The sequence below is a fragment of the Micromonospora trifolii genome (genome assembly GCF_050516465.1).
Classification (GTDB): Bacteria; Actinomycetota; Actinomycetes; order Mycobacteriales; family Micromonosporaceae; genus Micromonospora; species Micromonospora trifolii.
Genome location: NZ_CP191526.1, coordinates 7,085,773 through 7,142,517, shown reverse-complemented (window position 1 = coordinate 7,142,517; position 56,745 = coordinate 7,085,773). Strand labels below are relative to the sequence as shown.

Sequence of the window (56,745 nt, the reverse complement as noted above, 5' to 3'; positions counted from 1 at the left end):
GGGCCGCTCTGGCGGTCTACAACGTCCTGGCGGTCACCGTGCGGCAGCAGGTCCCCCCTCCCGTCCTGCTCGGCGCGGTGACCGCGAGCTACCGCATCGCGGCCTTCGGTTCGCTGCCGGTCGGGGCGCTGATCGGCGGGGTGTTGGCCGACCTGGCCGGAGCGACCACGGCCGTCTGGGTGGTGGCCGTCTCGCTCACCGTCTCCTCGCTGCTGCTGTACGCCTCTCCGCTGCGCACCGCGGCTCAGATGTCCGAGGTGCAGGCCCTCGCGGACACGACGACTCGGAAGGAACGGTCCATCCGGCATGGCGACTGACGTGACCGACGGCATCGGCGCCGTCGACGAGGAGACCTGGGCCCGGCTGGCCGCCGACGCCGAACCCGACGCGGCCCACGGCTACCTGCTGTTCCGCGAACGGCTGGAGCCGGGCACCGCGGTGCTGGTCACCGCCGACGACGACCGGGGGCCGGTGGCCGCGATCCACGCGGTCACCGCCGTGGCCGGGACGGGCCTGTTCAGCCACCCGTGGAAACTCCTCACCGAGGAACAGTTCCTCCGGCTCACCCCGGACGACGACGCGACCCGGATCCGCGCCGAGCACCGGGCCCTGCTCGGCGCGCTCGGCCCGGCCGCTCCGGAGTCGGGCGATCTCGCGGGCTGGCTCACCACGACCGTCGGAGAGCCCCTCGTCGTCCGCACCTACGACCGCAGTCCGCTGTTCACCGCCCCCGACGTCGACGTCACCCGCCGGCGGCAGGCCGGCCGGGAGGTCGTGGCGACCCTCCAGGATCTGGTCCGGCAGGGCCGCGCCGGGGCGGTGGTCCTCCCGTACGTGGACACCGACGACGAGCTGCTGCGTGACCTGCTGGAGGGCGCCGGCTTCGTCCGGGGCTCGGTCACCGCCGCGTCCGCGCTGCACCTGGACGGCTACCCCACCTACCAGGCGTTTCTGGACGGGCAGAACGCCGAGACGCGCCGCAACTACCGACTGGCCGAGCGCGAGGTGACCCGGGCCGGGCTCCAGGTCCGCGAGGTGCCGCTGGCCGAGCACGTCGACCGCATCGTGGACCTTGAGGCACGCACCGGCGAGCGCAACGGCGCGGCACCGAACCGGCCCCAGCTGCGGGCGGCCCGCGCGTACCTGGCGGCGGTGCTCCCCGGGGCGATCCGGGTGGCCGTGGCGGGCCGCTCCGACGCGGAAGTCCTCGCCTGCACCGTGCAGATGTACGGCCGGCACGGCTGCTGCACCCTCGGCTACGGCAGCGACTACGACGTCACCGGTACCAGCGTCGCCTACCACCACCTGGTGTTCGGGCAGCCGGTCGAGTCGTGCATCCGGGCCGGCGTGCCCCGCTACCGCCTCGGGTTCGAGGCGTTCGCTCCGAAGTTCCGCCGAGGCGCCCGGGTCGCCAAACGGGAGCTGTGGCTGTGGACACCCGATGAGCGACGGCGGGAGTCGTTCGCCCGGCTCCTCCGCTTCCTCGACCAGCGCACCACCGGCCACCTGGCTGCCTACGTCCGCTGATTCCCCTTCATTCCGCGTCGCATCCGACGCACGACCACCGGGAGACCGACATGCCGCTGGCCCCTCGTGCCATGGTGATCTCGCTGCAGAAGACCGGCACCCACCTCATGCAGGGTCTGATGACCAACCTGGGGTACAAGATGGCCGGGGTGCCCCGGCCGACCCCCCGCAACACCCCGGAGTTCACCGAAGTGCAACGACGTCAGATCGCCGCGCTCACCCTGTCGAAGGCCGACTACGACGAGCTGCTCGAGCTGGAGGGCACTGAGGAGTATCTGCTCCGCACCCAGGAGGCCTGGTCCGCGCTGGGCTGGCACTGGCAACGCCGACTGGGCCAGCACGTCGTCAACCGGTACGGGCAGACCCGCTTCGACTTCGCCGACTCGGTGATCACCAACCCGCACCTGCCGTACTCCCGGTTCGCGGACACCCCGGCCGGGCTCTGCTGGATCTTCCATGAGCTGGACATCAGCAAGGTGGACGGGTCGTTCTTCGCCGAGTGGGTGGAGACCGCCACCCCACCGCTGGTCTACAACTACCGCGACCCGCGCGACGCCCTGGTATCCATGGTCAACTTCCTGGAGGGGCGGACCCGCGAGGGGTACGGCAACTTCTACGAGTTCGACATCTTCCACCGCATCCTGACCTCCCTGCCGACCTGGGAGGAGAAGCTCGACTACGCGATGCGGGACACGTCCTTCCTCGGCCGCGACCAGTTCGAGAGGGGGCTGTGGCTGCTGCGCCACCCCGACGTGTGCAAGGTCAGCTACGAGGATCTGGTCGGGGAGCGCGGCGGCGGGTCCCGGCAACGCCAGCTCGAGGCCGTGGACCGGTTGCTGATCCACGTCGGGTCCACCGCGGACGCCGAGGAGGTCGCCGGCAAGGTCTACGACCAGAGTTCCTGGAGCTTCTTTCGGGGCACCACCGGCACCTGGCGGGAGCGGTTCACCAAGCGCAACGAGGCCCGTTTCACCGAGCTGTTCGGCGACATCCTCGAGCAGTACGGCTATGAGTGAGGCCCGCGCCTTCCTGCTGCTCGGCGGTTACCGCGTCATCGCCCGCAACTGGGGCTTCCTGGCCGACCTCGCCGGTCGGGGGCTGCGGATCCTGCTGATCACCTCGGAACAGTGGAGGGCCGACACGACGGCCGCCATGGCCCGGGGCGAGGGTCCCGGGACGTACCTCACGGACGCGGCCTTCGTCACCGGCGAGGTCGGCATCGAGGGCAGTTTCACCTCCGGTGTGGTCGCCCACGTCCAGCGCTGGCAGCAGGAGTACGACATCGTCGGGGTCTACGCCGCCGGTGAGATGCTCGTCGAGCAGACCGGGATCGTGGCGGATGCGCTCGGCCTGCCCGGGCCGGGCGTACGCGCCGCGCGAGTGTGCCGCAACAAGTACCTGCAACGGTTCTACCTGCCGCAGTGGAGCCCCCGACTGGTCGTCGTCCCACCGCAGGGGCGCGCCGGGCTCGACGTGGGCTCGGTCCGGTTCCCGGCGGTGCTGAAGCCCTCGGGCCGGCGGTCGAGCTCCGGGGTCCAGGCGGTGCGCGACCCCGCGGCCCTGCCCGCGCTGCTCACCGAGTACCCGGCGGCGGAGACCCTGCTGGTCGAGGAGTACGTCACCGGCGCCGAGTACTCGGTGGAGGCGGTCGTCCAACACGGTCGGATCGTCTTCGAGTCGGCGACCCAGAAACGGACCACCGAGGACGGCTCGGACTGGTTCGTCGAGATGGCCCACACCGTGCCCGCGCCTCCCGGCGCGGAGCACGAGAAGCTGCTCGCCGCCAACCGCGACATCGTGGGCCGGCTCGGTCTGGTCGCCGGCATCGTGCACACCGAACTCCGCCTCGACCGGGACGGCCGGCCGGTCCTGATGGAGGTGGCCGCCCGTACTCCCGGCGACGGCATCATGCCGCTCTACCACCTGGTGACCGGTCGGGCGCTGGAGCAGACGATCATGGAGGTGGCGCTCGACGAGCCGGCGGCGCACCCCCCACCCCGGCGGTACGCCCGCCAGGTCTACCTGCCCCAGCCGACCGGAACGTTGCAGGACGTGAAGCTGCGCTGGCCGAGCGTGGAGCCGCAGTGGGTGCCGGAGGGGCAGCCGTGGCCGGTCATCACACCGGGCGAAGCCGACGACCCGCCCGCCCTGCGCCACGTCATCGTGCTCAAGGAACGCGGGGCACGCCTCGGTGAGCTGCGCGAATCCGGTGACCGCGGTGTGACGTTCCTGATCGACGCCCCGACCCTCGACGACCTCGACGACCTGGAGCGTCAGGTGAGCGCGGCGATCGACATCATCGTCGATCCGTGACCACCGTCGACGGGCGTCCCCGACAAGACGGTGGTGACGCGCCGGATCGACTAGGGTCCTTCGAAAGATCGCCCCGATGAGGAGGAACCGGTGTTCATCTTGGAGCTGTCCTTCGGCGACGAACCTGACCGGCTCGCCGCCCGACCGGCGCATCGGGAGCGTCTCCAGGCCCTGCACCAGGAGGGCCGGCTGGTCATGGCCGGGCCGTTCGCCGATGACTCCGGAGCACTGCTGATCTTCGACGTCCCGGACGCCGAAGCGTTCGCCGCTGTCGTCGCCGAGGACCCCTATTACCGGACCGTCGGGGTGACGATCGCCAGCCAGCGGGAGTGGTCACCGATCGTTCGGTAGCCGGACGAGGGTGCCCCGGCTACCCATCTGGGCACCACTGGCCGCCGGCGAAGGGGTGGCACGACGCTGCGGCGGCACCGCCAGCAACAGCAAAACGCCCTGGTCGGATTATCCCGACCAGGGCGTTTCTCAAGGGTGGAGCCGAGGGGACTCGAACCCCTGACCCCCACACTGCCAGTGTGGTGCGCTACCAGCTGCGCCACGGCCCCTTGCTGTCGTCCCGGTCGCCCGGGCACTGGGAAACTATACACAGACCGGCCCGCATGGTCATCTCGCGGGGTCCCCCGCCGAGCCGGGTCAGTTGAGCGCCACGTCCGGCGGGAAGTGCGCGACGGCGGCCATCATCCCGCCCTGCCGGCGCAGCACCATCGGCCACAGGTCGTCGGGCCGGTCGACGAAGGCGTCCCCGGGCAGCCCGTCCAGCACGAACCAGGACCCGTCGGCGATCTCCTGCTCCAGCTGGCCACTGCCCCAGCCGGAGTAGCCGGCGAAGACCCGGATGCCGCCGATGCTCTCCCGCAGCCGCTCCGGGTCGACCGAGAGGTCGATCGTGCCGACCGCCCCGGAAACCTGGTGGAAGCCCTTCACCCGGCGCATCGGGTGCCGCATCCGGGCCAGGCAGATGGCCGAGTCGGGCTGCACCGGGCCACCCTCGAAGAGCACCGCCGGGTGGCGGGCCAGGTCGCTCCAGTCACCGAGCACCTCGGCCACCGGCACCTCGGTGGCCCGGTTCAGCACCACGCCGAGCGCGCCGCCCGGCTCGTGGGCGACCAGCAGCACCACCGTACGGTCGAAGTTCGGGTCCTTGAGCGCCGGAGTCGCGACCAGCAGCCGCCCGGTCATCGACTCCATCGCTCGTCCGCCGATCGCCTGGCCCTCTCCCTGCATGCCACACACCCGTCAACCGTGAGCCCGCGCCGGGGGCCGGTCATCGACCGGATCCGCCCGCCGCATCGGGTTCAGCCGCCCTGTCAACGCCATGCCTGGCACCATAGCCTGCGTGCTGGGTGCTGGCTAAGGTCTGGCCGGCGGGTGATCGGACAGTTAAGACGAAGGGCCGAAGCACCCGACGGCGGACCTCCCGGTGATCGACCGATCGGGACCACCGGCGGCCGAGAAACGCCCGAAAGGTCCGTCACATCCCGATAGATTCGGCTGATCGGGAGGGCGACCGCGGTTGCCCCTGCCCGCGACACGGAGGCGGGTGGCGATGGCAACTGTCCGGGACGCGACGTACGACGTGCTCCGCACCCTCGGTATGACCACCATCTTCGGCAACCCCGGCTCCACCGAGGAGACGTTCCTCCAGGACTTCCCCGCCGACTTCCACTACGTCCACGCGCTGCACGAGGCGACGGCCGTCGCGATGGCCGACGGCTACGCCCAGGCCAGCGGAGTGCCCGCCCACGTCAACCTGCACACCGCCCCGGGCACCGGCAACGGCATGGGCAACCTGGTCACCGCCTGGCACAACAAGACTCCGCTGATCGTCACCGCCGGCCAGCAGACCCGGGAGATGCTGCTCCTGGAACCCCGGCTGGCCAGCCGCCGACCCACCGAGCTTCCGCAGCCCTACGTGAAGTGGGCCTACGAGCCGGCCCGGGCGCAGGACATCCCCGCGGCGATGCTGCGGGCGTACGCGACGGCGGTGCAGCCGCCGGCCGGGCCGGTCTTCCTCTCCCTGCCGATGGACGACTGGGCCCAGCCAGCCGACCCGCCGCCCGCGCCGCGAACGGTGGCCACGCGGTTCGCGCCGGACCCGCAGCGGTTGGAGGAGTTCGTCCGGGTGCTGGCCGGCAGCCGCAACCCGGTGCTCGTGTACGGGCCGGGGGTGGACCGCTCCGCGAGCTGGTCGACCGCGGTCGCGCTGGCGGAGCGGCTCGCCGCGCCGGTCTGGTCAGCACCCGCCACCGAGCGGGCGGTGTTCCCCGAGGACCACCCGCACTTCCGCGGCGTGCTGCCGTACGCGATCGGTCCGCTCGCCGAGGCGCTGAGCGGGCACGACACGGTACTGGTTGTCGGCGCCCCGGTGTTCCGCTACTACCCGTACGTGCCGGGCGGGCACCTGCCCGACGGCGCCCGACTGCTGCACATCACGGACGACCCCGACGAGGCCGCGCGAGCCCCGGTCGGTGACAGCCTGCTCAGCGACCCGGGGCTGGCCCTGGCCGCGCTTGTCGAACGGGTGCCGCCGAGCGACCGGCCGGCACCCTCGCGACGGGACGCACTGCCACCGCCGGAGGTCGACAGCCCGCTGAGCGCCGACGCCCTGTTCGCCGCGCTGGCCGCACACTGGCCGACCGACGGCGTGCTGGTCCAGGAGTCACCATCCAATCTTTCCGCGCTGCGTCGTCAGCTGCGGATCACCCGCCCGGCGTCGTACTTCACGATGGCCAGCGGCGGACTCGGCTACGGCCTGCCGGCGGCGATCGGCATCGCACTGGCCGAGCGGGACACCGGGCGCGGTCGCCCGGTGGTGGCGGTGATCGGCGACGGCTCCTTCCACTACTCGGTGCAGGCGCTCTGGACGGCCGCGCGCCTGGCACTACCGGTGGTGGTCGTCGTCCCGGTCAACCAGCAGTACGCGATCCTCAAGGCGTTCGCCGAGCTGAAGCACACTCCCGGGGTACCCGGCCTGGACCTGCCGGGGTTGGACGTCATCGCGATCGCGGCCGGCTACGGCTGTGCCACGCAGGTGGTGGAGACCCCCGATCAGCTCGGCGCGGCGCTCGCCACCGGGCTGCGCGCCGACCGGCCCACTGTGTTGCCGGTGCCGATCAGCACCGACGTGCCCAGCATCCTCTGAGCCGAGTCAGCGCGGTGCGATCGACAGCGGGGCACCGGTGAAGACGTCCAGCACCGGCCGGCTGCCCAGCGGCGCCGCGAGGGTGACGGTGACCGGCTCCAGTTTCAGCAGGGCGATACATTCGCCGGTGGCCCGGGTGACGCCGCCACCGACCACCACGACGTCCGGCCGTTCCCACACCAACGGCATGATCCCGGTGTCGCACGCGCCGACGCCGAGCCGCACGGTCAGCCGGGCGCCGTCGACGGCGGCCAGGTCCTGGGCCGCCACCAACCCGTCCGGCAGCGGCCGGGCCGGCGCGGTGGGCTCGGGGACGGGGGTGACCGCCGTCGGCGCGACGGCGAGCCGGACCACCGGGGTGGCCAGCTCCTTGATGGTGAACAGCCAGGCCGGGACCTGCGCCACGCCCCGACTCGTGCGCACCGGCACGGCGCCGAACGTGACACCGGTGACGGTGAGCGGGAGACACGCGGTCTGCGTGCTGCTCGTGGCCCACCCGTCGGGCCCCGGTTCGACGGTGGGGCCGCCGGGGGTTGGCCGGCCGGGCTGCTTCGGCCGCCCCGGGCAGGGCAGTGGGTCACCCTGGTCGAGCTGCCGGTACGCCTCGGCGGCGCTGACCAACGGCAGCGTCAGCCGTCCGTCCGGAAATTGGATCTCGCCGCCGACCCGGGTGGGCGGTATGCCGACCTGCTCGCGGTACCACCCGGCCCGGAAGGCTGCCTCGGTCTCGGGGGTGAAGCCCGGGTCGCCGGTGAGCAGGGTCGGCCCCTCCAACGGCACGTAGCCCGTGCGCCAGGCGGGGCCGGGCCGCCACGCCTCGGCGACCTGAGCGGCCCGCTGGTCGAACGCCTCCGCGCCGCGCGTCGGGCTGCGCGGGCCGCCGGCCGGACCGGCGTCGGTCGCGGCACAGCCCGCCACGAGCAGCAACGGGAGTACGAGCAGCAGAGCAGGCCGATTCATGTACGGTTCGACGCCTCCGCCGACCGGCCGGTTCCCGACCTGGGCTCAGGTCTCGCCACCCAGATCCGTCTGGTACGCCTCCCAGAGGAGGTCGGCGCCGCGCCGCCGATGCCGGGCCAACCGCCGCAGCAGGTGCCCGGCCCGGTGCCGCAGCTCATCGGGGTGCGTCCCGGGCCGCTCAGCGACCTGCTGGACCGCCAGGATCGCGGCGACGATCGCCACGTGCTCCCGGGTCAGCAGCCGCACGCCGTGGACCAGTCGCGGCGACTGGGTGAGCAACTCCCGGTAGAGGCCGGTGGAGCCCTCGGTGACCCGGACGTGCTCGGCGAAGCCCTGGCGCACCGGACGCAGCCGAAGCAGAACGTCTTCGCGCCAACGCGGCTCGATGCTGGCGACGGCGACGGCCCGGCCGAAGGCGTGCACGTCACCAGCGAGGCCGGCCGGGCGCGGCTCGCCGGGTAGACCGATGGCATGTGGATCGGCGGGTAGCCCCGCTGGATGCGCGACGCGCGGTCGGGTGACGAGTGACGGCTGCTGGACCGGACCGGTGACCATGGCACCTCCCGCGCGGCGGCGCTGCTACCCCATACCGCGATGGTGAGGCTGCCCGGCACGCCCTGTCCAGGGCCCTGAGCCGTCTCTTCTGCCCCGTTGTGCCCACCGACCCCATCAGCCACGCTGGTGCCGCCCTCAGCACCGCACAGGCCCTCTGGGACGTACGACCGCCTCAGTCGGTCGACGGGCGCTGTGCCAGTCGGCGCAGGTGATCGGCCACGACGCGCGCATCGCCGGCCCGCTCGTCGCTTGGTCGACCCGTCGTGATCGCCTCGGCCAGCGCCCGCAGCTCGGACGGCGGCAGCACGGGCAGCCCCATGCCGCGCAGCGGGATGGTGACCCCCCGGGCACTCCCCGGGTCGGTCGCGAGGATGGCCCGCACCTGCGGTTCGCCGGCCGGACCTTCGTCGCCTGCCTCGCGGTACGACACCGCGCCGGACTCGATTCGGGCGGTGGCCAGGTCGACGGTGCGGGTGCGCAGCGCACCGCGTACCCGTGCCCGGCTGCCGTCCAGCCAGGCGGCCGTGCGGAGCACCCGCAGCACCAGGTAGAGGCCGAGCAGGACGAAGGGCAGGCCACACAGGCCGATGAACGGGCTGGGACCGGACTGGTTCGGGACGGCTGAGTCGCGTAGCGCGGGCGGCAGCAGCCCCGGTGGCAGGTCGCGAGCCTCCTCATAGGAGGCGAACGCGTCACCCGGGCCGGTCAGTCGGCGCAACAGCCCGTCGGCGACGAGGGGCAGCGCCACGAACGCCGCGCCGACGGCCGTGAGGAGGACGCCGGCCGCCACCGCCACGACGCGCTGGCCGGGCGACGCGCCGACCGACAGGCGCATCTCCTGGTTGGTCACAGGGGGCAGCGTAAGACCCCGCGAACAACGAAGCGCCCCGGCTGGTGGGCCGGGGCGCTTCGTTCGAGGTGGTGGAGGTGCCGGGAATCGAACCCGGGTCCTTCGCCGGTTTGTCAGGGCTTCTCCGAGCGCAGCTCGCTGTGCCTCTACTCGGCCCCACCGCTCACGCGAGCAAGTTGGTGTGACGGGCCCAGTCGCTGATTAATCTCGCCGCACGGACCCCGCGACCGGGTCCGATTGGCCAGCCTCCTAGCTGATGCCGGCTACTGGGACGAAGGCGTTCCCAGACCGACAGACTTAGCTACTCGCCTCAGGCGGCGAGAGCGAAGTCAGCGCGTTGGTTATTGGCGCTTATAAAGTTCCGACGACCGATTCTCGAGACGACGTCGGCTTCCTCGGCTCGCTTCCCCTGTCGCTGCGTACGAAGTCGAAACCAGTCACCCCCTCGACAGGCCGCCGATGTGGCGGCACTGACAAGACTAACGCCTGCCGCAACAGCTTTCATCCCGAGCCCCGGGCCGGCACGCCGACCCGGACAAACAGGATGAACTAGTCGTCCATGCCCTTGCCGCGTCGACCGGACACCCGGGCGATCTCCCGGTCCGCGTCCCGCTTGGCGAGGTCCTGACGCTTGTCGTACGACTTCTTGCCCTTGGCCAGGGCGATCTCGACCTTGGCCCAGCCGTCCGAGAAGTAGACCTGCAACGGGACGATGGTGAAACCGCCCTCGCGGGTCTTGCCGAGGAGCTTGTCGATCTCGCCCCGGTTGAGCAGCAGCTTGCGGGTACGCCGGGGCTCATGGTTGGTCCAGGTGCCCTGGGTGTACTCCGGGATGTGCATCGCGTGCAGGAACAACTCGCCGTCACGTTCCTGCGCGAACGCGTCGACAAGTGACGCTCGCCCGGCTCGAAGCGACTTGACCTCGGTGCCGGTCAGCGCCATGCCCGCCTCGTACGTGTCGAAGATGGCGTAGTCGTGACGCGCCTTCTTGTTGGAGGCGACCACCTTGCGCCCCTTTTCCCGTGGCATCGGTGCCACCCCCTCTCCTCCGTCCGCGGCCGGGTTCACCCCGGCCGGACAACCGATCATGCTACCCGAATGACAAGGACCCTCCCGCGCCGTTTATTTCCGGCTGCGGGAGGGTCCTCGGGAGACGACGGGACGACCCGTACGGTGCCTAGACCCGCAGGTAGAAGCGCAGGGTGATCCAGGCGGTGCCCGCGCTGACCAGACCACCGACGCCAGCCATCAGCGGGAAGATGAACAGGATGTCGCCCCAGGTGATCGGCGAGAGCAGACCCTGCAACGCGCTCAACGACCCGTCGAAGAGCAGGTACTTCGCCGCGACCAGGGCCACCAGACCGAGCAGTGAACCGATCAGGCCGGCCACGACGGCCTCCAGCACGAACGGCGCCTGGATGAACCAGTTGGACGCGCCGACCAGCTTCATGACCGCCACCTCACGCCGTTTGCTGTACGCGGCCACCTGAATGGTGTTCGCGACCAGCAGCAGGGCGGCGATCGCCATCACGATGGCGGCAGCCAGGGCGATGTTCTGGATCGAGGTGAGGATGTTGAAGATCTTGTCGAGCAGTCGACTCTGGTCGATGATCTCCTCGACGCCCGCGGTGTCCTTGTACTGGTCGTAGACGTCCTTGTACTGCTCCGGGTTGTTCAGCTTGAGCCGGAACGCCTCGGGCAGCTGGTCCGGCTTCACGGCGTTCACCAGGTCCGGCGCGTCCTGGTACATCTCCTTGAAGCGCTTGTACGCCTCGTCCTTGTTGACGTAGAAGACGTCCTTGACCAGGGGGTCGCCATCGAGCTTGGTCTGGAGGTCGGTGCGCTCCTGCTCGGTCACCTCCTGGGTCAAGAAGATCGAGACTTCGATGTTCTTGTAGTAGAGGTCCTTCATGTCGTCGACCTGGCGGTACATGAGACCGCTGGCGCCGAGCATGGTCAGCGAGACCGCCATCGTGATGATCATCGCGATGGACATGGTCACGTTGCGCCACAGTCCGACCAGTACCTCGGACAGGACGTATTTCACGCGCATCGGGATTTCCTCCGGGTCTCCGGCATGAGGTGTTCGTCGTCAGGCTGCGCAGGGGTGGAGCGCCGGCTCACCCGTAGACGCCGCGGGCCTGGTCACGCACGATGCGACCGCTCTCAATCTCAACGACGCGGCGGCGCATCTGGTTCACGATGTTGGAGTCGTGGGTGACCATCACGACGGTCGTGCCGGTGCGGTTGATCCGGTCCAGCAGGCGCATGATCTCGATCGAGGTGTCCGGGTCCAGGTTTCCGGTGGGCTCGTCCGCCAGCAGGATCAGCGGACGGTTCACGAACGCCCGGGCAACGGCGACCCGCTGCTGCTCACCACCGGAGAGCTCGTGCGGGTAGCGGTGCTCCTTGCCACCGAGCCCGACCAGCTCCAGCACCTCCGGCACGACCCGGCGGGCAACCGCCTTCGTCTTGCCGATCACCTCGAGGGCGAACGCCACGTTCTCGTAGGCGGTGCGGTTGGGCAGCAGCCGGAAGTCCTGGAAGACGCAGCCGATCGAGCGCCGGAAGTGGGGTCGCTTCCAGGAGCGCATCGACGTGACGTCCTTGCCGTTGACGACGACGCGCCCCTTGTTGGGGGCCACCTCGTGCAGCAGCATTTTGATGATCGTGGACTTGCCGGAGCCGGATGGACCGATGAAGAAGACGAACTCGCCCTTCTCGATCGAGACGGACACGTTGTCGAGCGAAGGCCGGGACGCCTTCGGGTACGTCTTCGTCACTTGCTCAAGCTGAATCACGGGTGGTGAGTCTACGCGGTGTAACAACTGAGCCAAGCCCCACGCCCCGCCGATCCGGCACGAGTCGTCGAATCAGGCTTCTACCTGGAGATCGACGACGCGCTCCGCCCGCGCGCCGTCACGCACCGTCGCCAGCGAGCTGCCGACGCTTGCGCCAACGGATACCCGCCTCGATGAAGCTGTCCAACTCGCCATCGAAGACCGCGCTCGGATTGCCGGTCTCCTGCTCAGTTCGGAGATCCTTCACCATCTGATACGGGTGCAGGACGTAGGAGCGCATCTGGTCGCCCCACGAGCCGGCCGCGTTCTCCTTGAGCCCCTCGAGCTTGGCCTGCTCCTCCTGGCGCTTGCGCTCCAGCAGTCGGGCCTGGAGCACCCGCAACGCGGAGGCCTTGTTCTGCAACTGGGACTTCTCGTTCTGGCAGGTCACCACGATGCCGGTCGGGATGTGCGTCAGGCGCACCGCCGAGTCGGTGGTGTTGACGCTCTGCCCACCCGGCCCGGAGGAGCGGTAGACGTCGACCCGTACCTCGTTCTCCGGGATGTCGATGCTGTCGGTCTGCTCGGTGACCGGCAGAACCTCGACGCCCGCGAAGCTGGTCTGCCGACGACCCTGATTGTCGAACGGGCTGATCCGGACCAGCCGGTGCGTGCCCGACTCGACGCTGAGCGTGCCGTACGCGTACGGCACCTTGACCGCGAAGGTGGCCGACTTGAGGCCCGCCTCCTCGGCGTACGAGGTCTCGTAGACCTCGGTCGGGTAGCCGTGGCGCTCCGCCCAGCGCAGGTACATCCGCAGCAGCATCTCGGCGAAGTCCGCGGCGTCCACGCCACCCGCGCCGGCCCGGATGGCGACCAGCGCCTCCCGGGAGTCGTACTCGCCGGAGAGGAGGGTGCGGACCTCCATCTCCTGGATGGCCTTGGTCAGCCCGGTGATCTCCGACTCGACCTCGGTCAGCACACCCGGGTCGGCCTCGGCCTCGGCCAGCTCCAGCAACACCTGGGCGTCGTCGAGGCCGGAACGCAGGCTGCCCAGCTTGCTGATCTCGCCGTTGACGTACGACAGCTGCGAGGTGACCTGCTGGGCCTTGGCCTGGTCGTCCCACAGGTCGGGGGCGGAGGCCTCCTGCTCAAGGCGGGCCTTGTCCTCGTGCAGACGGTCGATGTTGAGGACGGCCTCGATGTTTCGCAGGGTCGCGTCGAGTTCCTTGAGCTGTTCGGCGTAATCGGCAGCGGTCACGACAGACAAGCGTACTGTGCCGCTGCCGGAGCAGCGCGTTTGCTGTCGGCGAATCTGCCGGACGTCACCCGACGGGGGCGGACTTCAACCACGACAGGGCCGCCCGGTGGTAGGCGACGGCGAACTCCAGCGCGCTGGCGTCGTACGTCTCGCCGTCCCGTTTGGCGTTCTTCACCTGCTCCCGGACCTGGGCGAGGGCCTCGGTGTGGTATTCGTTGGCCGAGGCGTACAGGCCCTTCAGCTGGCTGGCGGAGTGCAGGTTGCCGAAGGCCATCCGGAGCGCTATCGGGTTGCGGATGGTGTCCCGCCCCGGGTTCTCCGCGAGCCAGCGGGAAAACGTCCGTTTTCCGCTGGCGGTGAGTGCGTACGGCTGGCTCATCCGCGGGCCCGGCTTACCGAGCCGCACGAAACCCCGCTCAGCCAGCACCGGCAACTCGCGGTACACCTGACTGCGGGTCATCGACCAGTACGGCGCCAGACGGCGCTCAGCGGCGGCCATCAACTGACCGCCTGTCATCGGGCCCTCATGGAGGAGGCCGAGCAGGGCCGCCGCCGTAGGGTTGACTCCGGAATCCGCCATGCCCACTACGCTGCCACTTTGCGCACCCGGCGTCCAGGATTTGCCGGTTTGCCACCCGACAGGACTTCCTAAGTGCACTGTCGGCGGCAGACTGTCCGTTGAGGACTATCGATGGATTGCCACATTCCGGGCGTCCGCCGGCGGCGCCCACGCGCGCCGCCGGCGGGTCGACGCCGGTCAGCCCATGTGGGGGTACGTGTGGTCGGTCGGCGGCACGAAGGTCTCCTTGATCGTCCGCGGGGAGACCCAGCGGACCAGGTTGAGCCAGGAGCCGGCCTTGTCGTTGGTGCCGCTGGCGCGGGCGCCACCGAACGGCTGCTGCCCGACCACCGCGCCGGTCGGCTTGTCGTTGATGTAGAAGTTGCCGGCCGCGTACCGCATGCGCTCGCCGACCGACTCGACGACCCGGCGGTCGGTGGCGAACACCGAGCCGGTCAGCGCGTACGGGGCGATCGACTCGGCCTGCGCGACCACCTCGTCGAACCGGGCGTCGTCGAACACGTGCACGCCCAGGATCGGCCCGAAGTACTCGGTGGTGAAGGTCTCGTGGGCGGCATCGCCGCACTCGAAGAGCGTCGGTCGCACGAAGTAGCCGACCGAGTCGTCGGCGGTGCCACCGGCCAGCACCCGGCAGCTGTCGTCGCCGGCGATCAGCTCCAGCGCGGCGGTGTGCCGGGCGAACGCCTTGTCGTCGATCACCGCGCCGCCGAAGTTGCCGAAGTCGGCCACGTCACCGTAGGTCAGCGAGTCCGCGGTGGCAGCCAGCCGGTCCCGCAGCCCACCCTCCCAGATCGAGCGCGGCACGTACGCCCGCGAGGCCGCCGAGCACTTCTGGCCCTGGTACTCGTAGGCGCCGCGGATCAGCGCAGTGTGCAGCGCGTCCACGTCGGCGCTGGTGTGCGCGACGACGAAGTCCTTGCCGCCGGTCTCGCCGACCAGCCGCGGGTAGCCCCGGTAACGGGAGATGTTGTCGCCCACGGTCCGCCACAACTGCTGGAAGACCTTCGTCGAGCCGGTGAAGTGGATGCCGGCCAGATCCGGGTCGGCGAGCACGACATCGGAGACCTCCTCGCCCCGGCCGGTGACCATGTTGATCACGCCGGGCGGCAGGCCGGCGGCCTCGAACAGCCGCATGGTGAAGTGCGCGGCGAACTGCTGGGTCGGGCCCGGCTTCCAGACCACCGTGTTGCCCAGCAGGGCCGGCGCCGACGGCAGGTTGCCGGCGATGGCGGTGAAGTTGAACGGGGTGACCGCGTAGACGAAGCCCTCCAGCGGGCGGTGGTCGAAGCGGTTCCAGACGCCGGGCGAGGACGCCGGCTGCTCCTCGAGCAGGCGACGCGCGAAGTGCACGTTGAACCGCAGGAAGTCGATGAACTCGCAGGCCGCGTCGATCTCCGCCTGGATCGCGGTCTTCGACTGGCCGAGCATGGTGGCGGCGTTGAGCGTGTCCCGCCAGGGACCGGCGAGCAGTTCGGCGGCGCGCAGGAAGATCGCGGCGCGCTCCTCGAAGGGCAACGCCCGCCACATCGGCGCGGCGTCCTTGGCCGCCTTGGTCGCGGCGCGCGCGTCGTCGTGGGTGGCGTGCGCGGTCACCCCCAGCACGTGGGCGTGCTTGTGCGGCTGCACCACGTTGATCGGGTCACCGCCGGCCATCCGCTGCTCACCGCCGATGGTCATCGGCAGGTCGATGCGCTCGGCGGCGAGTTCGGTCAGCCGCCGCTGGAGCCGGTCCCGGTCGGGGCTGCCCGGCTCGTAGTTGCGAACCGGCTCGTTACGCGGCTCGGGAACGGAGAACACGGCATCCATCAAGGCTCCTGGCGATCTCGACAGCAGTGGCGAAACCGGACCCGCGGGCACCGACCGGATGGCCGGACACCGGACGCCACACGGGAGGCCGAGCAGCGGCGGGACCTCCCGTGATTCTCCCACGACGGGCCACGCGACCCACGTCCGCCACCGCCCTGTGCCAAGGACCGCCCCACCCCTCCTCCCCTTACCGACCGGCCTCGATCCGTCCCGCTGTCCCGGGGCGACAGGCAGCCCAGCGGGCCCGCGTACCCTGAATGGTCGGTGACCTGCCGCCTCGAAGGGGAGACGATGACCAAGCAGCCCGGCCGCGTCCCGGCCGCTGAGTCGGACGAGCCGGCGGTCGACGCGGCCAGCGCCGGCAGTCGGCCGCTGCCCGCCCCCGGCGCCGCAGTGCTCGCGCTGCTGGCGCTCGGTTGGCTGGCCGCCATGCTCTGGTCCACCCGGGAGGCCATCACCTCGGCGGCGGCCGGGGTCACAGCGATCAGCCTCTCCGCGTTCGCCCTGCCCGGCGTGATCTCGGCCGCGCTGGTGGCCGGGGCGGCCGTCGCGCTGGCCGGTGGCAACCTGCTGGCCCGCCGGTACGGCGACTGGGCCACCCTGCGCTTCGCCGGGGCGATCGGCGGCGGAATGCTGGTAGGGCTCGCTGCCGCGGTGGCCATCAACCTCACCTACTTCGACACGTCCACCACCAACGTGATCGCCGGCACCACGGCGGCCGCGGCGATCATCGGAGGCGCGCTGGCCGGCGCACGGACCGCCCCGGCGATCGGTGCGGTGGTCACCGCCGCGCTGGGCACGCTGATCTTCGTGGTCGCGTTCAGCCGCGCCCGGGACCCGCTGTTCGACCTCTTCGGTGCCGGCGACAGCCAGGAATCGTTGATCAACGCGGCCAAGTGGGTGTCCCGTACCGAATCGCTCGTCGCCGGGCTGCTCGCCGGGCTACTGGCCTTCGGCTACCTGACCTGGGCACGGCGTCGAGCCGTCCGCCGCGACCCGGAGACCCCGGCGCTGCGCTGGCCGGCGTACCTGCTCGCCGGGGCCGGCCCTGGGCTCCTTCTGCTGCTCGCCGAAGTGATCATCCGGATCGGCGGCCGGTCGCTGCTCGACCTCGCCAGCGCGCTCAGTGAGGCGGACGCCGTGGCGCAGACCTCGCTGGGCACCTCGCGGGTGGACAACGGCATCTGGGTGCTCTTCGTGGGGGCGCTGACCGCGCTCATCGCGTTCGGCCGCACGCTCAGCCCGGCCCACAGCGACGACGACGAACCGGCCGACGTCCCGAACCCCGTCGCGGACCAGATCGCCCCGGAGGACGACAAGCCGGGCTACGCCAAGTCGTTCGACGCCGACCCCGCCGAGACATTCGACGGCGACGCGGCTGAGACGTCCGACGCGGACCCCGCGAAGGCGGACCCGGCGAAGGCGGACCCGGCTCGCTGACGCCCGACCTCAGCCCCGGTAGCGGCATCGGGTGCGCGCGTCATGTGGTGGCTTCACGAGAGAGGCGGATTTCATGAAGTTCCTTCTCACGTCGGGCGGCATCAGTAACCCGAGCATCTCCGACGCGCTCGTCGACCTGCTGGGCAAGCCGATCGCCGAGTCCACGGCCCTGTTCATCCCCACCGCTGTCCACCCCTTCCCCGGCGGAGCTGAGAGGGCGTGGAAGGCGATTAACGGCCGGGCCGACATCCCGCTGTGCCAGCTGGGTTGGAAATCCCTGGGTTTGTTGGAGCTCACCGCGCTGCCGACCATTCGGGAAGAGAACTGGGTCCCGGCGGTCCGGGAGGCCGATGCCATCCTCGTCTGGGGCGGCGATGTGCTGTACCTGACCTACTGGCTGCGCCAGTCGGGCCTGGCCGACCTCCTGCCGTCGCTGACTGACACGGTTTATGTGGGGGTCAGCGCCGGGAGCATCGCGGTCACCCCGTACAACTGCGACGCCGAGTTCGACATTGGATTCGTCCCTGACGGCAGCGACATGGCGCAGGACGCCGACCGGGCGCTGGGGCTGGTGGATTTCACGCTGTACCCCCACCTCGATCATCCGGACATGGAGGACGTCACGCTCTCCCACATCCAGAAGTGGGCGTCCGAAATCCCGGTCCCGACCTACGCCATCGACGACAACACCGCCATCAAGGTGGTCGATGGCACCGTTGACGTCATCTCCGAAGGCAACTGGAGACTGATCAACCCCTGACCGAGACGTCCCTTCAGCCGGGGCCGAATGTCCGGCTCAGGCTGCTGCTGGGGGCGGCGTCCGGCTCAGTCGGTCGCGCCTAGCAGCTGGTCCAGCTCCGTCACGTCGTACCACTCCAGCTCGTGGTCCTCGGCGCCGTCGACGGTGAACTGGGCGTCCGGGTCACCAGCCACCGCCTCGGCCACCACGTCGGCCGCCGCGCCGATCTCCTCGGCCGCGTCCGCGCTATCCACGTGGATGGCCGCGACGGCGCCCACCGGCACGGCATCGGCCAACGTCACAGTGCTGGAGCCCAGCTCACCGTCGCCGCGCCCGATCGCTGCCGACGGCAGGTCGACCGAGACGACGACGCGTCGGCGGGGAGCGGTCGGGTCGGCCCGGAGCAGGTGCAGGGCGTCCTGGGCAGCCCGGGTGAAGGCGACGTACTCCAACTCCTCCTCGTCACCCTCGGCGTACCACTCGCGCAGCGCCGGGGTCACGGCGTGCGCCTGGTCGGCGGCCAGGCCGTCCTCACGCAGCCGGGCCAGCATCGGTACGGTCGCCGGCACGTACACCCGGACAAGCTCGTCGGTCACCGGTCGTCTCCCCGCGTCGTCCTCCACCGGCGGCCGCCGGCACGGGCGCAGATCATGCCGCACGCCGTGACCGTCATACACCCCGCCTCCGTCCGGAGGAAGCTCCCAGCCGGTGTGTCCCGCGTGGTGGCCCGGCCCCCGACCCGGCCCGGTGCTGGGCGGCGGGGGCTGTCGGTGGCAAACTGAGCCAAACGACATCAACCCCGGGAGTTCCTGTGGAGCCGAGGTTCCTGCTGCTCTCCGACGTGGCCGCCGAGCTCAACGTGTCGGACTCGCAGGTCTACCACATGGTGCGCAGCGGAGAACTGCCGGCGATCAAGATCGGCGGGCGCGGCCAGTGGCGCGTCGAGCGCGCCCGGCTGGAGGAGTACATAGCGCGCAAATATGACGAGACGGCAGACTGGGTGCAGAGCAACCCGCTGGTCGACCGCGACCCCGAATAGCCCGCGCAGGGCTTGATCCACTCGGCTTTTCGGAAGTCGGGGCATCAGGGCCGCTGGGACCCCGCGAAATCAAGGAACCCGAGTGGATCACGCGCTTTGTCGGGCGGAGCTGCCACCGAGCCATTGACCGGGGCCATTCTGTCGCTCAGACTCGAACTGGTCGGAGGCAAACGAAGGCAAACGCAAGATCAAGGGGGCCATGATGAGCCGAGCGCGACCCGGTCCTTCCCGACCCCCCGTGCGGCTGCGCCCCGTCCCGCCCTTCGACCCGCCGTACGTTGACGAGACCGACGGGTCGTACTGGCCGGCGCCGACCGACGGTCAGCTCGCCCTCGACCTGTTCGCCTCCACCCGACCCAGCCCCGTCCGGCCGCCGGAGCGGCGAGCGGCCCTGCGCCCGGTGCCCAGCCGGTCCACCACCACCCACCCGGTCGCGTCGTTGCCGCCGTCGACCGCGCCGGAAACCACCCGAGCCGCGCACCGCTTCGTCGGCACCTGTCTGGAGGTGGTCAACGGCTACCGTTCGCCGACCCAGGTGCGAGCGCTGCTCGACCCGGCCCGAGCGGGCGACCTGCTGACCGAACTCGCCCGCGCGTCCGGCCGGGCCGGGACATCCCGCCGCCGCACCGGCCGACCACTGGTCCGGCTGCTACGCCTGCGAGTCTGCGAGCCCCAGGAGACCGCTGTGGAGGCGGCAGCCGTCCTCACCGGCGCGGGCGGCCGCAGTTGGGCGATGGCACTGCGCCTCGAACATCGCCGGGGCCGCTGGCTCTGCGTTGCCCTGCACGTGCTCTGACCACACCTGCCCCGGTCGTCGGCGGGGCTCAACGACACCGACGGGCCCCGGCCTGGGTAGGCCGGGACCCGTCGGTCAGACGCTGTCAGTGCGGCTGCTGTCGGTGCAGACGCTCTCGGTGCAGGTGCTGTTGGTCAGTTGCCGCCGTTGGGTGCGCCGTGGCAGCGCTTGTACTTGCGGCCCGAGCCACACGGGCACGGCGCGTTGCGGGACGGGCCGTTGCTCGCCTCCGCCTGGTTCGGTGCCGGCCGGCGGGCGGCCGACGGAACAGTCGGGCCACGCAGCCCGGATGCCGGTCGCTGCGGAGCGGACGGCGCGCTCTGCCCCGGTGCCGCCGGAGCACCCGGAGCCGGTCGGCCCACACCGAGCGCCGGCGCCTGCTGCTGGGCCTGCTCCACGGCGACCGCGCCCGGGCTGGCCTCACCGTCGATGGTGGGCGCTGAGTATTGCAGGCCCTGCCGCCGCGGTGCCTGGTTGAGGCCCTTGGCCCGGATCTCCACCGGCTTGTCGAGCAGGGTGACCTCGTCGGCCCCCTCCTCCGGCTCCGGTTCGGTCACCTGGACGTCGACGTTGTAGAGGAAACCGACGGTCTCCTCCTTGATGCCGTCCATCATGGTGGCGAACATGTCGAAGCCCTCGCGCTGGTATTCCACCACCGGGTCGCGCTGGGCGTACGCCCGGAGGTTGATGCCCTCCTGGAGGTAGTCCATCTCGTAGAGGTGCTCGCGCCACTTGCGGTCGATGACCTGGAGCAGCACCATCCGCTCGAGTTGGCGTACCCCCTCGGTGCCGAGCTGCTCCTCACGCCGGTCGTACGCGGCGTTGGCGTCCTCCTTGAGACGGGCGACCAGGAAGTCGGCGTCCATGCCGGCCCGGGAGCCACCGGCCTCCTCTTCCAGCTCCTCGATCGTCACGCCGACCGGGTAGAGCTGCTTGAGGCTGGACCAGAGCTGCTCAAGGTCCCAGTCTTCGCCATAGCCGTCGGAGGTGGCGCCCCGCACGTAGGCCTCGACAGTGTCGTCGATCATGTTGCGGACCTGGTCGGAGAGGTCTTCACCGTTGAGCACCCGGAGCCGCTCGGCGTAGACGACCTGGCGCTGCTTGTTGAGCACCTCGTCGTACTTGAGCACGTTCTTGCGGATCTCGGCGTTCTGGCCTTCGATCTGGGCCTGGGCGCTCTTGATCTGCCGGGTGACCATCTTCGACTCGATGGGCACGTCCTCCGGGATGTTGAAGCGCTCCATCACCGCCTCGACCGCTCCGGCCCGGAAGCGCCGCATCAGCTCGTCCTGAAGGGACAGGTAGAAGCGGGACTCACCCGGGTCACCCTGCCGGCCGGCGCGACCGCGCAGCTGGTTGTCGATCCGCCGGGACTCGTGCCGCTCGGTGCCCAGCACGTAGAGGCCGCCGGCGGCGGAGACCTCGTCGGCCTCGGCGTCGCAGGCCTGCTTCCAGGTGGGAAGGACCTCCTCCATCGCCTTGGCGTACTCTTCCTCGTTCTCCAGCGGGTCGAGGCCGCGCTGGCGCAGCTCGTTCGCGGCGAGGAACTCCGGGTTGCCACCGAGCAGGATGTCGGTGCCGCGGCCGGCCATGTTGGTGGCCACGGTGACCGCGCCCTTACGCCCGGCCTGGGCGACGATCTCGGCCTCCCGGGCGTGGAACTTGGCGTTCAGCACGTTGTGCGGGATGCCGCGTCGGCGCAGCAACTGGGAGAGGATCTCGGAGTTTTCCACCGAGACGGTGCCGACCAGCACCGGCTGGCCCATCTGGTGCCGCTCGGCGATGTCCTCGATGACGGCGTTGAACTTGGCCTTCTCCGTCTTGTAGATGACGTCCGGCCGGTCCTCGCGAACCATCGGGCGGTGGGTCGGGATGGTCACGACGCCGACCTTGTAGACCTTGTTGAACTCGCTCGCCTCGGTCTGCGCCGTACCGGTCATCCCGGACAGCTTCTCGTAGAGGCGGAAGTAGTTCTGGAGGGTGATGGTGGCCAGGGTCTGGTTCTCCTGCTTGATCTCCACCCCCTCCTTGGCCTCGATCGCCTGGTGCATGCCCTCGTTGTAGCGACGGCCGTGCAGGATGCGACCGGTGAACTCGTCGACGATCAGAACCTCACCGTCGCTGACGATGTAGTCCTTGTCGCGCTTGTAGAGCTCCTTGGCCTTGATGGCGTTGTTGAGGTAGCCGACCAGCGGGGTGTTCACCGACTCGTACAGGTTGTCGATGCCGAGCCGGTCCTCGACCTTGGCGACACCCCGCTCGGTCACCGCGATGGTGCGCTTGGAGTGGTCGACCTCGTAGTCGCCCTCGCCGTCGGTGCCGGGCTGGAGCCGGGCCACCACGCCGGCGAACTCGCCGTACCAGCGGGCCGAGTGCTCGGCCGGGCCGGAGATGATCAGCGGGGTGCGGGCCTCGTCGATCAGGATGGAGTCGACCTCGTCGACCACGGCGAAGTTGTGGCCGCGCTGGACCAGCTCTTCCTTCGACCAGGCCATGTTGTCGCGCAGATAGTCGAAGCCGAACTCGTTGTTGGTGCCGTAGGTGATGTCGCACTCGTAGGCGGCCTTGTGCTCGGTGGCCGGCCGGTTGGGCAGCACCACGCCGACGGTCAGCCCGAGGAACTCGTGCACCCGGCCCATCCACGCCGCGTCACGCTGGGCGAGGTAGTCGTTGACCGTGATCACGTGGACGCCCTTGCCGGAGAGCGCGTTGAGGTAGACGGCCATGACCGAGGTCAGCGTCTTACCCTCACCGGTCTTCATCTCGGCGATGTTGCCGAAGTGCAGCGCCGCGCCGCCCATCACCTGGACGTCGTACGGGCGCTGGCCGAGCACCCTGGCGGCCGCCTCACGGGCCACCGCGAACGCCTCCGGCAGCAGGTCGTCGAGGGTCTCACCCTCGTCGAGCCGCTCCCGGAACTGCTCGGTCATGCCGGCCAGTTCCTCGTCGGTGAGGTTGACGTAGTCGTCCTCGATCGAGGTGACGGCGGCGGCGATGGCCTTGAGCCGGCGCACCATGCGGCCCTCGCCCGCGTTAAGGACCTTTTCCAGAATCGACACGGATCAACGCTCCCCTAGACAGTCTCGAACCATCGTAGGCGCTCCATCGGCGCGATGGTCACTGGTGGCGGTGCTCGACCCCGCCGAACCCGACATAACTCGCGTCCGGCCCACGCCCCAAACGTTATCCGGTTACGCCGTCGGCGAACGCTACGGCAGGATGCACGAGTGGAGCCCGTGGAGATCATCGAAGACGGCGTGCTGCTGCGGCCCTGGCGAGAGACGGATGCCGAGGCCGTGCACCGAGCCTGCCAGGACCCGGACATTCAGCGTTGGACCACCGTACCGCGCCCGTACCGGCCGGAACACGCGCACGGATTTGTCGCCGAGATGAGCCTGACGGCCTGGGCCGAGGGCACCGGGGCACCGTTCGCGGTCTGCGAACCGAGCACCGGGGAGCTGCTGGGTTCCTGCGGACTGATCTCGATCGACGAGAACGGCACCGGTGAGATCGGCTACTGGACGGCGCCCTGGGCGCGTGGTCGGGGCGTGATGGTCCGGGCCACCCGGGCGGTGGCCCGCTGGTCCTTCGACACCCTCGGGCTTCGCCGGCTCATCTGGCAGGCCGAGGTGGGCAACCACGCCTCCCGGCTGGTGGCCCTCCGGGCCGGTTTCCGGATCGACGGCCGGTTGCGGCTGGCAAACCCGGCGCTGCACGGCAGCGCGGACGGCTGGATCGGCTCGCTGCTGCCCGGCGAGGTGCCGGCCGCCGGGTCGACCGGGCCGGCCGGACCGGGCACCCTCGCCGCCCGGCGGGCCGCCGTCTTCGGCCGCCCGCAGCCCGTTCTGTTCGCCGAGACCGGGGCCGGCGAGCTGCGTCTGCGGCCCATGGAGGAGCAGGATCTGGACGCCGTGGTGCAGACCTCCCAGGACCCGGAAACCATCCGCTGGACGACAGTGCCGGACCCGTACGAGCGCGCCGACGCGCAGGGCTACCAGGCTTACGGCCGGGACGCCTGGGCTCGGGGGGACGCCGCCTGCTTCGTGATCGCCGACCCCGACGACCGGTACGCGGGCACGCTCGACCTGCGGCTCTCCCCCGCCGACCCGCTGGTGGCCGACGTCGGCTTCGTGACCGCGCCGACGGCCCGGGGGCGGGGCTATCTGCCCGCCGCGCTGGTCGCGCTCAGCGCCTGGGGCTTCAGCACGTTGGGCCTGGCGCGGATCGAGTGGAAGGCGAACGTGGGCAACACGGCCTCCCGCCGGGCCGCCGAGAAGGCGGGCTTCCTGATCGAGGGAACCGCCCGGGGCGGTGTGCAGCACCGGGGCGAACGGGTGGACGTGTGGGTCGGGGCGCTCCTCCCGAAGGATCTGGGATGAGTCTGCGGCCGGTCGTCGAGGCGCACGGGGTGCGGCTGCGCCCGTTTCGCGCGCAGGACAGCGCCGACGTGGTCGACGGCTGCGCGGACCCGCTGACTCAACGGTTCGTGTCGAACCTGCCGACGCCGTACACCGAGACCGATGCCCGCTGGTGGATCGACGTCGGCGCCCCGGCGGCCTGGACCGGCGGCGGCACGGCGTACGCCGTCGCGGACCCCGCGACCGATCGGCTGCTCGGCGCGGTGGGGTTGAACAACCCGGTGCCCGCCCGGGGTCAGCTGGAGATCGGCTACTGGATGCGGCCGGCGGCGCGCGGTCGCGGGCTGGCCACCGCGGCGACTCGCGCACTGAGCGAGCACGCGTTCGACGCCGGGGCGGCCCGACTGGAGCTGCTCACCGAACCGGAGAACGGCCCGAGCCAGCGGGTCGCGCTGGCCGCCGGCTTCCGCTACGAGGGTCTGCGCCGGTCGGCCGGTGCGTCCCGCGACGCGGGCCGGCACGATCTGCTGGCCTGGGTACGCGTAGCCGGTGATCCGCCCGGCCCGGCCGCCCGGCTGCTGCCCGACCTGCCCGGCGGGGTGCTCACCGACCAGGTGGTGGCGCTGCGCCCGCTCGCGCCGGACGACGCGGCGCTGATGTACCTGCTGCACAGCCGACCCGAGGTGGTGGCGAACCAGGCGCCGCCGGTGCCGCCGACCCGCGAGGCGATGGAGCGGCGTTGTCGTCTCGCGCAGAGCGGCTGGCTGACCGGCGAGATCGCCCGGCTGCTGATCACGGACGTGGCCAGCGGCGAGCCCGTGGGCAGTTGCGGGTTGTCGTACACCGACGTGGCCGCCGGCGAGGCGTCGGTCGGCTACGCGTTGCTGCCGGACTGGCGTGGCCGGGGGTACGCGACGCGGGCGGTCCGGTTGCTCGCGGGCTGGGCGTTCGGCCCTGCCGGTATCGCCCGGCTGTCGGCCGGCACGGTGCCGGACAACACCGCGTCGCACCGGGTGCTGGAGCGGGTCGGATTTCGGCGCGAGGCCGTTCAGCGCGGCAGGCTGCCCGGGCTGGCCGGCGCCCGTCTGGACGACCTGACCTTCGCGCTTCTCCCCGCCGACCTCCACTGACGGACCATGGAGTTGTGGTGGACGTTTCCCCACCACAACTCCATGATCGACGCGGATCGGCTACCGGTCAGGTGGCGAGGGAGATGATGCCGTAGTCGTACGCGTGACGCCGGTAGACGACGCTGGGGCGGCCGGACTCCTTGTCCTGGAAAAGGTAGAAGTCGTGGCCGACCAGCTCCATCTCGAACAACGCGTCGTCGATGGTCATCGGCTCGGCCGGGTGCACCTTCTCCCGGGCGATGTGCCACGGCTGGTCGTCGTGCTCCTCTTCGACGCGCTCCGCGACCGCGGTGCCGGCGCGGGCGCCGTCGGTTGGCGCGCTCAGCGCGCTGGGCACCAGGTCCGCGACCGGCAGGCCAGCGGTGGCCTCGGCGACGGAGATCGGCGCGTGCCGGCCCCGGTGTACGCGGCGGCGGTCGGCCGCGCGGCGCAGCCGGGTGTCGAGCTTCGCGATGGCCGCGTCGAGCGCGCTGTAGAAGTCGTTCGTGCAGGCTTCGGCCCGAATCACCGGGCCCCGGGAAACGCAGGTGATCTCCACCCGCTGGCAGTGGTCGGCCTGGCGCGGATTGCGCTCGTGAAACAGCTCGACATCAACGCGAATAAGTTTGTGGTCGTAGCGTTCGATCTTCGCGAGTTTCTCGGCTACGTGTACCCGGTAATGGTCCGGCACTTCGACGTTTCGGCCCTTGACCACGATGTCCACGTGACCTCCCTTTTTCGGACGGTCTTCGATCCGGTTACCCGGCCGCGCGCCGTGGGGAGACCCGCTGGCGTCGACCGGTTGGTACGGCTACGCCTCCTCTCACCGCCGGGGGCGGTTGGAACGACCTCCTACCCCCGACAGCGAAACGCTAACTCTTGTTTGCCCGGCAGTCACCCCATGTTGCCGAGACCACCCAGGATTTTTCGCACCTCATACACCAACGGGTGAAACGGAAACACTATCGGTTACGACTGGTGTCTTTTCTCGGTCGCCGCGAGCACCGCCGCGACACTCGGTGCCCATCCCGTCGCGGTCAGCACCCGGCTCGCGGCGGCGAGGGTCACGCCGGTGGTGACGATGTCGTCGAGCAGCACCACTACCGGCGCCGCGCCTCCGGCTCGACCGCGCACCGGCCCGGTCGAGCGGGGCTGGAAGGCCGCCTCGGCCGCCGCCGCGCGCCCGGCGCTGTCAAGGGTGACCGAGTCGGGTCGGGGCGACGCCCGCAGCGGACGATGCACCCGCACCGCCCAACCGCTGCGCTGGAGCCGGGCCGCGCAGTGCCGGGCCAGCCGGTCGAGGTGGTCCCCGTAGCGGGACCGGGCCGCCGCCGCGGTGTCCGGGACCGGAACCAACGCCAGCGGGCGTGCCCCACCGACGGCCGTCGCGACGACCTCGGCGAGCAGCGCGCCGAGCGGGCGGGCCAGCCCGTGTCGGCCGTGTTCCTTGTACGCCAGCAGAGCCTCGCGCAGTGGACCGGCGTACGGGCCGAGGGCGACGCAGGACGGCAGGCCCGGCGGGGCGGGGGTGGGGCGGACCGCCCGTGGCCGCAGCTCATCCAGCGCCACGACACAGGCTGGGCAGACCCCGTGCCGCAGGCCGGGTCGGCGCTCCCGGCAACCGGCGCAGTCGGCGGGCAGCACCAGGTCGGCGAGGTCCGCCCAGAGCCCGCTCACCGTGTCAGTAGAGGAAGAACGGCGCCGACGGGTTGCTCGGCCGGACACCTGTCGGCACCGGGGCGATGTCGCGTACCCGGCCAGGCTCGATCCGTTCGAACGGGCTGCTGCGGTAGGCCACCCCGTTCGCCTCGTACATGTAGGCCCCGCTGGGCGCCCGCACGCTGCGGTTGGTCGGGTACGCGGTCAGGTGGGTGACCTTGGCGCCGAGTTCGGTCTTCAGCGGCGTCTCCAGGGCGCCGTCGACACTGATCTCGTAGATCGCCGGCTGGCCGACCGACCCCGCCACCACGAGCTGGTCCTCCCTGCCCCAGTCGACCGCCGTCGGGTTGGTCAGCGAGGTGACCAACTCTCGGGGCGGGCCGATGGAGACCCCGCCGCCGTCGAGGTTGACCGCGGCGACGTAGAGGCGGCCGCCGGCGATCAGCGCCACCCGCTGGCCGTCCAACGCGGCGGCCACCGCGGTGACCCCGGCGGACGGCAGGTTGAGCGGCACCGGATACATCCGGGCCGCCTCGTCGAACCGGTAGAGCTGCCCGTCGGCCACCACCAGGCCGCGGCTGGGGCGGTTGTCGACAGTACGCAGCCAGACCGGTCGGCCGATCGCGGAGTATTCGGTGCCGCTGCGGCTGAGCACGGAGACCGGGTCGGCACCCGTGCCGACGGCGAGTCGGTACCGGTTCCCGCCGCTGCCGGCGACCACCATCGCGGCGAGGATCCGGCGGTCCTTGGCCAGCCCGAGGCTGGCGGAGACGACGTTGCGGTTGGCCTCGGGTGTCAACGGCACAGTGCCGCTGGGCTCACCTTCGAAGTCGAGTGGGTGGATCGCGCCGTCGTACACGCCGAAGCGCTGCGGGCTGGTGGCATGCGGGTAGAGCAACTGGGATTCTCGTCGCTCGCCCAGCTCCACCACGGGCTGCGCGTTGTTGCGGATCTTCAACTCCAGCTGACCGGTAAGGTCGCCCAACGACCAGGCGATCTGCGTGATCAACTGATCGATCCCGTTCTGGTCGTCACCGGACATGTCCAGGTTGACCTCCCACCGACCGTTCCCGCCGGTGGCGTTGTTGATCAGCTCGGTGCGGTCCGGCAGCCCGACGACACCCGGGCGCAACCAGTCGGAGGGGCCGCCGACCAGCCACTTCACCACCTCGTTGACCTGCCGCTCGACCGGCACCGCCTGCGGCCGGTAGCGCTGATCGGGCACCAGGCGGCTGCGGTCCGAACTCCAGAAGTAGATCGTCTCGTCCTGGTAGTACTGACGAAGGGCGGTGTCGCTGAGCAGCAGCACGTTGGGCGGGTTGATGATGTAGAGGCCGGCCCGCTCGTCGTTGGCGCCGCTGTTGACGGACGCACTGCGCAGGCCGAACTCGTACTCCGTCTCGGTCGCCACCGGTGGAGCCAGGGTGCCGTTGGTCCGCAGCACCCCGATCTGCTGCACGGCGATCTTCACGGTCGTGGTCGAGTCGCGGTTGAGGGTGTAGACCGCTCCGCGCAGCCGGACCACGTTCAGCGCGACCTCGCTGCCCTTCTTGTCCTGTAGGCGGATCTTGTCCTCCGGAGCGATGAACGCCTTGACCCGCTCGTACGCCCGGTCCGGCTCGCCCGCGGCGGCGGACAGGAAGTTGCGAACGAACGTCTCGTTGACGCTGCCGCTGGCCGTCCGCGTCGGTGGCTCACTGCCCCGACTGATCACACCGGCCTCGGTCGCGGCGCCGCCCTTGCCGTCCACCCGCACGTCGGATGCCGCCGGGATGCCACAGCCGGCGCCCAGCAGCACCATCACGCCGAGAGCCCCGAGCACAGTTGGCCGTCTCACGAGCGCACCTCCGTCCGCTGCCCGTCCCCGGCCGGAGCCGGGCCGATCGCCAGTGCCCCGCCGGCGCCGGGACCGATGGCAAGTGGGCCACCGTCGCGGGGGCCGCCGAACGGCAGGGCGGCGTCGGCCGGCACCAGCCGCAGCGGTGAGGTGGTCAGCCGATCGCCCGCGCGGGCCGGCAGTGTGAGCCGGAACTGCGCGCCCTGGCCGGGAGCACCCCACGCCTCCAGCCAGCCGCCGTGCAGCCGAGCGTCCTCCAGGCTGATCGACAGGCCCAGGCCGGTGCCCCCGGTCTGCCGGGCCCGGGACGGGTCCGCCCGCCAGAACCGGTTGAACACCAGCTTCTCCTCGCCCACCTTCAGCCCCACGCCGTGGTCGCGGACGGTGATCGCCACTGCGGTCTCGTCGATGCCGAGGGTGATCAGCACCGGGCGGGCCTCACCGTGTTCGACGGCGTTGCCGACCAGGTTGCGCAACACCCGCTCGACCCGGCGCGGGTCGACCTCGGCGATCACCGGCGTGCCCGGCAGGTCGAGTTCGATCGGTACGCCCACCCGCTCGGCCAGGCCAGCCAGCCGGTCGACCACCCGGTGCACCACCGGCACCAGGTCGGTCGGCTCGGAATCCAGCATGGCGAAGCCCGCGTCGAACCGACTGATCTCCAGCAGGTCGGTGAGCAGCTCCTCGAATCGATCCAGCTCGGCCTGGAGCAGCTCGGCGCTGCGGGCGACAGCCGGGTCGAACTCGTCGCGCTCGGCGAAGATCAGGTCGGCGGCCATCCGGACCGTGGTCAGCGGGGTACGCAGCTCGTGGGAGACGTCGGAGGTGAAGCGGCGTTGCAACCGGGACATCTCTTCCAGGCGCAGGATCTGCCGTTGCAGGTTGGTGGCCATCTGGTTGAACGACGCGGCGAGCAGGGCCAGGTCGTCCTCGCCGTTGACCACCATCCGCTGGTCGAGCAGGCCCGCGGAGAGCCGCTGGGCGGTTCGTGCGGCGACCCGGACCGGGTTGACCACCAGCCGGGTGACCAGCGCCGCGAGCAACCCGAGCAGGATCACCAGCGCGACCCCGGTGGCCACCACCGTGGCTCGGGCGTCGGCGGCGGTGACGTCCTGCCGGCCCAGCGGCACCAGATAGTAGAGCTCGATCTGGCCGAAGCGGGTGGGCACCGGTGAGCCGTAGACCAGGTACTTGGTGGTCTTGTCGGTGAGTCGCCCGGTGCGGATCTGGCTGGCCACCTTGCCGTCGGCGATCGCGGCCCGCAGCTCGGGGCTGATCAGCGACTGGACGTTCGCAGACGGGGAGGTGCGCGTCTGGATGTCGTTGGGGTAGTCGTCGGCGGTGATCGCCACCACCACCCCGCTGGTCTGCTGGGGGTCGCCGCCGGCCAGGTAGTTGACAGTGCCGTCGATGGTCTCCTGGAGCTGCGCCTCCTGCGGCTGCCCGTAGAAGGAGACCTGCTTGGCCGCGTAGCTGGCACCGGTGGTCACCCTCTGCCGGACGTCGCTGCGAGCGCTGTCGAGCAGGATCGTGGTGATCTTGTCGGCGATCAGGAACGCGAACCCGCCGACCAGCAGGCTGGACGCGACGAGCGTGATGGTCACGACCCGGACCTGGAGCGAGCGGCGCCAGGTCTGGTGCGCCCGACCCACCACCCGGGCGACCCGACCGCTCACCGCACGCCAGAGCTCCCCGCCGGCGCTGGGCCGGCGGGCAGCAGTACTCGGGGAGGGTGGGGGCGGCGAGGTCGACACAGTGCGACCAGGCTATCCGGTCCCCGCCTTGTAGCCCACGCCCCGCACGGTGAGGATGATTTCCGGTCGCTCCGGGTCCGGCTCGATCTTGGCCCGCAACCGCTGGACGTGCACGTTGACCAGACGGGTGTCGGCCGCGTGCCGGTAGCCCCAGACCTGTTCGAGCAGCACCTCGCGGGTGAAGACCTGACGTGGCTTGCGGGCGAGCGCGACCAGCAGGTCGAACTCCAGCGGCGTCAGCTTCACCTCCTCGTCGTTGCGGCTCACCGTGTGCGCCGGCACGTCGATGGTGATCTGGTTGTCGGGCGGCCCGATGGTGAGCATCTCCGGGGCCACGTCTTCGCCTCGGCGCAGTCGGGCCCGCATCCGGGCCACCAGCTCCTTGGGCTTGAACGGCTTGACCACGTAGTCGTCGGCGCCGGACTCCAGGCCGAGCACGACGTCCACGGTGTCGCTCTTGGCGGTCAGCATGACGATGGGCACGCCGGACTCCGCACGGATCGACCGGGCGACGTCGATACCGCTCATACCGGGGAGCATCAGGTCAAGCAGCACGATATCGGGACGACTGTCGCGAAAAGCGGCCAACGCCCGCTCGCCGTCCGCCACAAACGAGGGCTGGAAACCCTCGCTGCGAAGCACGATGCCGAGCATCTCGGCGAGCGCGGGGTCGTCGTCGACCACCAGTACGCGGGCTCTCATGGGATTAATATTGCATCCTCATTCAGTTCGGTGGGACCGGCGTCCGCCGGTAATGCTTCGCGCCGCCGTCAAAACGGTGACCGCGGTCCGCCGCGGCGGCGCCACGGGCTGCGGTGCCGGGCGCACGGATGGCCGTCGCCGGGCTGCCACCATGATCCCCCTTCGACGCCGCTGGGCGCCACCGCAGGCTGAGCCGATCCGGTTGTCGCCATCCGGACGACGGTCAGCCGAACAGCCCACGCCCCCAGTGGTCCCCGCCGTCGCGTACCCCGGGGGGACAGGCGAACACCCCGCTGGAGACGTGTCGTAGGTACTCGTTCATCACGTCGTGCCGGGCCAACTGCGTCTGGATCGGTACGAACTGACGCCGTGGATCGCGCTGGTAGGCGATGAAGAAGAGGCCTGCGTCGAGTCGGCCGAGGCCGTCCGAGCCGTCGACGAAGTTGTAACCCCGGCGCAGCAGCTGGGCGCCGCCGTTCCGGCTCGGGTGGGCCAGCGCGACATGGGCGTGCTCGGCGATCACCGGCTTCCCGTCCGCGCCACGCGCGGCGAAGTCGGGCTGGTCGAACTCCTCGCTGCGACCCAGTGGCGCGCCGCTGCCCTTGGTCCGGCCAACGATCTCCTCCTGCTCAGCGAGGGAGGTCCGGTCCCAGGTCTCCACGAGCATCCGGATCTTGCGGGTGACCAGGTACGAGCCTCCGGCCATCCAGTCCGGCCCGTCGCCCGGCTGCACCCACAACTGGTCGCGCAGCAGCTCGGTGTCCTCGGCCTTGAGGTTGGCCGTGCCGTCCTTGAACCCGAAGAGGTTGCGCGCGGTGGCCTGGTCCCGTGAGGTCGACGAGGTGCGGCCGAAGCCGAGCTGCGACCAGCGGACGCTCACCACTCCCATGCCGAGCCGGGCCAGGTTGCGGATCGCGTGCACAGCCACCTGCGGGTCGTTGGCGCAGGCCTGGACGCAGAGGTCGCCGCCGGAGAGCTGCGCCTGCAACGCGTCGCCGGGAAACTTCGGCAGCTCGGCAAGGGCGGCGGGCCGACGGTCGGCGAGGCCGAAGCGGTCCCGCCCGTCGGCGTCGCGGAACAACGTCGGCCCGAACCCGATGGTGAGGGTGAGCTGCGAGGGAGGGAGGCCGAGCGCTTCGCCGGTGTCGTCCGGCGGGGCCTCCGGCATTCCGCCGACCGCACCCAGCACCCCGGCGTCGCGCCCCGCGGTCATCCGGGCGGCGGCGGCCGTCCACTCCTCGAGCAGTTCGACCAGCCGGGCCCGGTCCTTGGTGATCACATCGAAGGCCACGAAGTGCAGCCGGTCCTGCGCCGGGGTGACGATGCCGGCCTGGTGCTCACCGTGGAACGGCACCGCCCCGGCCGGGTGGTCGCTCGCCGCGGCCGGGCCATGGGAGCCGTTCAGCAGCGCCCCGGCACCGGCCGCCACTCCGGCGACCCCGGCCACCCCGGCGCCGGCCAGGGTGATCGCCCGGCGCCGGGTGAACCTGCTCCCGCTCATCGATTCGACTCTTTCTGTCAGGTGGTCACTTCGCGACGGCCGCGGCGACCTTGCTGATCGGCTCGGCGAGCGCGTTGATGCCGTCGGAGAGCTCCTTGAGCTCGGCCTTGCTCAGCGCGGTGTGCAGCTTCCACCCGTCGCCGTCGCGGTGCTTGCCGAGCAGTCCCTCGACGTTGGCGAACTCGGTGTCCAGCTGCGTGACAAGCTCCGGAGAGCGCTGCTGCAACGCGGGCCGCAGGGCGGACACGGCGGCCTTGGAACCCTCGAGGTTGGCGGCGAAGTCCCACAGGTCGGTGTGCGAGTAGCGGTCCTCCTCGCCGGTGATCTTGCCGCTGGCCACCTCGTCGAGCAACTCCTTGGCACCGTTGGCCAGTTGGAGCGGCGAGAGCTTCTCGGCGTTCGCCTTGGCCACGATCTCCTTGACGTCGACCAGCAGTCGGTCGGCGATCGGGCCGTCCTTGCTGATGTCGCCGGACTGCCAGAGGTCCTTCTCGATCCGGTGGAAGCCGGTGAACTCCATCCCCTCCTCGATGACCTCCTCGCGGCCGTCGATCTTGGGGTCGAGGTCGCCGAAGATCTCGGCGACCGGCTCGATCCGCTCCCAGTAGGTGCGGGCGACCGGGTAGAGCGCCTTGGACTTCGCCACATCGCCGGCCTTGACCGCGCCGACGAACTCCTCGGTCTTGTCCAACAGCGCTGTGGTCTGGCTCTTGACGTAGCGCTGGTAGTTGTCGGTGGCGTCACCCAGCGCGGCGTCGGCGGTGAGCGGCTGCGCCGACCCGCTGACCTTGAGCGCGCCCCGGATGCCCTTGCCGCTCATCCCTGGCTTGCAGGCCGTCTGGTACGTGCCGGCCGGCAACTCCACGTGCAGCTCGCGGCTCAGCCCGGGGGCGATGTTCTCCACCTCGCCCATCACCCGGTCGCCGTCGGCGTACACGTAGAACTCGGTCACCTTCGCGCCGGAATTGGTGATCTTGAAGGTGGCGGTGCCGGCGCCCAGATCGGTCGAGCCGACCTCACAGGCGGTGTCGCTGGCCTTGACCACGATCGGTCCGCCGGACGCGGCCGGGTCACCCTTGTCGGAGTCGGAGCAGGCGGCCAGACCGGCCGTCGCCAGCACGCCGGCGGCGGCCAGCGCGAAGAACTGGGTGGTACGCATCTGGGCTGTCTCTCCTCGTGGGGTCAGGCACGCTGCGGTGTGGACGCCGCCTCGGCCTCGGCGCCGGTGTCGGCCCCGCGCTCGGTGACGGTGGTGGTGGTCGCGGTGGGAGCCGGCTTGCGCCGGGCCGGTCGCAGGAAGAGCAGGAGCACCGGTACGGCGTACGCGACCCAGGCGATCGTCTCCAGCACTGTGGGCGCGGGGGTCACGTTGAACATGCCGGCGAGCAGGGCCGCGTACCAGGTGCTCGGGTCGAGCGTGCTGGTGATGTCGAAGGCCAGGTCGTTCAGGCCGGGCAGGACGCCGGCCTCCTGGAAGTCGTGCACGCCGTACTTGAGGATGCCGGCGGCGACCAGGATCAGCAGCGCGCCGGTCCAGGTGAAGAACTTGCTGAGGTTGATCCGCAGGGCGCTGGCATAGAGCAGCACGCCGAGGACCACGGCGGTGACGATGCCGCCGATCAACGCGAGCAGCGGGCCGCTGTCGCCGGCCGCGCCCTGGGCGGCCGAGTAGAAGATCAGCGCGGTTTCCAGGCCCTCGCGGATCACCGCGAGGAAGGCCATGCCGGCGACAGCGAGGGACCCGACGGCCAGCGCCTCGGTGAGCTTGCCCCGCAGTTCGCCGGCGATGGTCCGGGCGGCCCGACGCATCCAGAAGATCATCCAGGTCACGAAGACCACGGCCGCGACCGAGGTGATCGCCTCGAACAACTCGCGATCCTCGGAACGGGACAGCAGCGAGGTCGTCGTGTACTCGATCAGCCAACCGAAGAGCACCGAGAGCGCCACGGCCAGGCCGACGCCCGCCCAGACCTGCGGCAGCCGGTCCCGGCGCTGCGACTTCACCAGGAAGGCGACCAGGATGCTGACCACCAGGGTGGCTTCCAGCCCTTCCCGCAGACCGATCAGGTAGGTGGCGAACATCCGGACTCCGAGTAGGTTAGGCACGCCTTGGCTGACTTAGGGCAGGCATACCTTCCTCCCTGCTCAGGGCACTCGTCAAGTCGTTCACGACAAGCTCACCAGGCCCGTGACGAGGACCCACGACCGCCCGGCGGCCGGCCTGTCGTCGCCCGACTGTGGAAGGATCCCCGCCGTGAGGGGATTCCTGCCGTGGTTGGCGGTGCTGGCCGTGGTGCTGCTGCTCAGCGCGCTACGTCTGCGGGCGCTGGCCACCGTCGTGTCGGTCGGCTGGCTGGTCTGGTGCGTCTGGACGTGGTTCCGGCCCACCCGGCGCCGCCCCCGTTCGGGCTGACCCGGCGGCGGAGACGCTGCGCCCGCCCAGCCGGCGGCGGAGACGACGAACCGGGCCGGCTGCGAACAGCCGACCCGGTCCGGAGATGTCGATCAGTAGCGGTAGTGATCCGGCTTGAACGGACCCTCCGTGGAGACGCCGAGGTAGGCGGCCTGCTCCTTGGTCAGCGTGCTCAGCTTGGCGCCGAGCGCACCGAGGTGCAGCCGGGCCACCTTCTCGTCCAGGTGCTTGGGCAGCACGTAGACGCCGATCGGGTACTCCTCGGTCTTGGTGAAGAGCTCGATCTGGGCGATCGTCTGGTTGGCGAACGAGTTCGACATGACGAAGCTCGGGTGCCCGGTCGCGTTGCCCAGGTTCAGCAGGCGACCCTCGGAGAGCACGATGATGGCGTGCCCGTCGGCGAAGCGCCACAGGTCGACCTGCGGCTTGATGTTGATCCGCTCGACGTCGGAACGCTTGGCCAGCCCGGCCATGTCGATCTCGTTGTCGAAGTGGCCGATGTTGCCGACGATGGCCTGGTGCTTCATCCGGGCCATGTGCTCGTTGGTGATGACGTCGAAGCAGCCGGTGGCGGTGATGAAGATGTCGGCCTGCTCGACCACGTCATCCAGGGTGGCGACCTGGTAGCCGTCCATTGCGGCCTGCAGCGCGCAGATCGGGTCCACCTCGGTCACCACGACCCGGGCGCCCTGGCCGCGAAGCGACTCGGCGCAACCCTTGCCCACGTCGCCGTAGCCCATGACGACCGCCATCTTGCCGCCGATCAGCACGTCGGTGGCGCGGTTGATGCCGTCGATGAGCGAGTGCCGGCAGCCGTACTTGTTGTCGAACTTGCTCTTGGTCACCGAGTCGTTGACGTTGATGGCCGGGAAGAGCAGGGTGCCCGCCCGGTGCATCTCGTAGAGCCGGTGCACGCCGGTGGTGGTCTCCTCGGTCACGCCCTTGATGCCGGCGGAGATCCGGGTCCAGCGCTGGCCGTCCTCGCCGAGCGAGCGGTGCAGCAGCTCGAGGATGACCGCGTACTCCTCGGAGTCGGCGGACTCGACCGGCGGGACCGCCCCGGCCCGCTCGAACTCGGCGCCCTTGTGTACGAGCAGGGTGGCGTCGCCGCCGTCGTCGAGGATCATGTTGGGGCCCTGCCCGTCCGGCCAGGCGAGCACCTGCTCGGTGCACCACCAGTACTCCGGCAGGGTCTCGCCCTTCCAGGCGTACACCGGAACCCCGGCCGGCGCCTCGGGGGTGCCGTCCGGGCCGACGACGATCGCCGCGGCGGCGTGGTCCTGGGTGGAGAAGATGTTGCAGGACGCCCAGCGCACCTGCGCGCCGAGCGCGACCAACGTCTCGATCAGGACGGCGGTCTGGATGGTCATGTGCAGGGAGCCGGTGATCCGCGCGCCGGCGAGCGGCTGCGCCTCGGCGAACTCGCGACGGATCGCCATCAGGCCGGGCATCTCGTGCTCGGCGAGCTGGATCTCTTTACGCCCGAACTCGGCGAGGGACAGATCCGCCACCTTGAAGTCGCCGTCGGCGAGCGTGCTCGGCCGGGCCTCGGACGGCGTGCCGCTGGCGGACGCCGGGAGGGTGCTGGTCATGAAAGCTCCTGTCGAACGATGTCTGCGCCGACCCTCCACCTTACGCGCGTCGGCGACGGGCATCAGGCACGGTCTGCGGACAGCGCACGGGGCGGTCGGTGATGAACGGAGTTTCCCGCCCACGTCCCGCCCGCCCCGTGCATCCCCCCGGTTTGGTTCCCCCGCACGTTCTCGGACCGTCGTCGCGATAACGCTGCGTACTCATAGAGTCACACTCAGCCAGGGTGACGTCAAGCTATTCCGGGAAAGTCGGACTTGTGTCGTTCTCCCGCGCGGAGGTCAGCGCAGCCCGGACGTCGCCACGTATGCCACACCGGCGCCCTCGATGCGCAGCGGCGCTCCCGACGCCGTGCCGATCGCCGCCTCGCCGGAGGCCAGCGTCAACGCGCCGGCACCGTCGTCCACGGTGATCGAACCGCCAGCGCAGAGCACCACCCGAGGGCCGGGCAGCCGCAACGTCACCGAGGGCACCGCCGCGTCGACCCGCACCCGGTGCAGCGCGAAATCGTCCACCGGCACGGGCCACCAGTCCACGCCCGGGCCGACCGGCTGCGCGGCCCGCACCGGATCGTCGAGCACCTCGAAGCGCAGCACCCGCAACAACTCGTCGACGTCCACCCGCTTCGGGGTCAGGCCGCCGCGTAGCACGTTGTCGCTGGCCGCCATGATCTCCACGCCGCAGCCGCTCAGGTAGGCGTGCAGGTTGCCGGCGGGCATCCAGATCGCCTCCCCCGCCTCCAGCCGCAGGTGGTGCAACAGCAGCGCGACCAGCGCACCCGGATCCCCCGGGTACGCCTTGGCCAGCCGGCGGGTCAGCTCCGCGTCCGGGCCGTCGGCCGGCGCGGTCACCACCGCGGCCAGCAGGTCGTGACGCTTGGCGACCGGCCAGCCGAGCAGCGTCCGCACCGCCGTCCGCAACCCGGCCGGCCCGGCCCGCAACGCGGCGACCACCGGCGCCAACGCCGGTACGCCGAACGCGGCGAGCGCCTCGGCCGACTCCGCCGGATCCCGGAACCCGCACAGCGCCTCGAACGGGGTGAGCGCGACCAGCAACTCCGGCTTGTGGTGCGGGTCGGAGTAGTTACGCTGCCCCTCCGGGCGCCCCGCCTCCGCCGCGTAGCCGGCCTGCGCCTGCTCGGCGTCCGGGTGGGCCTGCAGGCTCAACGGAGCGTCGGCCGCGAGCACCTTGAGCAGGAACGGCAGCCGGCTGCCGAACCGCTCGGACACCCGCTGGCCGAGCCACTGCCCTGGTTCGTCCCGCACCAGGTCACAGAGGCTCACCCGCAGACCGGCGCGATCCACGTGGGCCGGGGCGCCCGGGTGGGCCCCCAGCCACAGCTCCGCCTCCGGGCCCGCGCTCGGCACCGATCGCCCCTGAAGGAGGGCGATGGCCGAGCGCGAGCCCCAGGCGTAGTCCCGGATCGGCCCATACAGTGGCTCCACCCGTCAGCCCCCGGGCCGCCCGGCCGCCTCGCCCGACTTGTCCTGCGGCTGCGGCACGGCGGTGTCGGCCGCGGCACCGGTGCCGGCCTCGGCGGCAGCGGCGCTGTAGACGTCCGGCTCCAGATAGATCACCCGGGCGGTCGGCACCGCGGCGCGGATCCGCGCCTCCACGGCGTTGATGCCACGGGCCAGGTCGTGGGCGCTCTCCCACTCCGGAACAGCGATCTTGGCGGCCACCATCAGCTCTTCCGGGCCAAGGTAGAGCGTCTTCATGTGGATGATCCGCTCCACCTCGGGGCCGTCGGTGACGGCCCGCTCGATGGCGGCCAGGTCGGACGCCTCGGCGCCCTCACCGAGCAGCAGGCTCTTCGTCTCGATAGCCAGCACGACGGCGATGACGACCAGCAGGATGCCGATCATCGCGGTGCCCGCGGCGTCCCACCGGCCGTTGCCGGTGATCAGCGTCATGCCGACGCCGAAGAGCGCGAACACCAGACCGACCAGCGCGCCGAAGTCCTCCAGCAGCACCACCGGCAGCTCCGGGGCCTTGGCCCGACGGATGAAGCGCACCCAGGACTGGTTGCCCCGGACGTGGTTGGACTCCTTGATGGCGGTCCGGAAGGAGAACGACTCCATGATGATCGCCGCGACCAGCACGACCACCGGGAGCCAGTGCCACTCCTTGATGCCCTCCTTGTGGTCCCACTTGTGGTACGCCTCGTACAGGGCGAACAGGCCACCGATGCTGAACAGCACGATGGACACGATGAACGCGTAGATGTAGCGCTCCCGGCCGTACCCGAACGGGTGTTCCGGCGTGGCCGCCCGCTTGGCGCGCTTGCCACCGAGCAGCAGGAGGCCCTGGTTGCCGGAGTCGGCGACCGAGTGGACCGCCTCGGCCAGCATCGACGACGAGCCGGAGAGCAGGAACGCGATGAACTTGGTGACGGCGATGCCGATGTTGGCCAGCAGGGCGGCGACAATCGCCTTCGTCCCACCGTTGGCGCTCATGCCACCGCTCCGCTTCGCCGCACGAAGCCGCCCGGTCCGCGCATGACGCGCCGCCCCCTACGTTCGTTCACTGGTTCGACAGCTCCTTCATCTCGGTGATGGCCGGAACGGCCATCGGGTCCAGCCCATGTGCCAGAGCAAGGTAGATCGAGGCGAAATCCGGAACGGCGATCAGCGACGCCAGCCGCTCCAGCGCGGAGCCGCCCTCGGCGGTCACCACGTCGCACCGCACGCCACGGCGCTCCGCGAGGGTCTGCACCGCGTCCGCACGGCGCTCCTCGACGGCGAGCGGCTCGTCGGTGTCGTCCTCGGCGTTGAGCCCGCCGTCGCGCAGCAGCACCAGCCGCAACCGGGTGCCCTCGCCGTCGTCCTCGGCCGAGTCGGCGAAGATGTCCCGCTCCCCCTCCGCCAGGCCGCCGAAGACGCCGTCGAGCAGCCCGACGCGCCCCCGCCCGGCCTCACCCAGCGCTCCGGTGACCACCGGGTAGCGAGCGTTGGCCGACAGGGTGTCGCCGAAGCGTCGGGCCGCCACCGTGGCCAGTGGGGACGAACCCCAGACGATCGGGATCGAGCCGGCCAGACCCAGCGCCAGTGACTTCGCCGGGTTGACGAAGGACTCCGCGGCGGACCGGCAGCGGTCGGCGTCCGCGTCGAGCCGGGCCGCGGTCTCCGCCAGGTCCGCCTCGTTGACCTTCACGAGCCCGAGGGAACGGGCGGCGAGCAGGACCGGCACGGTGAGCGCCCAGAGGCTGGCCCGGGCCGGGGCACGCCGGGGCACCGGGATGAACGGCGCCCGGGCCTGCTCGGCGATCGACTGCAACTGCGAGTCCGGAGCACCCACGGCGACGAGTCGGGCACCACGGCGGTGGGCAGCCTCGGCGGCGCCGAGCGCCTCCGGGCTACGTCCGGACGCGCTCACCGCGATCACCACGTCGGCCGCGCCCACCCAGCCGGGTACGCCAGCGGAGCGGTGCCCGATGATCGGGACCGGGCAGCGTGGCCCGGCGACCGTGGCCAGCACGTCCCCGGTACGCCCGGCCGTGCCGATGCCGGCGATCACGACGGCTCGGGGCCGCCCGTCGTCGGCGAGCACCGCGAGGTTCGCCTCGGCTGCCAGCGCGGCGCTCTCGCGAACCTGCGCGCCGGCCGACGCCGTGTGCCGGAGCATGCCGCCCGGGTCGGCCTCGGCCAACGCCTGCGGGTTGTCCAGCAGGGCCTCGTCGGCGTCACGACGTCCGCTGACCCCGGCCGTACCGTCGATCATGAGGACTGCCCGGGGCCGCCGCGCGCCTCGTCGAGCAGCAGCACCGGCACGTCGTCGCGGACCTCGAAGATCCGACCGCACTCCGTACAGGTCAACGTCTGCGCCTCGGCGTCATAGGTGAGCGGGGCGTGGTGCGTGTCCGGACAGGCAAGGATCTCGAGCAACTGCGGATCCAGGGCCATGGCGCGGCTCCTTCCACGTGTACGGCTTGACCGACGGCGGTGCCGACCGGCGCAGGCGATCTTATCGGCGAACGCGGTCGAGCACGTCGTCCCGGAGCGAGACCATCCGATCCCGGGTGGGCGCCTCGACGTTGAGCCGCAGCAGCGGCTCCGTGTTGGAGGCGCGCAGGTTGAACCAGGCGCCGTCGGGGAAACGCAGGGTGAGCCCGTCCATCTCGTCGGCCACCGCGTCGGGGTACGCGGCGCGCACCTCGGCCACCGCCGCCGCCTGGTCGGCGACCGTCGAGTTGATCTCGCCGGAGGCGATGTAGCGCTCGTACTCACCGGCGAACACGGACAGCGGCAGCGACTGCTCGCCCAGCGCGGCCAACGTGTGCATCGCCGCGAGCATCCCGGTGTCGGCGAACCAGAAGTCCCGGAAGTAGTAGTGCGCGGAGTGCTCGCCGCCGAAGACGGCGTTGGTGCGGGCCATCTCCGCCTTGATGAAGGAGTGCCCGACCCGGGCGACGAGCGGCTGCCCACCGTGCTCCCGGATGATCTCCGCGACGGCGCTGGAGGTGATCAGGCCGTGGATCACCGTGGAGCCCGGGTGCTTGGCCAGCTCACGGGCGGCAACGAGTGCGGTGATCGCCGATGGTGAGACCGGCTCACCGCGCTCGTCCACCACGAAGCACCGGTCGGCGTCACCGTCGAAGGCCAACCCGATGTCGGCCCCGTGCTCGACCACCGCGCGCTGGAGGTCGACCAGGTTCGCCGGGTCGAGTGGGTTGGCCTCGTGGTTGGGGAAGCTGCCGTCCAACTCGAAGTAGAGCGGCACGATCTCCAACGGCAGCGGCGACAGGGCCGCGTCACCCAGCACCGTCGGAACGGTGAAGCCACCCATGCCGTTGCCGGCGTCGACGACCACCTTCAACGGCCGGATGCCCGAGAGGTCCACCAGCTTGCGCAGGTAGCCGGCGTAGTCGGGGAGCAGGTCACGCCGCTCGGCGGGCCGGGTCGGCGCACCGGCGGGACGAGCGTCGCCCGAGTCCAGGAGGGCCTGGGCCCGCTCCCGGATCTCGGCCAGGCCGCTCTCCTGGCCGATCGGGCGCGCGCCGGAGCGGCACATCTTGATGCCGTTGTACTGCGCGGGGTTGTGGCTGGCGGTGAACATCGCGCCGGGCAGGTCGAGCGAGCCGGACGCGTAGTAGAGCAGGTCGGTGGAGGCGAGGCCGATCTCGATCACCGAGCGCCCCTCGGCGCGTACACCGGCGGCGAACGCGGCGGCCAGGCCGGGCGAGGTGGCCCGCATGTCGTACCCGACGACGACGGCGTCGCCCGGCTCGTCGGTGGAGTTGAGCAGTTGGGTGAAGGCGGCGCCCAGTGCCTCGGCGGCCCGTTCGTCCCACTGGTCCGGCACCGTCCCGCGGACGTCGTACGCCTTCACAATCTGGGACAGATCAGACACGTTTTCCACTCCTTGGCCGCAGGTTAGACACCGATCCTGAGCGTAACGGAGGGCCGGGCCGTCCTCCGCTCAGCTGGGGAGCCGGGGAATGAACACGGTGTGGCCGCCCCCGTCGGTGGGCGGGTCACCGGGCTTCGGACGACCATCGGGTCGACCCGGCATCGGCTGGGTGGCCTCCGGAGCGGGGGTGTCCGGCCGTGCACCGTAGACCCCGCCGGTGGCGGGACGCGGTGACGGCACCGCACCACCCCACGCGGCGGCTGGCGGCTGCTGGCCGTACACCTGACCGGGGCGACCGGGCGCGGCCGGCAACCCGCCCCCGGCCCGGTAGGTGGTGCCGCCGGGGTTGCCCGGCAGGGTGCCGGGCTCGTCGTCGGACGGCTTCCGGTCCTGCCGCGAGCGACGGAACAGCAGCACGATGAGCAGCAGGCCGACCGCCACCAGCACAATGCCGAAGTACATCACCGGTGATCCTCCTCCGGACGACTCGGCGGCGGTCGCCGTGGTGCTCGGCGCTGCGGAGACGCCGCCCTGCGCCGCCGGGTTCACCGCCTCGTCGACGGTCGCGACCTCGGTCGGGCTCGGAGTAGGCGTCGGCGTCTTCGATCGCGACGGAGTCGGCGACGGAGTGACCCGCGCTCCGGTCAGCCGCGCCGCGTCGGTGGCGTGACCCAGCGTCTGGCCGGCGGCGCTGATGCCCGCGCCCGTGACCAGGAGACGGCCGCCCGGCGAACCCGCCGCGAACGCCACCCGGTAGCGCACCGTGATGCTCTTGCCCTTGCACAGCGTCGGCTTCGAGGGTGACGTCTGCGCGGTCGACACGGTGCCGGCGCCACCGGTGACGGCCACCGGGAACCAGCGCCCGCCCGCGTTGACCTCGACCGCCACCTGGTTCGGCTGGAGACCCTCCAGGCTGAAGCCCAGCGCGGTACGCAGCAGGACGCACCCGTCGGTGCGCTTGCGCACCGCGACGTTCACCCCCTGCGCGGAACCACCGGCGGCGAAGCTGCTGGCCGCGCCCACCCGGACCGATTCCTGATCGGCCAACGCCGGCGACGCGCCGAGCATCACCAGGCCGCCCGCAAGACCGCAGACCGCCGCGAGCCGTGCCACGCGTCGACGCACTGTCATGATTACCTCGCCGTTCTCCCCGGGTGGGGTCCGCGGGTCAGGCTACTACCGGCCCACCTATGCCACCGGTTATAGAGCGCCCCGCATGTGTGCGGCGTTACGGTTTACGGCTCGTCCCGCCGGCCTGCTGGTGACCGGAGTGACCAGCCAATCAGCGGGCCTGCTCTGCCTCGGCGAGGGCGTCGCGGCACAGTCGGTCGGCGGTGCGGGTGGTCTCCGGCAGCCGATAGCGCGGAGTCAACGCCAGCACCTGCGCGGTCGCGTTCTCCAGGCTCATCCGGTGGCCGACGCTGACGAAGACCGGCTTCACCCCGTCACGGGTCCGCAGCACCCGACCGACGACGTCACCGCCGTCGCGCAACGACGACCAGGAGCCCCGCTCGGCGGACGGCGGATCCCACACCCCGACCAGCGGCGTCTTTCCCACCCCGATCGCGGGCAACCCGGTGACCACCCCGAGATGGCAGGCGAGCCCGAATCGGCGCGGATGGGCCAGCCCATGCCCGTCGCAGACCAGCAGGTCCGGGATGGTGGTCAGGCGGTCGAGCGCGGCGAGCAACGCGGGCAACTCACGGAAGGCGAACAACCCCGGCACATAGTCGAACGCGGGTCGCCCCACACCGACCGCGGAGTCCACCACCGCCAGGGTCCGGGCGTCCAGGACCGTCACGGCCGCCGCCAGCAGGTCACCACCCTCGGCGTACGCGACGTCCAGGCCGGCCACCGTCGCGGGCACGCTCGGCCCCGGCCCGACCAGGTCCACCAGCGGCCGCAACTCCTCCTGTACGGCCACCGCCTCGGCAACACTGCCCGGCCCTGCGGTCCCGGCGCTCGTCGTGCCCGGCGCTGGCGATGATCCACTCGGCTTCACGGAAGCCGGGCCATCCCACGGCCCTGGATGCCCCGACTTCAAGGAACCGGAGTCGATCACCCTCGGCCGGAGGCGTCGGCGCCATCCCCGACGGCGCTACCGTCCGGGCCACCCCGGGCAGGGTCACCGGCGGCCCGGCCCCTGATCGCACCCAGGCCGAATACGAAGGCAATGCCGAGCGCGACACCGAAGGCCACACCACCCTTCGCACCGAACACGGGAATGCCGATCGCCAGGCCGATCAGGATGCCAACCGGCCAGGTCCAGAGGTAGGACTTGTCGCTCTGCGTACCGGATCTCGCCACGCGTCGATCTTATTCGACGCCGCCAGGGCTCCAACCCCGCCGATCGCCTTCCACGCTCAGGCAAGCCCTAACTCGTCGCGGGCCTCCTCGACCCACCGACCAACCCCGTGCGCGCCGCTGTCGGCCGCCAGCCCGGCCGCCTCGTCCAGCAGCTCACGGGCAGCATCCCGATCACCGTCGCTCGCGGCCAGATCCGCCAGACCGATCAAATTCGCCGCGACACCGGCGGTGAAGGACAACTTCCGGCGCAACCGGGTCGACTCGGTCAACAACTCCCGCGCCCCATCGACACGACCGGCGGCCTGCTCACCGAAACAGAGGTGCCGCAACACGTACGACAGCGTCAGCTCATCCCCCGCCGCGGTAGCCAACTCGCGCGCCCGGGCGAAGGCCGGGTCAGCGGCCGCCTGGTCCTGCCGGATCACCTGGTGGACCGTGCCCACCCAGAAGAGCGACTCGCCCTCACCGCGGGCATCACCCAACTCCCGGTAGAGCCCGGCCGCCCGCTCGAAGAGCGGCAGTTCCTCCGCGTCCTCCAACCCGGTGTCGAGGAACCGGGCGTGCAGGAGCCGCCCCCGAGCCAGCGCCACATCAGCGTCCAGCGCGGTGAGGTCCCGCTCCGCCTCGTCCAACGACTTCGCGTCGCCGCCGAAGACCGCCTGCTCGTACCGCACCTGCGCCCGTACCAGCCGAGCGTCCAGTCCTTCGGTCGTCATCGACCCGTCCCTCCGTCTGTCCATCCGCGAAGCATGCCTACTTCACTCTCGCTAAATCGGGGTCCGCGCCAGGATCACCGGCCGCGCGAAGCTGCTCCTCGAACATGACGAACGTCCGCTGCCGAATCCCACGAACGAGCGCCGGCCGTGACGCCTAGCGGCGACTGGCGATCGAAGCGACCTGTACGCCCGCCGCTTCAACCTCCGCCCGGACCGCAGCCAGCAGATCCTGCACGTCCGAGTCGCCCGGCTCCGCCAGCAGGTCGATGTCGAGGCGCCATCCTCGGCTGTCCACGTCGCGCCAAAGCCCAACGCTCGTAGATACCCCTGCGATTGTCCGTTTGACTTCGCCGAACAACTCGTCCCAGTCGTCGCCGAGCCGCCCGACCTCACTCAGGCCGAGCACTGCCCGGAGACGGCCCAAAGTGGCTCGGTCTACGTCCCCGTGCAGATCAATTACCCAACTAGCTGACATCTGGCTCCCCAACAATCCAGTCCGAATCTTGGAAGTGGGACGACACTCCGGTTCCGGTTCGATCCGGCGGACCGGAACCAGGAAAAATCGCCGGCACCACGTCGCGGCCCAGATCACGGGCGTGCCGTTCGGCCCAATCAAACAGGTGAGGGAAGCACTCTCGCGCCACCTTCTTCGTCACGAAGCCGTACCTCGCGTTGACGACACGAAGGCCAGGATAGGTCTCGGCCCCATGTTGCCGAGCCCGCTCCACCATCTCATCCGAGGAAATTTGAAAGTCGTAGTCGCTCGGCTCTTCCAGGCCTAACCGATACATGGAGTCGAACGGCCTACGCAGTGGAAGCGGCGCCACCTGTGACCAGTCCTGCAAACGCGCCAACGCCTCCGGGTTGTCCACCAACTCGGACTCCGACGGCATCTGCTTGTGGGGACCCGAGAAGAAGCGAGCCGATGAGCCCTGGAGCCGCATGTCGACAGTCGACAGGTCCAGGCCATCCTCCCGCAATGCATCGAAGAGTTCGGCCGTCATCTGTGCGAACTGCGCCCGGGTAGCTCCAAGGGGTGCCGACCTGTCGGCCCAGGCCAGGACGGCATCGGGCGTGATGCCGAGGAACTCGCAATCCTTCGGGTTCAACTGACGGCCAGATTCATCAGCGGGCAACAGCGGACCGGCAGCCTGCCAGCCGCGGTCGCCCCGATCTTCTGCCGCGGTCGGATCACCACCCGGCCCGTCCGGCTGCGGCGCTGAGCCCGGGCCGTCGAGGAGCAGGTACATCCGGTTGATGTACGGGTCGCCGTGGCCGCCGTCGTCGTGCGTCGGCGGGTGATCCGGCAGGTCGGGCCGTTCGCTGAACCGGCCCCGGGGTAGTCCGCCGAGCGGCATCGGTCTGCCGTCCCCGCTCAGCACCAGCGCGTCGATGCCGACCACGTTGGGGTAGATCGGCCGGTCTCGGACCACGCCGTTCTGCGGGTCCACGTAGAGCACCGTGCCGTTCTGGTTGAGCGCCACCCAGGCGTGCGAACCGCCGTGCGCCCACTCGGTGACCAGGAACGAGTAGCTGCCGTGGCCGCCCAGCAGCAGTTGGTCGTGCAGGTTGCGGTAGCCCCGGTCGGCGGCCTGCCGCGCCTGCGCGGCGTCCGTACGTTGGCCGGGGGCGAGGAGTTGCTGGAAGCGCCCGCCGGTCACGTCCTCCACCCGGCCCGGGCCGCCCGCCTCGCCACGGATGGGGCGCCGGATGTCACCGTCGAGGTAGCCGTCGAAGGTTCGTGGCGCCGACACGCGGGGGCGCCCGTGCACCCACGTCTCGAACAGCGACAGTGTGCAGTCCAGGCAGTTGATGCCCCGGGTGGCGTCGGCCGCGGGACCACCGTCGTTGAGCAGTCGGAACCAGCCGCCCTGTCGGGGGTCAGCGGTGCGGGTGACGGTGCCGTCCGGATCGCGGGGCACCTGTCGTTCGACGTCGACCTGGTGCAGGGCGAGCGGTGGCCGGAGTCCTCCGGGCTGCCCGTACGGCCGGGAGTCGTCGATCGGCGGCGGATCGTCGTCGCCGGTGAGCCTGGACGGGCCGGCAGATTCCACCGCGCCGAGCGCGAGGGCGCCCACGTCCCGGTTGGCGTGCTCGAAGGTGGCGCTGATGTCCACGACCGGCGGGGCCGTGGTGCCGGCCAGCACCGCGTCTGCCAGGTCACGCCATTCGGAGTACGCGCGAGCTTCCTCGTTCGCGGCGCGCTGCCAGCCGTCGGCCCACTGCCGGTTGCCGGCCTGGTGCAGTTGCCGGGCGTAGGTGGCGTACTCGACGGCTCGGCGATCGTGCTCCACGGCACGGGTGCGCAGTCGGGCGGCTTCGGCCTGCCGGCGGTTGTTCTCGAACCCGATCCGCAGCGATTCGTAGTGGTCCTGGTAGCGCCGGCGCTCGGCGGCTTCCGCCGCTGCCGCCCACTGCGCCGCGTACGCGTCGTTGGTCTCGGGCTCACGCACCGTCGGGGCACCGAACGCGGCCACGTCGACGGGGATCGACGCCCTACCCGGGCCGGATGGTCGGGCGCTCGTACCGGTGCGGGTGTCTCCCGGCTCGGGATGCGCGACGGCACGGCGAACCGACCCACCGCTGGCGGGGTGGGGGCGACCGGCAGCGGACCGTTGGTGGTGGTCGGGACGCCGAAGGTGACCGGCGCCGCCAGCCCGGGGTTGATCGTGGGTGCTGGGGGTCCAGTCGCCGGAGACCAGGCGGTCGGTCCGGAGGTGGTGGGGTGCGGCGAGCTGCCGGGGTGGGCCGGCGGCGTACCGGTGGCAGCCGGCCCGCCGCCCGCTTCGAGGGGGCCGGCCACGGGTGCGGCCGCCGACGACAGGCTCGGATCAGCACCCACCACAGACCGGCTCGGGTCAGCACCCACCGCCGACGTGGTCGGGTCAGCACCCACCGCCGAGAGCGTGGGATCGGCCGTGACCGGGTGCGGGACGTCCGCTCTGTCCCCGAACGACCCGCCCGTCGACGGTGTCGCCTCGGAAGCGCCTACCGATCGATCCGCCACGTCCACCTCGGACACCGCACCGACCGGCATCGGTGAGGGCGCGACCGGAGGCGCCAGCCCGGCTCCCCGTGACTGCTCGACAACCGGTGACGTCGGCGCAGCCAACTGGTTCGGCGGCGACGCGGCGACGGACTCCGTCGCCTGCGCCGGAACGCCCGCAGCCGTAACCAGACCACCCGAAGCCACACCACCGGCAGCCCCCGCAGCCGCAGCCGCCACCGAAGGTGAGACCGCCGCTGACGCGGCCCCCGAGGAGGACGACACCCCCGAGAGAGCCGCATCCCCCGCGACAGGCAGCACGGGCGGCAGGGAGGGGCCCGTGAACGATGCTCCGGCGAGGGCGTTGGCCTGCGCGTCGAGCCGGGCGCGTAGCGCGTGGTCGGTCTGCCCGGTCGCCGAACCGGTGGCCCCGGACGCGGCGGCGCGCGCCACGTCCTCCATCGAGGTCAGGCCCTGACCGGTGGCCAGGCTCGCGGCGCTCTCGGCGAGCACCTCGCCGGTCATCTCCCGCCCCAGGTGCTCCCCGACTTTCGCCGCTCGCCCGGTCGCGTGTCGACCCAGGCCGGCCAGCGGCGCCACCGCCCCGCCGGCCAGCCCGCCCACCGCCGAGGCGCCGAGGTCGGTCAGGTCCAGGCCGTGTGCCCGCCCGGTGGAGTTCTGGTACGCCTGCGTGGCCAGGGTGACCCCGGCCTCCTCGGCGGCCTCCTCCAGCCCTCCCCGGGCGGCCCGCTTGGCGAGCCCGCGTGCACCACCTCGGGCGACCTCCTTGGCGGCCCGCTCGCCGGCCTCCTTGAGCCCGTGTTTGAGGGACTTGCTGGCCAGTTGGCCCATCAGCCGCTTGAAGATCTGTTGAACCAGCAGCCGCGTCGCGGTGATCGCCGCACCGGCGGCCGGGGTTGCCGCACCGGCGGTCAACACCGCCGCCACCGCCACGGTGAGCAACTCGATGACCAGGATGCCCAGCTCGATCCAGACTTCCAGCTTGGCGCCCTCGATGTCGCAACCGCACTCCTCGACCAGTCGACCCAGGTCGGCGGTGACCGCGAGCAGCACGGGCAGCGGGGCGTCGGCGCCCTCGGCGATCCCCCGCCAGGCCGCCTCGAACGCCGCGTCGACAGCCCCGACGCCGCCGTACCCGTTGTGCACCTCGACGGCGGCCGCGGCGGCGTCGGCGTGCGGCCCGGCGAGCACGGAGGCGACCGCGTACCACTGGTCGGCGACGTCCCAGACGGCCCGCTCGTTGCCCTCCGGCCACTGCACGCCGACCACCCAGTCGAGGGCCTCGTAGATCCAGCCGGGCACGTCCCACGGCGCGTAGTCCAGCGGGTGCGGGATGGGGCTCGGCAGCACGCTCATCGGGATCGTCGGCCGTCAGCGCCGGTCGGCGGCCCGACCGACCCGGGCGGCGCTGGCCCCGTCGGTCTGCACGCTCGCGTCGACCGCCTCGACCACGTCGCTGCCCAGCTCGGTGAGCCGGTGCCCGACGCCGGCCCACGCCCGCAGCACGGTCTGCTCGAACCCGCGGTAGTTGCGCTCGAAGGCGGCGCCGATGTCGTCTCGACCCCAGGGCCGAGCGCCGCTGGCGGCCTCGATCGCGCCTCCCTCCGCCGCACGGCGGGCCGTCACCGCCTCGCCGGCGAGCGCCAGGTCGGCACCACCCCGGAGGGCCCGGGACGGATCGAGCCAGAGCTGCCCGTCGGTCATGGCTTCGCCTCACCTTTGCCGAGTACGGCGTCGGCCCGACCGAGCAGCGTGGCGTAATCGCCGGTCTTGAGGAAGTCCATCGTTCCGGAGCCGGCCGGCATGCTCTCGGCGACGAGGTCGCGGGTGGCGTCGGCGGCGGCGGTCGCGGCGGCCCGGATCGTTTCGGTGACCTTTCGGCCGAGCGCGTCAGCGTCGCGGTCCCGGTAGATGGCCGGCGTCAGCTCGACCTCGATCAACTGGCCCTGCGCGCCCACTGTCGCCGTCACCTGCCCGTCAGCCGACCGGCGGGTCACCCGCAGCGCGGCGAGTCGCGTCTGGAGTGTGTCCAAACCGGATCTGAGCTGCTGGTATTGCCCGTAAACGTCGTCGAATCGGGCCCGTAGCTCGCGATTGACGCCCCGGTCCGCCTGTTCGTCCACCGCCGCCCTCCCGTCACCGTCGGTAGAGCAAGACAATACCGGCCGCCATCGATCCGTGTAGTCCGGTAGTTTCAATGCGTGATCGACCGTCAACAGGCCGAGCAGCTCGCGGCCACCTGGGCCCGCCGTGACTCGCAGCGTCTCGGCCACGAATGCACCGCCATGGTCGACGAGTTCGACCTGGGGTGGGTCATCACGTCCGTCGTGCCCACCGAGGTGCGCACGGTGCCGGGTGACCTGCCGACGACCGTCATCGACAAGCAGACCGGCAAGGTCACCACCTGGCCTCGGGTGCCGAGCACTGTGGTGGCGGAGCTGTACCGGCGCAGCCAGCCCGCTGGGCCGACCGCTCCCCGCACTGTCGACCCGTCGAGCCTGCTGCTCCGGGAAATCCATCGGGGCGCCACCCCGAACACCGCCGCGCACCTGACCATCGACGGACGGCTCTGGACGGCCCAGGGCACGAAGGCCGACGTGCCACTCAACCATCACCCGCTGGTCCGCGACTATCTCGACCAGTTGCCACCGGGCGAGCTGGTTCGCGGTGGGGAGGCTCACGCCGAGCTGATCGTGATCTCCGACGTCCTGCACGAGTACGACCACCGCCGCGCCGCCGAGGGCATCGCGCCGATGGGGCGGGCCGAGGCCGCGGCGCTTCTGGAGGGCGCCCGCTTCGAGATCTTCCGGGTCCGTGAGCCGGGCGATCCCGCTGGTGGGCCCGCCGAGCGGCCCTGCGACTCGTGCATCTCCTTCCTGGTGCGAGCGAACGTCCTGCCGGAGTCGGCTCGCGCCTACACCGAGACCTGGCAGGCGCCGGAGGCACCCGACCCCGATCCTGGGCGGTTCCCGGCGGAGGTCGCGAACGCGCTGGTGGCGGCCGGCTGGCGGCCACACATCGGGGATCAGATCATGGCCGCCGCCGCCGTACGGGACGTCACGTCGGTGCCGGGGCGCAACCATCGGCACGAGGTCTTTCCCGCCGCCGTGGAGGCGCTCACCGCGTTCCCCAGCCTGGTCGGCGCGCGGCGCGGCCGGGGCGAGCAGGTGTGGATCTCCCGTTTCGACATCCGCCCGCACACCATCGCGCACACCGCCGACACCCTCGCGGACTTCGGCGCGGTGCTCGGCGTACGCCTCTTTCCGATCGGCACCGAGCAGCAGGACAGCATCCTGGCGGTGGACGAGCGCGGCCGGGTCTTCGCGCTCGACCAGGCCGGCGAGTGGTTCCTCGGCGACACCATCGACGCCGCGCTGACCACCCTGCTGCTCGGCCGCGCCCCCGCCCGGGTGCACGACGACGGCACCTGGCAGGCCGAATAGCCCGGCGCGTTGCCTACCTAGAGCGCGAGGCCGGTCAGCACCATGACCCGGGGCTCGGTGTAGTCGTCCATCGCGCTGCGCAGCCCCTCCCGGCCGACGCCGCTGCCCTTCACCCCGCCGTAGGGCATCTGGTCGGCGCGGTACGACGGCACGTCGCCGACGATCACACCGCCCACCTCCAGCGCGCGGGCGGCGGCGAAGGCCACGTCCAGGCGCCGGGTGAAGACGCCGGCCTGCAAGCCGTACGCCGAGTCGTTGACCGCGGCGAACGCGGCCTGGTCGTCGGTGACCGGGGCGACCACCAGCACGGGCCCGAAGACCTCCTCGGCCACGACCTTGGCGTTCGCCGGCACGCCGGTGAGCACGGTCGGGGGGTAGGTCGCGCCGTCGCGGAGGCCGCCCACCTCGACGGTGCCGCCAGCGGCGACGGCCTCGGCCACCCACGTCTCGACCCGGCGGGCGGCGTCCTCGGACACCATCGGCCCGACGTCGGTCAGCTCGGACGCGGGGTCCCCGGTCCGCAGCCCCCGCACCGCCGCCACCAGTCGGGGCAGGAAGTCGGCGTGCAGGGCGTGGTGCACGTACACCCGCTGGACCGCGATGCACGACTGGCCGGCCTGGTAGTTGGCGAACGTCGCGATGCGCTGCGCGGCGAAGTCCAGGTCCTCGTCGGCGGTCCAGTCCGCACAGAGCACCGCGGCGGCGTTGCCGCCCAACTCCAGCGTCACGTGTTTCTGCGGCGCGGCGCGGCGGATGGCCGCGCCGACCGGCCCGGAGCCGGTGAACGACACCACCGGTAGCCGGGGGTCGGTGACCAGTTCGGCGGCGCGGTCGTTGGGCAGCGGCAGCACCGAGAACATCCCGGCCGGGAGGTCGGTCTCGGCCAGCAGTTCGCCGAGCAGCAGCGCGGTCAGGGGCGTCGCGGGCGCGGGCTTGACGATGATCGGCGCGCCGACGGCGATGGCCGGTGCCACCTTGTGGGCGACGAGGTTGAGCGGGAAGTTGAACGGCGTGATGCCCAGCACCGGCCCGCGCGGCACCCTGCGGACCAGGGCGATCCGCCCGCCGGCGGCCGGGTCGGTGTCGAGTCGTTGCAACTCGCCGGAGAAGCGGCGGGCCTCCTCGGCGGCCCAGCGGAAGGTCGACACCGCCCGCCCGACCTCGGCGCGGGCCCACTTGAGCGGCTTGCCGTTCTCCGCGGTGATCAGGGCGGCGATCTCGTCCGCGCGCTGGGCGAGCCGCCGGGACACGTGGTCGAGGGCCGCCGCGCGGGCGTGCGCGGGCAGGACCGCGGCCTGCGCGGCCACCCCGGCCGCCGCCGCGACGGCGGCGTCGACCTGGTCGGGCGTGGCGACTGTGGTACGCCCCACCGGGCGGCCGTCGTACGGGTGGTGGACGGTCAGCTCACCCTCGCCGGTGGCGGGGCGGGAGGCGACGAAGAAGGCTGCGGGCTCCACGCCGAGCAGAGTAGCCGAGCGACCTGCCGACGGAAACAGTCGCGATAAACCTTGTCTGCCGCGAATTCAGTAGCGAAGATGGCAGAGAGATTGCGATAACCGCCGCAGAATCGCGCCCCCGGCCCCCTCGGAGTGATCCCTCATGAGTGACCAGCAGCAGCTGCGCAACTTCGTCAACGGCTCCTACGTCGACCCGTCCGATGGCGGTTACGCCGATCTGGTCGACCCCTGCACGGGTGAGGTGTTCGCCCAGGCCCCGGTCTCCGGCGCCGCCGACGTGGACGCGGCGATGAGCGCCGCCGCCACCGCGTTCGAGAGCTGGCGGGAGGTCACTCCCGCCGAGCGGCAGCGGGCACTGCTCAAGCTCGCCGACGCCGTGGAGGCGCGCGCCGCCGAGCTGGTCGACGCCGAGGTCCGCAACACCGGCAAGCCCCGCCAGCTCACCGCCGAGGAGGAGCTTCCTCCGGCGGTGGACCAGTTCCGGTTCTTCGCCGGTGCCGCCCGGATGTTGGAGGGGCGGTCCGCCGGGGAGTACCTGGCCGGGCACACCTCCTACGTGCGGCGTGAGCCGATCGGCGTCTGCGCGCAGGTCACCCCCTGGAACTACCCGCTGATGATGGCGGTCTGGAAGATCGCCCCCGCGCTCGCCGCCGGCAACACTGTGGTGCTCAAGCCGTCGGACACCACCCCGGTGTCGACGCTGCTGCTCGCCGAGATCGCCGCCGAGTTCTTCCCGCCGGGGGTGTTCAACGTGGTCTGCGGCGACCGGGACACCGGTCGTACCCTCGTGTCGCACCCGACCCCGCAGCTGGTGTCGATCACCGGCTCGACCCGCGCGGGCATGGAGGTCGCCGCCGCGGCGGCCCCCGACCTGAAGCGCACCCACCTGGAGTTGGGCGGCAAGGCCCCGGTGGTGATCTTCGACGACGCGGACGTGGCGGCGGCCGCCGAGGCCATCGCGTTGGGCGGCTACTTCAACGCCGGGCAGGACTGCACGGCGGCCACCCGGGTGCTCGCCGGCCCCGGCGTCCACGACGACTTCGTGGCGGCGCTCGCCGAGCAGGCCCGCAACACGAAGACCGGCGCCCCGGACGACGCCGACGTGCTCTACGGTCCGCTGAACAACGCCAACCAGCTCACCCGGGTCAGCGGCTTCGTGGACCGCCTGCCGGACCACGCGGCGATCCAGACCGGCGGGTCCCGGCAGGGCGAACGCGGCTACTTCTACGCGCCGACGGTGGTTTCCGGGCTGCGTCAGGCCGACGAGATCATCCAGGACGAGGTGTTCGGGCCGGTCATCACCGTGCAGCGCTTCTCCGACGAGGACGAGGCGGTGCGCTGGGCCAACGGCGTCGACTACGGCCTGTCCGCGTCGGTCTGGACGCGGGACCACGGCCGGGCCATGCGGATGACCCGTCGACTGGACTTCGGCTGCGTCTGGGTCAACACGCACATCCCGTTCGTCTCCGAGATGCCGCACGGTGGCTTCAAGCACTCCGGGCACGGCAAGGACCTCTCGGTCTACAGCCTGGAGGACTACACCCGGATCAAGCACGTCATGCACAACCTGGGGAGCTGACCCATGCCGTCGAGCGAGGAGCTGCACAAGCGGCGCGGCGATGCCGTGGCCCGGGGTGTCGGCAGCGTCCTCCCGTCCTACGTGGACCACGCGTCCGGCGGGACGATCACCGACGTCGACGGCCGGGAGTGGATCGACTTCGCCGCCGGCATCGCCGTGACCAGCGTGGGCAACTCGGCGCCGAGGGTGGTCGAGGCGGTCCGGGCGCAGGTGGAGCGGTTCACCCACACCTGCTTCATGGTCGCGCCGTACGAGTCGTACGTGGCGGTGTGCGAGCAGCTCAACGCCTTGACGCCCGGCGGGTTCGAGAAGCGCTCGGCGTTGTTCAACTCCGGCGCGGAGGCGGTGGAGAACGCGGTGAAGGTCGCCCGCCACGCCACCGGGCGGCCGGCGGTCGTCGTGTTCGACCACGCGTACCACGGCCGGACCAACCTGACCATGGCGTTGACCGCGAAGAACATGCCGTACAAACACCGGTTCGGGCCGTTCGCCGGGGAGATCTACCGGGTGCCGATGTCGTACCCGCTGCGCGACGGCGGGCTCTCCGGCGCGGAGGCGGCGACCCGCGCCATCGAGATGATCGAGAAGCAGGTCGGCGCGGAAAACGTCGCCGCGCTGCTCATCGAGCCGATCCAGGGCGAGGGCGGCTTCGTCGTACCCGCGCCGGGTTTCCTGCCCGCGCTGCGGGCCTGGGCGACGGCGGCCGGGGTGGTCTTCGTCGCCGACGAGATCCAGACCGGTTTCTGCCGTACCGGTGACTGGTTCGCCTGCCAGCACGAGGGCGTCGAGCCCGACCTGGTGACCCTGGCCAAGGGCATCGCCGGTGGCCTGCCGCTGGCTGCGGTGACCGGTCGGGCCGAGCTGATGGACGCGGTGCACGTGGGTGGGCTCGGCGGCACGTACGGCGGCAACCCGATCGCCTGCGCCGCCGCGCTGGCCACCATCGAGACCATGCACGAGCTGGACCTGGCCGGTGCGGCCCGACGGATCGAGTCGGTGCTGGTCCCCCGGCTACGGGCCATCGCCGAGCGGGATCCTCGGGTCGCCGAGGTACGCGGCCGGGGCGCGATGCTCGCCGTGGAGCTGGTGCTGCCGGGCACCCTCACCCCCGACCCGGTCGCCACCGCGGCGATCTCGGCGGCCTGTCACGCCGCCGGCCTGCTCACCCTGACCTGCGGCACGTACGGCAACGTGCTGCGCTTCCTGCCCCCGCTGGTGATCTCCGACGGGCAACTCGGGCGGGGTGCCGACCTGCTCGACGCCGCCTTCGGCTGAGCGGCGGAGGGGCCTGGTGCACGGGCCCCTCCGCCAAGGTCAGCGAAGCACCTCGACCGTGTTGCGGCGCACCAGGTTCTTGCCCGGTTCGCGGATCTGCTCCATGGCGGCGGAGTTGAGCAGCACGCAGCTGCCCGACGGGCCAGTCACCGTCACAGTGGTCGCCCGGTTGTTGTCCAGGTTGGTCACCCGCAGCCGGGTGCCCACCGGGAACTGCCCGCTGGTCGCCGCCGGCCCGGCCGCCTCCTCGAAGAAGGTGATCGCGCCCGAGCACGCCGACTGGGGCGCCGGGCCGGGCGCGCCGGGCGATGCGGCGCCGGGACGGACGGTACCGGGGGCCGGAGCGCCGGCGGGCGGGGCCGCGCCGTTGACGCGTTCCACCACGTTGCGGCGGATCACGTTCTTCCCCGGCTCGCGGACCAGCTCCATGGCCGCCGCGTTGAGCAGCACGCAGCTGCCCGAGGGGCCGGTCACCGTCACCGTGGCCGCCCGGTTGTTGTCCAGGTTGGTCACCCGCAGCCGGGTCCCCACCGGGAACCGGTCGCTGGTCGCCGCCGGCGCCCCGCCCTCCGCCGAAAAGGTGACCGAGCCGGAGCAGACCGACGACCGTGCCGGGGCCGTGTCGGCGAACCCGAAGCTGGTCCCCACCGACACGCCCACCGCGGCGAGCACCGCCACGCTCGCTGCCAGCACGTGCCTGCGCTGCACCCTCATCGCCGTCACTCCCGTCCTCGGTGGTGTCCTTCACTCACCGGTACGGACCGGAGCGTCCTACCGTTCAGCCGGCACGGGTATCGATCGTGCGGCGGCCAGGTCCACCGGCCCGTACCGGGTGTGCGGGGCACCGGTGATCAGCGCCCAGTAACGGTCGCCGTACGACCAGTGC

Annotated in this window: 55 protein-coding genes, 1 tRNA gene and 1 other RNA gene (2 of these 57 cut by a window edge); 18 read left to right on the top strand and 39 right to left on the bottom strand. The window is 71.3% G+C overall.

The window, feature by feature from the left end; genetic code table 11:
- The 5 genes from ACQRWP_RS33355 to ACQRWP_RS33335 all read left to right on the top strand — a co-directional run.
- Positions 1–317, top strand: partial view of an MFS transporter gene (locus ACQRWP_RS33355; protein WP_430500090.1) — the final stretch only. 1,009 nt of this gene lie to the left of the window's left edge; only the last 317 of its 1,326 coding nucleotides appear in the window; its start codon lies beyond the left edge, outside the window; its stop codon occupies positions 315–317.
- Entirely contained in the window at positions 307–1,527 is a 1,221-nt protein-coding gene (locus tag ACQRWP_RS33350) for a hypothetical protein (protein ID WP_430500089.1), read from the top strand. The genes ACQRWP_RS33355 and ACQRWP_RS33350 overlap by 11 nt, the downstream gene beginning before the upstream one ends.
- 50 nt (positions 1,528–1,577) lie before the next feature.
- On the top strand, positions 1,578–2,543 hold the full coding sequence (locus tag ACQRWP_RS33345) for a hypothetical protein (protein WP_430500088.1): 966 nt from the start codon (positions 1,578–1,580) through the stop codon (positions 2,541–2,543).
- Positions 2,536–3,840 (top strand): ATP-grasp domain-containing protein, encoded by a 1,305-nt coding sequence (locus tag ACQRWP_RS33340; protein ID WP_430500087.1) that lies wholly within the window; start codon positions 2,536–2,538, stop codon positions 3,838–3,840. Before ACQRWP_RS33345 ends, ACQRWP_RS33340 begins: the two co-directional genes overlap by 8 nt.
- A gap of 90 nt (positions 3,841–3,930) precedes the next feature.
- On the top strand, positions 3,931–4,191 hold the full coding sequence (locus tag ACQRWP_RS33335) for a YciI family protein (RefSeq protein WP_430500086.1): 261 nt from the start codon (positions 3,931–3,933) through the stop codon (positions 4,189–4,191).
- 136 nt (positions 4,192–4,327) lie between these two features.
- Here the strand turns inward: ACQRWP_RS33335 and ACQRWP_RS33330 are convergent.
- Together ACQRWP_RS33330 and ACQRWP_RS33325 are read right to left on the bottom strand one after the other, a co-directional pair.
- Positions 4,328–4,400, bottom strand: a tRNA-Ala gene (locus ACQRWP_RS33330).
- Between the two features lie 88 nt (positions 4,401–4,488).
- Positions 4,489–5,079, bottom strand: coding sequence for a YqgE/AlgH family protein (locus ACQRWP_RS33325; protein ID WP_112582369.1), 591 nt, complete (start codon positions 5,077–5,079; stop codon positions 4,489–4,491).
- A 322-nt stretch (positions 5,080–5,401) separates the two neighbouring features.
- Between ACQRWP_RS33325 and mdlC the strand changes: the two genes are divergently transcribed.
- Complete coding sequence (gene mdlC, locus ACQRWP_RS33320) at positions 5,402–6,997, top strand: benzoylformate decarboxylase (RefSeq protein WP_430500085.1); 1,596 nt, start codon at positions 5,402–5,404, stop codon at positions 6,995–6,997.
- 6 nt (positions 6,998–7,003) lie between these two features.
- Here mdlC and ACQRWP_RS33315 read toward each other — a convergent pair whose 3' ends face one another.
- The 10 genes from ACQRWP_RS33315 to pruA form a co-directional block, all read right to left on the bottom strand.
- Positions 7,004–7,957 carry a hypothetical protein gene (locus ACQRWP_RS33315; RefSeq protein WP_430500084.1) on the bottom strand — a complete coding sequence of 318 codons (954 nt, stop codon included), beginning with the start codon at positions 7,955–7,957 and terminating at the stop codon, positions 7,004–7,006.
- Between the two features lie 45 nt (positions 7,958–8,002).
- Positions 8,003–8,512: a hypothetical protein gene (locus tag ACQRWP_RS33310; protein ID WP_430500083.1), complete on the bottom strand. Its 510-nt coding sequence runs from the start codon at positions 8,510–8,512 to the stop codon at positions 8,003–8,005.
- 172 nt (positions 8,513–8,684) lie between these two features.
- Positions 8,685–9,362: a hypothetical protein gene (locus ACQRWP_RS33305; RefSeq protein WP_430500082.1), complete on the bottom strand. Its 678-nt coding sequence runs from the start codon at positions 9,360–9,362 to the stop codon at positions 8,685–8,687.
- 69 nt (positions 9,363–9,431) lie between these two features.
- Positions 9,432–9,807, bottom strand: a transfer-messenger RNA (tmRNA) gene (ssrA, locus tag ACQRWP_RS33300).
- Positions 9,808–9,911: 104 nt separating this feature from the next.
- Positions 9,912–10,391, bottom strand: a complete 480-nt coding sequence (smpB, locus tag ACQRWP_RS33295; RefSeq protein ID WP_430500081.1) for an SsrA-binding protein SmpB — start codon at positions 10,389–10,391, stop codon at positions 9,912–9,914.
- 148 nt (positions 10,392–10,539) lie between these two features.
- Positions 10,540–11,415 carry a permease-like cell division protein FtsX gene (gene ftsX, locus ACQRWP_RS33290; protein WP_430500080.1) on the bottom strand — a complete coding sequence of 292 codons (876 nt, stop codon included), beginning with the start codon at positions 11,413–11,415 and terminating at the stop codon, positions 10,540–10,542.
- A 67-nt stretch (positions 11,416–11,482) separates the two neighbouring features.
- Positions 11,483–12,163: a cell division ATP-binding protein FtsE gene (ftsE, locus tag ACQRWP_RS33285; RefSeq protein WP_030331491.1), complete on the bottom strand. Its 681-nt coding sequence runs from the start codon at positions 12,161–12,163 to the stop codon at positions 11,483–11,485.
- Positions 12,164–12,281: 118 nt separating this feature from the next.
- On the bottom strand, positions 12,282–13,403 hold the full coding sequence (gene prfB / locus ACQRWP_RS33280) for a peptide chain release factor 2 (protein ID WP_430500079.1): 1,122 nt from the start codon (positions 13,401–13,403) through the stop codon (positions 12,282–12,284).
- A gap of 64 nt (positions 13,404–13,467) precedes the next feature.
- Positions 13,468–13,983 (bottom strand): PadR family transcriptional regulator, encoded by a 516-nt coding sequence (locus tag ACQRWP_RS33275; protein WP_091393967.1) that lies wholly within the window; start codon positions 13,981–13,983, stop codon positions 13,468–13,470.
- Between the two features lie 177 nt (positions 13,984–14,160).
- Entirely contained in the window at positions 14,161–15,789 is a 1,629-nt protein-coding gene (gene pruA / locus ACQRWP_RS33270) for an L-glutamate gamma-semialdehyde dehydrogenase (protein ID WP_430500078.1), read from the bottom strand.
- A 291-nt stretch (positions 15,790–16,080) separates the two neighbouring features.
- Here pruA and ACQRWP_RS33265 point away from each other — a divergent pair, with 291 nt between their 5' ends.
- Complete coding sequence (locus ACQRWP_RS33265) at positions 16,081–17,229, top strand: hypothetical protein (RefSeq protein ID WP_430500077.1); 1,149 nt, start codon at positions 16,081–16,083, stop codon at positions 17,227–17,229.
- A 73-nt stretch (positions 17,230–17,302) separates the two neighbouring features.
- Positions 17,303–17,989, top strand: coding sequence for a Type 1 glutamine amidotransferase-like domain-containing protein (locus ACQRWP_RS33260; RefSeq protein WP_430500076.1), 687 nt, complete (start codon positions 17,303–17,305; stop codon positions 17,987–17,989).
- 65 nt (positions 17,990–18,054) lie between these two features.
- Here the strand turns inward: ACQRWP_RS33260 and ACQRWP_RS33255 are convergent, their stop codons facing one another.
- A complete protein-coding gene (locus ACQRWP_RS33255; RefSeq protein ID WP_430500075.1) occupies positions 18,055–18,564 on the bottom strand; it encodes a DUF6912 family protein in 510 nt (169 codons plus the stop codon).
- A gap of 215 nt (positions 18,565–18,779) precedes the next feature.
- Here ACQRWP_RS33255 and ACQRWP_RS33250 point away from each other — a divergent pair, with 215 nt between their 5' ends.
- Positions 18,780–19,007 (top strand): helix-turn-helix domain-containing protein, encoded by a 228-nt coding sequence (locus ACQRWP_RS33250; protein WP_030490852.1) that lies wholly within the window; start codon positions 18,780–18,782, stop codon positions 19,005–19,007.
- Positions 19,008–19,206: 199 nt separating this feature from the next.
- The gene (locus tag ACQRWP_RS33245; protein ID WP_430500074.1) at positions 19,207–19,803 is read left to right on the top strand and encodes an Rv3235 family protein; all 597 of its coding nucleotides are present in this window, start codon (positions 19,207–19,209) and stop codon (positions 19,801–19,803) included.
- 134 nt (positions 19,804–19,937) lie between these two features.
- Here ACQRWP_RS33245 and secA read toward each other — a convergent pair whose 3' ends face one another.
- Entirely contained in the window at positions 19,938–22,862 is a 2,925-nt protein-coding gene (gene secA, locus ACQRWP_RS33240; RefSeq protein ID WP_430500073.1) for a preprotein translocase subunit SecA, read from the bottom strand.
- Positions 22,863–23,030: 168 nt separating this feature from the next.
- Here secA and ACQRWP_RS33235 point away from each other — a divergent pair, with 168 nt between their 5' ends.
- Positions 23,031–24,182, top strand: a complete 1,152-nt coding sequence (locus ACQRWP_RS33235) for a GNAT family N-acetyltransferase (protein ID WP_430500072.1) — start codon at positions 23,031–23,033, stop codon at positions 24,180–24,182.
- Positions 24,179–25,291, top strand: a complete 1,113-nt coding sequence (locus ACQRWP_RS33230) for a GNAT family N-acetyltransferase (protein WP_430500071.1) — start codon at positions 24,179–24,181, stop codon at positions 25,289–25,291. The genes ACQRWP_RS33235 and ACQRWP_RS33230 overlap by 4 nt, the downstream gene beginning before the upstream one ends.
- A gap of 67 nt (positions 25,292–25,358) precedes the next feature.
- Here ACQRWP_RS33230 and hpf read toward each other — a convergent pair whose 3' ends face one another.
- The 8 genes from hpf to efeU all read right to left on the bottom strand — a co-directional run bounded on the left by hpf (position 25,359) and on the right by efeU (position 34,805).
- A complete protein-coding gene (hpf, locus tag ACQRWP_RS33225; protein WP_410820398.1) occupies positions 25,359–25,994 on the bottom strand; it encodes a ribosome hibernation-promoting factor, HPF/YfiA family in 636 nt (211 codons plus the stop codon).
- A gap of 245 nt (positions 25,995–26,239) precedes the next feature.
- Entirely contained in the window at positions 26,240–26,914 is a 675-nt protein-coding gene (locus ACQRWP_RS33220; RefSeq protein WP_430503369.1) for a ComF family protein, read from the bottom strand.
- Positions 26,915–26,951: 37 nt separating this feature from the next.
- Complete coding sequence (locus ACQRWP_RS33215) at positions 26,952–28,730, bottom strand: LpqB family beta-propeller domain-containing protein (RefSeq protein ID WP_430503368.1); 1,779 nt, start codon at positions 28,728–28,730, stop codon at positions 26,952–26,954.
- Positions 28,731–28,762: 32 nt separating this feature from the next.
- On the bottom strand, positions 28,763–30,520 hold the full coding sequence (mtrB, locus tag ACQRWP_RS33210) for an MtrAB system histidine kinase MtrB (RefSeq protein WP_430500070.1): 1,758 nt from the start codon (positions 30,518–30,520) through the stop codon (positions 28,763–28,765).
- Positions 30,521–30,532: 12 nt separating this feature from the next.
- Positions 30,533–31,222, bottom strand: coding sequence for an MtrAB system response regulator MtrA (mtrA, locus tag ACQRWP_RS33205; RefSeq protein ID WP_110564421.1), 690 nt, complete (start codon positions 31,220–31,222; stop codon positions 30,533–30,535).
- Between the two features lie 223 nt (positions 31,223–31,445).
- A complete protein-coding gene (gene efeB, locus ACQRWP_RS33200) occupies positions 31,446–32,723 on the bottom strand; it encodes an iron uptake transporter deferrochelatase/peroxidase subunit (RefSeq protein WP_430500069.1) in 1,278 nt (425 codons plus the stop codon).
- Positions 32,724–32,748: 25 nt separating this feature from the next.
- The gene (gene efeO, locus ACQRWP_RS33195) at positions 32,749–33,882 is read right to left on the bottom strand and encodes an iron uptake system protein EfeO (RefSeq protein WP_430500068.1); all 1,134 of its coding nucleotides are present in this window, start codon (positions 33,880–33,882) and stop codon (positions 32,749–32,751) included.
- Between the two features lie 23 nt (positions 33,883–33,905).
- Complete coding sequence (gene efeU, locus ACQRWP_RS33190) at positions 33,906–34,805, bottom strand: iron uptake transporter permease EfeU (protein ID WP_430500067.1); 900 nt, start codon at positions 34,803–34,805, stop codon at positions 33,906–33,908.
- 172 nt (positions 34,806–34,977) lie between these two features.
- Between efeU and ACQRWP_RS33185 the strand changes: the two genes are divergently transcribed.
- Positions 34,978–35,136 carry a hypothetical protein gene (locus ACQRWP_RS33185; RefSeq protein WP_430500066.1) on the top strand — a complete coding sequence of 53 codons (159 nt, stop codon included), beginning with the start codon at positions 34,978–34,980 and terminating at the stop codon, positions 35,134–35,136.
- A gap of 92 nt (positions 35,137–35,228) precedes the next feature.
- On the opposite strand, the gene ahcY is transcribed toward ACQRWP_RS33185, so the two are convergent.
- The 12 genes from ahcY to ACQRWP_RS33125 form a co-directional block, all read right to left on the bottom strand.
- Positions 35,229–36,728 carry an adenosylhomocysteinase gene (gene ahcY / locus ACQRWP_RS33180; RefSeq protein ID WP_091394012.1) on the bottom strand — a complete coding sequence of 500 codons (1,500 nt, stop codon included), beginning with the start codon at positions 36,726–36,728 and terminating at the stop codon, positions 35,229–35,231.
- 279 nt (positions 36,729–37,007) lie between these two features.
- Complete coding sequence (manA, locus tag ACQRWP_RS33175) at positions 37,008–38,171, bottom strand: mannose-6-phosphate isomerase, class I (RefSeq protein ID WP_430500065.1); 1,164 nt, start codon at positions 38,169–38,171, stop codon at positions 37,008–37,010.
- A 3-nt stretch (positions 38,172–38,174) separates the two neighbouring features.
- Positions 38,175–39,182 (bottom strand): cation diffusion facilitator family transporter, encoded by a 1,008-nt coding sequence (locus tag ACQRWP_RS33170; protein WP_430500064.1) that lies wholly within the window; start codon positions 39,180–39,182, stop codon positions 38,175–38,177.
- Between the two features lie 67 nt (positions 39,183–39,249).
- Positions 39,250–40,446 (bottom strand): SIS domain-containing protein, encoded by a 1,197-nt coding sequence (locus tag ACQRWP_RS33165; protein ID WP_430500063.1) that lies wholly within the window; start codon positions 40,444–40,446, stop codon positions 39,250–39,252.
- Entirely contained in the window at positions 40,443–40,628 is a 186-nt protein-coding gene (locus tag ACQRWP_RS33160) for a Trm112 family protein (protein WP_091394023.1), read from the bottom strand. Before ACQRWP_RS33160 ends, ACQRWP_RS33165 begins: the two co-directional genes overlap by 4 nt.
- A 61-nt stretch (positions 40,629–40,689) precedes the next feature.
- Positions 40,690–42,075 (bottom strand): phosphomannomutase/phosphoglucomutase, encoded by a 1,386-nt coding sequence (locus ACQRWP_RS33155; RefSeq protein ID WP_430500062.1) that lies wholly within the window; start codon positions 42,073–42,075, stop codon positions 40,690–40,692.
- 69 nt (positions 42,076–42,144) lie between these two features.
- Positions 42,145–43,206 carry a hypothetical protein gene (locus ACQRWP_RS33150; protein ID WP_430500061.1) on the bottom strand — a complete coding sequence of 354 codons (1,062 nt, stop codon included), beginning with the start codon at positions 43,204–43,206 and terminating at the stop codon, positions 42,145–42,147.
- Positions 43,207–43,357: 151 nt separating this feature from the next.
- Entirely contained in the window at positions 43,358–43,999 is a 642-nt protein-coding gene (locus ACQRWP_RS33145; RefSeq protein WP_430500060.1) for an endonuclease V, read from the bottom strand.
- A gap of 134 nt (positions 44,000–44,133) precedes the next feature.
- Positions 44,134–44,382 carry a hypothetical protein gene (locus ACQRWP_RS33140; protein WP_430500059.1) on the bottom strand — a complete coding sequence of 83 codons (249 nt, stop codon included), beginning with the start codon at positions 44,380–44,382 and terminating at the stop codon, positions 44,134–44,136.
- Between the two features lie 56 nt (positions 44,383–44,438).
- The gene (locus ACQRWP_RS33135) at positions 44,439–45,098 is read right to left on the bottom strand and encodes a tetratricopeptide repeat protein (RefSeq protein WP_410820385.1); all 660 of its coding nucleotides are present in this window, start codon (positions 45,096–45,098) and stop codon (positions 44,439–44,441) included.
- A gap of 154 nt (positions 45,099–45,252) precedes the next feature.
- Positions 45,253–45,504 (bottom strand): hypothetical protein, encoded by a 252-nt coding sequence (locus ACQRWP_RS33130; RefSeq protein ID WP_430500058.1) that lies wholly within the window; start codon positions 45,502–45,504, stop codon positions 45,253–45,255.
- 58 nt (positions 45,505–45,562) lie between these two features.
- Positions 45,563–47,551, bottom strand: coding sequence for a toxin glutamine deamidase domain-containing protein (locus ACQRWP_RS33125; RefSeq protein WP_430500057.1), 1,989 nt, complete (start codon positions 47,549–47,551; stop codon positions 45,563–45,565).
- Between the two features lie 873 nt (positions 47,552–48,424).
- Here ACQRWP_RS33125 and ACQRWP_RS33120 point away from each other — a divergent pair.
- Together ACQRWP_RS33120 and ACQRWP_RS33115 are read left to right on the top strand one after the other, a co-directional pair.
- Positions 48,425–48,562 (top strand): hypothetical protein, encoded by a 138-nt coding sequence (locus ACQRWP_RS33120; RefSeq protein ID WP_430500056.1) that lies wholly within the window; start codon positions 48,425–48,427, stop codon positions 48,560–48,562.
- A gap of 414 nt (positions 48,563–48,976) precedes the next feature.
- Positions 48,977–49,393, top strand: coding sequence for a hypothetical protein (locus ACQRWP_RS33115; protein ID WP_430500055.1), 417 nt, complete (start codon positions 48,977–48,979; stop codon positions 49,391–49,393).
- Between the two features lie 83 nt (positions 49,394–49,476).
- Here the strand turns inward: ACQRWP_RS33115 and ACQRWP_RS33110 are convergent, their stop codons facing one another.
- A complete protein-coding gene (locus ACQRWP_RS33110; RefSeq protein WP_430500054.1) occupies positions 49,477–49,809 on the bottom strand; it encodes a hypothetical protein in 333 nt (110 codons plus the stop codon).
- Entirely contained in the window at positions 49,806–50,228 is a 423-nt protein-coding gene (locus ACQRWP_RS33105; RefSeq protein WP_430500053.1) for a YbaB/EbfC family nucleoid-associated protein, read from the bottom strand. The genes ACQRWP_RS33110 and ACQRWP_RS33105 overlap by 4 nt, the downstream gene beginning before the upstream one ends.
- Before the next feature lie 78 nt (positions 50,229–50,306).
- Between ACQRWP_RS33105 and ACQRWP_RS33100 the strand changes: the two genes are divergently transcribed.
- Positions 50,307–51,548: an SUKH-3 domain-containing protein gene (locus ACQRWP_RS33100; protein ID WP_430500052.1), complete on the top strand. Its 1,242-nt coding sequence runs from the start codon at positions 50,307–50,309 to the stop codon at positions 51,546–51,548.
- A 17-nt stretch (positions 51,549–51,565) separates the two neighbouring features.
- Here the strand turns inward: ACQRWP_RS33100 and ACQRWP_RS33095 are convergent, their stop codons facing one another.
- Entirely contained in the window at positions 51,566–53,005 is a 1,440-nt protein-coding gene (locus tag ACQRWP_RS33095) for an aldehyde dehydrogenase family protein (RefSeq protein ID WP_430500051.1), read from the bottom strand.
- A gap of 142 nt (positions 53,006–53,147) precedes the next feature.
- Between ACQRWP_RS33095 and ACQRWP_RS33090 the strand changes: the two genes are divergently transcribed.
- Together ACQRWP_RS33090 and gabT are read left to right on the top strand one after the other, a co-directional pair.
- Entirely contained in the window at positions 53,148–54,584 is a 1,437-nt protein-coding gene (locus tag ACQRWP_RS33090; protein WP_124856987.1) for a gamma-aminobutyraldehyde dehydrogenase, read from the top strand.
- A gap of 3 nt (positions 54,585–54,587) precedes the next feature.
- Positions 54,588–55,859: a 4-aminobutyrate--2-oxoglutarate transaminase gene (gene gabT / locus ACQRWP_RS33085; RefSeq protein ID WP_430500050.1), complete on the top strand. Its 1,272-nt coding sequence runs from the start codon at positions 54,588–54,590 to the stop codon at positions 55,857–55,859.
- Positions 55,860–55,898: 39 nt separating this feature from the next.
- On the opposite strand, the gene ACQRWP_RS33080 is transcribed toward gabT, so the two are convergent.
- Both ACQRWP_RS33080 and ACQRWP_RS33075 read right to left on the bottom strand, forming a co-directional pair.
- The gene (locus ACQRWP_RS33080) at positions 55,899–56,573 is read right to left on the bottom strand and encodes a hypothetical protein (RefSeq protein WP_430500049.1); all 675 of its coding nucleotides are present in this window, start codon (positions 56,571–56,573) and stop codon (positions 55,899–55,901) included.
- A gap of 57 nt (positions 56,574–56,630) precedes the next feature.
- Positions 56,631–56,745, bottom strand: the end of a protein-coding gene (locus ACQRWP_RS33075; protein ID WP_430500048.1) for a M15 family metallopeptidase. Its footprint extends 563 nt past the window's final position; the window shows 115 of its 678 coding nt (coding positions 564–678); its start codon lies off the right edge, out of view; the stop codon is at positions 56,631–56,633.

Coding starts and splice junctions, on each gene's coding strand:
- ACQRWP_RS33350 (WP_430500089.1), top strand. CDS start 307: ATGGCGACTGACGTGACCGACGGCATCGGCGCCGTCGACGAGGAGACC.
- ACQRWP_RS33345 (WP_430500088.1), top strand. CDS start 1,578: ATGCCGCTGGCCCCTCGTGCCATGGTGATCTCGCTGCAGAAGACCGGC.
- ACQRWP_RS33340 (WP_430500087.1), top strand. CDS start 2,536: ATGAGTGAGGCCCGCGCCTTCCTGCTGCTCGGCGGTTACCGCGTCATC.
- ACQRWP_RS33325 (WP_112582369.1), bottom strand. CDS start 5,079: ATGCAGGGAGAGGGCCAGGCGATCGGCGGACGAGCGATGGAGTCGATG.
- mdlC (WP_430500085.1), top strand. CDS start 5,402: ATGGCAACTGTCCGGGACGCGACGTACGACGTGCTCCGCACCCTCGGT.
- ACQRWP_RS33315 (WP_430500084.1), bottom strand. CDS start 7,957: ATGAATCGGCCTGCTCTGCTGCTCGTACTCCCGTTGCTGCTCGTGGCG.
- ACQRWP_RS33310 (WP_430500083.1), bottom strand. CDS start 8,512: ATGGTCACCGGTCCGGTCCAGCAGCCGTCACTCGTCACCCGACCGCGC.
- smpB (WP_430500081.1), bottom strand. CDS start 10,391: ATGCCACGGGAAAAGGGGCGCAAGGTGGTCGCCTCCAACAAGAAGGCG.
- ftsX (WP_430500080.1), bottom strand. CDS start 11,415: ATGCGCGTGAAATACGTCCTGTCCGAGGTACTGGTCGGACTGTGGCGC.
- ACQRWP_RS33275 (WP_091393967.1), bottom strand. CDS start 13,983: ATGGCGGATTCCGGAGTCAACCCTACGGCGGCGGCCCTGCTCGGCCTC.
- pruA (WP_430500078.1), bottom strand. CDS start 15,789: ATGGATGCCGTGTTCTCCGTTCCCGAGCCGCGTAACGAGCCGGTTCGC.
- ACQRWP_RS33265 (WP_430500077.1), top strand. CDS start 16,081: ATGACCAAGCAGCCCGGCCGCGTCCCGGCCGCTGAGTCGGACGAGCCG.
- ACQRWP_RS33260 (WP_430500076.1), top strand. CDS start 17,303: ATGAAGTTCCTTCTCACGTCGGGCGGCATCAGTAACCCGAGCATCTCC.
- ACQRWP_RS33245 (WP_430500074.1), top strand. CDS start 19,207: ATGATGAGCCGAGCGCGACCCGGTCCTTCCCGACCCCCCGTGCGGCTG.
- ACQRWP_RS33230 (WP_430500071.1), top strand. CDS start 24,179: ATGAGTCTGCGGCCGGTCGTCGAGGCGCACGGGGTGCGGCTGCGCCCG.
- ACQRWP_RS33215 (WP_430503368.1), bottom strand. CDS start 28,730: ATGGTGCTGCTGGGCGCCGGCTGTGGCATCCCGGCGGCATCCGACGTG.
- mtrA (WP_110564421.1), bottom strand. CDS start 31,222: ATGAGAGCCCGCGTACTGGTGGTCGACGACGACCCCGCGCTCGCCGAG.
- efeB (WP_430500069.1), bottom strand. CDS start 32,723: ATGAGCGGGAGCAGGTTCACCCGGCGCCGGGCGATCACCCTGGCCGGC.
- efeO (WP_430500068.1), bottom strand. CDS start 33,882: ATGCGTACCACCCAGTTCTTCGCGCTGGCCGCCGCCGGCGTGCTGGCG.
- efeU (WP_430500067.1), bottom strand. CDS start 34,805: ATGTTCGCCACCTACCTGATCGGTCTGCGGGAAGGGCTGGAAGCCACC.
- ahcY (WP_091394012.1), bottom strand. CDS start 36,728: ATGACCAGCACCCTCCCGGCGTCCGCCAGCGGCACGCCGTCCGAGGCC.
- ACQRWP_RS33170 (WP_430500064.1), bottom strand. CDS start 39,182: ATGAGCGCCAACGGTGGGACGAAGGCGATTGTCGCCGCCCTGCTGGCC.
- ACQRWP_RS33165 (WP_430500063.1), bottom strand. CDS start 40,446: ATGATCGACGGTACGGCCGGGGTCAGCGGACGTCGTGACGCCGACGAG.
- ACQRWP_RS33160 (WP_091394023.1), bottom strand. CDS start 40,628: ATGGCCCTGGATCCGCAGTTGCTCGAGATCCTTGCCTGTCCGGACACG.
- ACQRWP_RS33150 (WP_430500061.1), bottom strand. CDS start 43,206: ATGACAGTGCGTCGACGCGTGGCACGGCTCGCGGCGGTCTGCGGTCTT.
- ACQRWP_RS33135 (WP_410820385.1), bottom strand. CDS start 45,098: ATGACGACCGAAGGACTGGACGCTCGGCTGGTACGGGCGCAGGTGCGG.
- ACQRWP_RS33110 (WP_430500054.1), bottom strand. CDS start 49,809: ATGACCGACGGGCAGCTCTGGCTCGATCCGTCCCGGGCCCTCCGGGGT.
- ACQRWP_RS33090 (WP_124856987.1), top strand. CDS start 53,148: ATGAGTGACCAGCAGCAGCTGCGCAACTTCGTCAACGGCTCCTACGTC.
- gabT (WP_430500050.1), top strand. CDS start 54,588: ATGCCGTCGAGCGAGGAGCTGCACAAGCGGCGCGGCGATGCCGTGGCC.
- ACQRWP_RS33080 (WP_430500049.1), bottom strand. CDS start 56,573: ATGAGGGTGCAGCGCAGGCACGTGCTGGCAGCGAGCGTGGCGGTGCTC.